Source organism: Halomonas sp. MCCC 1A11062, from assembly GCF_021404355.1.
In the GTDB taxonomy this organism is placed as follows: Bacteria; Pseudomonadota; Gammaproteobacteria; order Pseudomonadales; family Halomonadaceae; genus Halomonas; species Halomonas aerodenitrificans.
The window spans coordinates 168,607-224,436 of sequence record NZ_JABFTW010000008.1 but is presented as its reverse complement, the minus strand read 5'-3'; the positions used below and the strand labels follow the sequence as shown (position 1 = coordinate 224,436).

Below are 55,830 nucleotides of genomic sequence, written 5' to 3'. Positions count from 1 at the left end.
AAGCAGCGAAGCCAGCAGCGAGGCCATCAGATAGCGCAGGGCGGCCTCGCCGAAGCGATCGTGGGGCGAGCGGGCCACCAGGCCGACGCCGGCCAGGGTGACGAGCTCCAGCGTGACGTAGAGATTGAACAGATCCTGGGACAGCAGCAGGGCGTTGAGGCCGGCCCACATCATCCACCACAGCGGCCACAGATGCCGGTCGGCGGATGTCGACGGGTCCAGCAGCAGGGCCAGGCTGGCAGCGCCTGCCACGACGGCCGTCATGATCAGCATCGTGAGAGCGGGGAAATCGAGATGCCAGGCGATGCCCAGCGGTGGCGGCCAGTTGCCCAGGGCGATGCCGATCGACTCCCCGCCCAGCGTCGCCGGCAAGGAGAGTACGAGGCTCATCAGCATGACGGGCAGCCCCAGCGCCACCTGACGCCCGGGGGAGAGGGCGCCGAGAAATGCCGCTATCGAGAGACCGAGCGGCAGGAAGATCAACGCTGGGAGCGTCCAGGCGGCCAGCCCCGATGCCGTCATTGCGACTCCTCATGACGACGTTCGTGGGCGCGGATCGTCAAGCCCAGTGCGGCGGCCGTCGTGCTTACCGCCACCACGATGCCCGTCAGCACCATCACATGGGGGACCGGATCGATCCCCGCCTCGGTGCGGGCGAGGGTGACCAGCAGCAGAAAGGTGGCGCTGGCCAGCACATTGAGCGCCACGATACGGCGCACCAGGTCGTCAGTGCGAAACAGGCCGATGAGGGCCATGCCGCAGAGCAGGGCAGACACGACAGCGTAGAAGAGACTCATCGGCCGGGCTCCCCGTACAGGTAGAGGGCCATCAGCATCAGCGCAATCGAGAGCGCCGTGGCGACTTCCACCGCCAGGATCGCCGGCTTGGCCAGCGCCTGGGGAATCGCCAGAAAGGTCCCGGTCAACAGCAGGCCGCCCAGGCCGACGGCGAGGAAGAGCGCCAGCCCGGCGACCAGCAGCAAGCGCAGCAGAGGCTTGAAGCGGGGCTGCTGCATCCAGCCGATACGCTCTACCAGCAGCAGTAGAATGCCGCCGGCCCCCAGCACCGCGCCGGCGGGAAAGGCGCCACCCGGCGCATGGGCGCCGCGCCACAGCAGATAGGTGGGAACGAGCAGGAACAGCGGATGCAGCAGGCGCGACAGGGCGGGCAGACCGGGCAGGGCGGTCGCCGGGGCGAAGGGGCGCAGCGCCGGACCCAGTGACCAGACCAGCATCACGGCACCCAGCATCACCGCCACTTCGAGCAGCGTATCCAGCGCGCGGATGTTGAGCAGTACGGCGGTCACGGCATGGCTGACACCAGTGGCCTCCAGCTCGGCCGTCACCTCGGCGGCCAGCCCGGGGCGCGGCAGGCGTTGAACGCCCCAGGCCAGCCAGCCCGCGCCGATGCACGCGGCGAAGACGGCCGGATAGCGCCAGTAGCGGTGCCAGCGCTGCGGATGGGAGCCGACAGCGGCCGTGCTGGGCAGGCGGCCTAGCGCCGTGAGCAGCAGTGCGCCGGTCACCCCAGCGCCGATGGCGGCCTCCGCCAGGGCGATGTCCGGCGCCTCGAGGCGTACCCAGACCAGCGCCATGAGCAGGTTGAAGGCCATCAAGTGGACCACGGCGGCAAAGCGGCGGGTCAGAAACAGTGCCTGCCAGCCGAGCCAGATCAGGCCGGCGGCGAGCAGCAGATCGAAGCCCAGGGTCAGCGCCGTCATTCCTGCGGCTCCTGTTGCGCCTCCCGGCTTGCGCCTGTGCGGTTCTGCCAGGGACGAATGCCGCAGGCAGCTGCCGTCGATGCCACCAGCGTGGCGCCGATGCCCGAAGCCAGCAGCACCAGTAGCCATATCAGCATGATCTTGGCCGCCTCGGCCAGGCCGTCGGCCTGCAGCGCCAGGCCGGAACAGAGCAGCCCGAGCCCCAGGTTATCGGCCTTGGTCATGGCGTGCAGTCGGGTGAAGACATCAGGAAAGCGGATGAAGCCCAGGCTGCCCGTGACGAAGAACAGCGCGCCGGCGACCACCAGCAAATGGCTGACCACTTCGAGCCACTCAGTCATGCCTGGCCTCCTCGCGTGCCTGACCGTCCTCTCTCAGCAGCGTCCAGGTGCGGGTGACGAAATTGGCCATGGCCACCGCGGCAAGCAGGGCGAACAGCAGCGCAACGTCGACGAGGGCCGGCTGCTCGACCAGCGCGCTCAGTATCAGCAGCACTGCCACGGTGGTAGTCGTCATCAGCTCTGCGGCCACCATGCGGTCGGCGCTGGTCGGCCCTTGCCAGATGCGCCAGGCAGCGACACCGGCATTGGCCAGCAGCAGGACGGCGGCGAACAGATAGATCGGCGTCATGGGGAGCCCTCGTTGCGAAGATGGCGGCCACCGAAAAGCGCATCGATTTGCCCCTCCAGGCGTTGCAGCCTGTCGGCGATACCGTCCCGATAGTGCAGCACGTGCACCTGGAGATGGTCGCTGTCGATACGAACGGTGAGGGTGCCGGGCAGCAGATTGATCAAGGTCGCCATGAACAAGCGGCCGGAGGCGTCGTCCAGCCGCTGCCAACGATGCTCGATGACTCGTGTGTCGAGCTGCATGCGCGGACGACAGGCGAGCCAGGCCACCTCGATACCGCCGCGCAGGCCGAGCCACAGGGCCAGCGGCAGCAGGCGCAACCAGGCCACTGGCCGCAGCGGCAGATCGGGAATCGGCATCACCAGGGCGGTGATGATGATGGCCGGCACTCCCCAGCGCCAGCTCTCCGCTTCGCCGCCGCCGAGCATCCACCACAGCAAGGCGAGCAGGGCCAGACGACCGGCCCAGCCGCGCCAGTCGCCGAACCTAGTTGGCAGAAGTCGTCGCCTCGTCATGTCGGCCCGAGTGGGTGGCATCCGATCCCTCACGCTTGCGCAGGATGAACTTCTCCAGCTCCACGACCAGGTACAGCACCACGCTGCCGGCCAGGATCACCAGCCAGTGAATCGGTGACAGCGCGGCGCTGCCGAATACCGTCTGCATGAAGGGGATGTAGGTCCAACCCAACTGCAGCAGTACCACCAGGCCGATGGCGATCCATACCGGGCGGCTGCCGAAGATGCCGTGCAGAGAGAGTGTGCTGTTGACCAGAAAGCGGCTGTTGATCAGGTAGGCCGCACTGCTCATGACCAGCATGTTGACGGCGCCGGAGCGCGCCAGCTCCTCGCTGCCGCCCTGGACCTGCAGGATCCAGCTGAACATGCCGAATACGCCGATCAGCAGCAGAATCGAGACGAACACCACCCGCCACAGCAGGAACAGGTCGAGCAGGGCCGCGGATGGATCGCGGGGCTCGCGCTGCATGATGTCCTCTTCGGCCTTCTCGAAGGCCAGTGCCAGGCCCAGGGTGACCGCCACCACCATGTTGACCCAGAGCGCCTGCAGCGGGGTGACCGGCAGCAGGGTGCCGGCCAGCACGGCCAGCATGATGGCCAGGCCCTGACCGCCGTTGGTGGGCAGAATGAAGGTCACGGTCTTGCGGATGTTGTCGTAGACCTTGCGCCCCTCCTCGATGGCGCCGACGATGGTGGCGAAGTTGTCGTCGGCCAGCACCATCTCGGCGGCCTCCTTGGCTGCCTCGGTACCCTGAATGCCCATGGCGACTCCGACGTCGGCCCGCTTGAGGGCGGGCCCGTCGTTGACCCCGTCGCCGGTCATGGCACAGATTCCACCTTTGGCCTGCATCGCCTTAACCAGGCGCAGCTTGTGCTCCGGCGCCGCGCGGGCGAAGACGTCGATCTCGAGAATGCACTCCTCGAGCTGCTCGTCGGACATCTCCTCGATCTCGCGTCCGGTCAGGGCGCGGTCGGTGTGGGCGAAGCCGAGCTGTTCGGCGATGGCCTTGGCGGTCACGCCGTGGTCACCGGTGACCATCACCGGACGGATGCCCGCCTCGAGGCACTGCTTGACGGCCTCGATGGCGGCCTCCCGCGGCGGGTCGAGCAGCCCGACCAGGCCCAGCAACACCAGGCCCTGCTCGGCGTCCTCGTCACTGAGTTCGCCGGAGATGTCGTCGGCCTCCTTTTCCGCCAGGGCCAGCACACGCAGGCCGCGGGAGGAGAGGTCGTGGATGCGCTCTTCCCACTCCTGCTGATCCAGCTCGCTGTCGCCGTCGGCGCCACGTACCTTGTGGCACATCTCCAACAGTCGGTCGGGAGCCCCCTTGACCAGCAGGCGCTTGCCCTCCAGCTCGTTGAGGGTGGCCATGTACTTGCGCTCGGACTCGAAGGGGATGGCATCCTGGCGTGGGTGCTCGTCGCGCAGTTCGCCGGTGTCGAAGCCGCCCTTGGCGCCGGCTACCACCAGCGCGCCCTCGGTGGGGTCGCCGTGAATCGTCCAGCGCTCGTCCTCTTCGGCGAGTTCGGAATCGTTGCACAGCACGCCGACCTTGAGGAAGTGCGCCAGCGCCGGGTAGTCGTCCAGCGAGATCTCCTCGCCGTACTCGTCGCTTTCCTTCTCTGCGGGGGCGGCGTGCAGCTTGCCTTCCGGGGAGAAACCGATGCCCGAAAGGCGGAACTCGCCCTCGGGGAGCCAGATCGCCTGGGCGGTCATCTCGTTGCGGGTCAGGGTGCCGGTCTTGTCGGAGAAGATGGTGGAGATGGAGCCCAGGGTCTCGACCGCTGGCAGGCGGCGAATGATGGCGTTGCGCTTGGCCATCACCTGCACGCCCAACGCCAGGGTAATGGTGACGATGGCCGGCAGGCCCTCGGGAATGGCGGCCACGGCCAGGCCCACCGCCGCCATGAACATGGCGCTGATGGGCTCGCCGTGGAGGACCACGCCGATGGCGGCGGTGAGGGCAGCGGCGCCAAGGATGAAGATCGCCAGCACCCGGCCGGCGCGGTCGAGCTGTTGCAGCAGCGGCGTCTTGAGCTGCTCGACCCCGCGCAGCATCTCCGAGATACGCCCGATCTCGGTGCGGGTGCCGGTTTCCACCACCACGCCCTGAGCGGTGCCCTGAACCACGATGGTGCTGGCAAAGATCATGGCGCTGCGGTCGCCCAGCTCGGCGTCCTCCTCGACGGCGTCGGTCTGCTTGTCCACTGGGGTGGACTCACCGGTGAGGGCGGCCTCCTCCGTGCGCAGGCGTTTGGCCTCGAGCAGGCGCAGATCGGCGGGCACGCGATCGCCGCTCTCCAGCATGACGATGTCGCCAGGCACCAGATCCTCGGCGTCGATGGTCTTGCGCCTGCCACCGCGCAGCACCGACGCCTGTGGCGAGAGCATGTTGCGTATGCTCTCCAGGGCCTGTTCGGCCTTGCCCTCCTGGATGAAGCCGATCATCGCGATGATGATCACCACCCCGACAATGGCCGCGGCGTCCAGCATGTGGCCGAGGGCCAGGCTCGCCACCGCCGCCACCAGCAGGATGATCATCAGGATGTTGTTGAACTGTTCGAGCAGACGCCGCCACCAGGGCCGCCCCTCCTCCTGCTTGAGCTGATTGGGACCATAGCGCTCGAGGCGTGACTTGGCTTCGTCATCGCTCAGGCCGTCGCGGTTGCCGTCGACCTTCTCCAGGGCTTCATCGGGGGGCAAGGCATGCCAGGCGGCGCGGGACTCGTCTTGGCGATCGGGCATTTCCATATCTCCGAAGGCGGTGTGAATTAGCTCAGATGTAACATAGGCGCTGTCGCTGTGCCGTGACCCAGCGCAAGTTACGTGTCCCAACTCCTTGTCGGGCTGGTGTAGAGATACTGACACAAGCCGCCGTTGGGTCCGCGGCGATGCAGCGGTGACGGTGTGTACAGACTGCTTCCAGTGTAGGCCAGCAGGCAGAGAGCGAAACCGTCGCTCTGTTTCGGTGGGTATCCGAATGGCACTCGGCCACTGCAGCGCTGGCTGGGCTAGAATGGCGGCTCAACGGAACGGAGAACCGATGACTTCGACGATCTCGCGCTGCCCCTGCGGCAGCGGACTGCCGCTGGATGTCTGCTGCGGCCGCTTTCATGCCGGCGAGGCGGCGCCGACCCCCGAGGCGCTGATGCGCTCCCGCTACAGTGCCTTTGCCCTGGGGCTCGAGGATTACCTGCTGGCGACCTGGCACGCCAGCACTCGCCCGGTGGACCTGAACCTGGACGATGCCACCAGTTGGATACGCCTCGAGGTGCTCGATCACGGCTCGGCGGGCGAGCGTGGCCACGTGCATTTTCGCGCCACCTTTCGCGAAGGCAGGCGCTGGGGCGTACTGGCGGAGAACTCGCGCTTCGTGCACGAGGCGGGCCGCTGGTTCTATGTCGACGGCGAGCCCACCATGGAGCGCCTCAAGCCCGGCCGCAACGACCCTTGCCCCTGCGGCAGCGGGCGCAAGTTCAAGAGCTGCTGCGGCCTGGGCTGATCTTCCGCAAGAGCTCTCTCAAAGCGCCCTCGCAGCACCCTCACAGCACCATGGCGGCCAGCCAGCCGAAGGCGATCAGCGGCAGGTTGTAGTGCAGGAAGGTCGGCACCACGGTGTCCCAGATATGGTCGTGCTGGCCGTCGGCGTTGAGCCCAGCGGTGGGGCCCAGGGTCGAGTCGGAGGCCGGCGAGCCGGCATCGCCCAGCGCCGCGGCGGTACCCACCAGGGCGACGGTGGCCATGGGCGAGAAGCCGAAGCTGAGTGCCAGCGGCACGTAGAGCGAGGCGATGATCGGCACGGTGGAGAATGACGAGCCGATGCCCATGGTGATGAACAGGCCGACCAGCAGCATGATCAGCGCCGCCAGGCCCTTGTTGTCACCGATCAGCTCCGTTGAGCCCGCCACCAGAGCGGGTACCTCGCCGGTGGCCTGCATTACCCCGGCGAAGCCCGCCGCGCTGATCATGATGAAGCCCACCAGCGCCATCATGCGCATGCCTTCGGTGAAGATGTCGTCCTGTTCGTGCCAACGGAACACGCCGCTGACCGAGAGCAGGGCGAAGCCGAACAGCCCGCCCAGCACCATCGAACCCGAGAGCAGTTGGATCGTCACGGTGCCCACCAGCGCGGCGCCGAGCACTGCCATCTGCCAGGGCGCCAGGTGTTTGGCCGCCTCGGCGGGTGTCTCGTCGCCGTGAGCCAGGTCGCGATCCTCGTAGTGGCGCGGCCGGCGATAGCTGAACAGCACGGCGACAGCGAGCCCCAGCGCCATGCCGCCGATGGGCATCAGCATGGCCATGGGCACCATGCCGCGCGTCACCTCCAGGCCCAGCTCGGCGCCGCTCTCGTTGAGATTGGCCAGCAGGATGTCGTTGAGGAAGATCGCGCCGAAGCCTACCGGCAGCAGCATGTAGGGCGCGGTGATGCCGAAGGTGATGACGCAGGCCGCCACCCGGCGATCCAGGCGCAGGTGATTCATCAGCTTGAGCAGCGGCGGTACCAACACCGGAATGAAGGCGATGTGCACCGGGATCAGGTTCTGCGAGCTCACCGCCGCGGCGAGCAGGGCGCCGATCAGGGTGAAGGCGACCCAGCGGCGGCTCGACGGCTGGTCGTCCAGGTGCAGGCCGCGAATCGCTCGCTCGGCGAGCAGCTCGGTAACGCCCGAACGCGACAGGGCCACGGCGAAGGCGCCCAGCACGGCGTAGGAGAGCGCAATGGTGGCGCCGTTGCCGAGCCCTTGGTTGAAGGCGTCCATGATGGCGCCGATGGGCATGCCGGCGACCAGCCCACCGACCAGGCTGGCGGCGATCAGGGCGAAGACGACGGAGACGCGGGCGAGACTGAGGGTAACCATGACCAGGATGGCCAGAACGATGGCATTCATGACGGCTCTCGAGCTGGAGGATCGGACCGAAGCGAAACGGATGGGCGAAAGAAAACCCCGGCCTGGTGGGCCGGGGTAGCATATCTTACCTCAACGTACAGGGCGGGTCAGTGGCTGGGCAGCAGTTCCACCGGCACCAGCTCGTTGAGCACCCGTGAGGCGAGCAGGCGGGTGGCGCTCTCGATGTCGGGGCCAAAGAAGCGGTCGCGGTCGTAGTAGTCGACCTGGCCGCGCAGTGCCTTCCTGGCCTGCTCCAATCTTTCGGTGGTGGTCAGTCCTTGGCGGAAATCGAGCCCTTGGCAGGCCGCCAGCCATTCGATGGCCAGGATGCCGCGCACGTTGTCGGCCATCTCCCACAGCCGCTTGCCAGCGGCCGGCGCCATGGAGACGTGGTCCTCCTGGTTGGCCGAGGTGGGCAGGCTGTCGACGCTGTGCGGATGGGCCAGGGCCTTGTTCTCGCTGGCCAGCGCTGCGGCGGTGACCTGGGCGATCATGAAGCCGGAGTTGACCCCGCCGTTCTCCACCAGGAACGGCGGCAGCTGCGACATGTGGGTGTCCATCATCAGCGAGACGCGACGCTCGGTGAGCGAGCCGATCTCGGCCAGGGCCAGGGCCAGATTGTCGGCGGCCATGGCCACCGGCTCGGCGTGGAAGTTGCCGCCGGAGAGGATGTCGCCCTCGCCGCTGAATACCAGCGGGTTGTCCGATACCGCGTTGACCTCCACGGCCAGCACCTCGGCGGCCTGGCGGATCTGGGTCAGTACGGCGCCCATCACCTGGGGCTGGCAGCGCAGCGAGTAGGGGTCCTGCACCTTGTCGCAGTGGGCGTGGGAGTCGCTGATCTCGCTGCGCTCACCGAGCAGGTGACGATAGGCCGCAGCGGCGTCGATCTGGCCGCGCTGGCCGCGGGCGTCGTGGATGCGGGCATCGAAGGGCGAGCGTGAGCTGAGCGTGGCTTCCACCGTCAGCGCGCCGCACACCGTGGCGGCGGCGAACAGGTCTTCGGCCTCGAACAGCCCTTTCAAAGCGTAGGCGGTGGAGACCTGGGTGCCGTTGAGCAGCGCCAGGCCCTCCTTGGGGGCGAGCCGCAGCGGCTGGAGTCCGGCGATCTCGAGAGCCTGACGGGCCGGGATCCATTCGCCGCGATGGCGTGCCTTGCCTTCGCCGAGCAGCACCACGCTCATGTGGGCCAGCGGTGCCAGGTCGCCGGAGGCGCCGACGGAGCCCTTGAGCGGGATGTGCGGGTAGACTTCGGCGTTGACCAGGGCGAGCAGGGCGTCGAGCACTTCGCGGCGGATACCGGAGAAGCCGCGGGCCAGGCTGTTGACCTTGAGCACCATGATCAGGCGCACCAGGGCGTCTTCCATGGGCTCGCCCACGCCGGTGGCATGGGACAGCACCAGCGAGCGCTGCAGCTCTTCCAGGTTGTCGTGGTCGATGCGGGTCTGGGCCAGCAGGCCGAAGCCGGTGTTGATGCCGTAGACGGTGCGGTCCTCGGCGACGACGCGATTGACGCAATCGACGGCGCGCTGAATGGCGGCGTCGGCGCTGTCGGGCAGCGTCACGCGCAGCGGCGCCTCGAACACCTGGCGCGCCTGCGCCAGGGTCATCTTGCCGGGTCGAATGTCGAGATGGGTCATGGAATCTCTCTCCTGAAAATGCGTTGGCAGCTGAAGCGATGAGCTGTGCCGGCAACAAGTCTGCGCGAGGGCGCTGTGAACCCATCCCTGGGCGCTATTTTTGCCATCCATGGCAAAAAACCCTCGCTTCGGCTTGTTCCCGGCGCTCATCGCGCCGAACGTTGAGGCGCTCTTATTTATCGAGCATCGGCAGATCCAACCCATTTTCCCGGGCGCACTGCTTGGCGATATCGTACCCGGCATCGGCGTGGCGCATCACCCCGGTGCCCGGGTCGTTGCGCAGCACCCGGCCGAGGCGGGCGTGGGCGTCGTCCGTGCCGTCGGCGACGATCACCACCCCGGCGTGCTGGGAGAAGCCCATGCCCACGCCGCCGCCATGGTGCAGCGAAACCCAGGTGGCACCGCCGGCGGTGTTGAGCAGGGCGTTGAGCAGCGGCCAGTCGGAGACGGCATCGGAGCCGTCCATCATGGCTTCGGTCTCACGGTTGGGGCTGGCCACCGAGCCGGAGTCCAGGTGGTCGCGGCCGATGACAACGGGGGCCTTGAGCTCGCCGTTCTTGACCATCTCGTTGAAGGCCTGGCCGAGGCGGGCGCGGTCCTTGAGACCGACCCAGCAGATGCGCGCCGGCAGCCCCTGGAAGCTGATGCGCTCGCGGGCCATGTCGAGCCAGCGGTGCAGGTGCGGATCGTCGGGGATCAGCTCCTTGACCTTCTGATCGGTCTTGTAGATGTCTTCCGGGTCGCCGGAGAGCGCGGCCCAGCGGAACGGACCGATGCCCTGGCAGAACAGCGGACGGATGTAGGCCGGTACGAAGCCGGGGAAGTCGAAGGCGTTGGCCACTCCCTCTTCCTTGGCCATCTGGCGAATGTTGTTGCCGTAGTCGAAGGTGGGCACGCCCATCTTCTGGAAGTCGAGCATGGCCTGCACGTGCACTGCCATGGACTGCTTGGCGGCCTTGACCACCGCTTCGGCTTCGCTCTTGCCGCGGGCTACGTACTCGTCCCAGCTCCAGCCGGAAGGCAGGTAGCCATGCAGCGGGTCGTGGGCGCTGGTCTGGTCGGTGACCATGTCCGGCCGTACGCCGCGCTTGACCAGTTCCGGCAGCACGTCGGCGGCATTGGCGCACAGGCCGATGGAGACCGCCTTGCCCTCGGCGGTGTAGCGCTCGAGGCGGGCCAGGGCGTCGTCGAGGTCGTCGGCCTGCTCGTCCAGGTAGCGGGTGCGCAGACGGAAGTCGATGCGCGACTGCTGGCACTCGATGTTCAGCGAGCTGGCGCCGGCCAGGCTTGCTGCCAGCGGCTGGGCGCCACCCATGCCGCCGAGCCCGGCGGTGAGGATCCAGCGGCCGGTGAGGTCGCCGCCGTAGTGCTGGCGCCCGGCCTCGACTAAGGTTTCATAGGTGCCCTGGACGATGCCCTGTGAGCCGATGTAGATCCACGAGCCGGCGGTCATCTGGCCGTACATCATCAGGCCCTTGCGGTCGAGCTCGTTGAAGTGCTCCCAGTTGGCCCAGGCCGGCACCAGGTTGGAGTTGGCCAGCAGCACCCGCGGGGCGTCCTTGTGAGTCTCGAACACGCCCACCGGCTTGCCTGACTGAATCAGCAGGGTCTGGTTGTCTTCCAGGCGCTTGAGTGTCGCGACGATGGTATCGAAGCACTGCCAGTCGCGGGCGGCGCGACCGATGCCGCCGTAGACCACCAGGTCTTCGGGGCGCTCGGCCACGTCGGGGTGAAGGTTGTTCATCAGCATGCGCAGCGGGGCTTCGGTGAGCCAGCTCTTGCAGCTGAGTTCGGAGCCGGTGGGCGCAGCGATACGGCGGCTGACGTCGTGGCGGGGATCGGCAGGAGTGGTATGGCTGTTCATCGTCGTGTTCTCTCTGGTGTTGCAAATCGTTGTGTGTCGGTTCAGGTATCCAGCGTCAGCCGGTGGATCAGGCGTGCCGCGGCCTTGGCGGTGCGGCCGTCGATATCGAAGCTGGGGTTGAGCTCGGCGACGTCGATCAGGCGCAGCTTGCCGGTGTCGCGTACGGCCTCCAGCAACGGTTCGATCAGCGCAAGGGGCACGCCGCGGGCGGCGGGGGCGCTGACTCCCGGTGCCTCGGCGGCCGGCAGCACGTCCAGGTCGATGCTGAGGTAGAGGTGGTCGCAGCGGGCCATGAAGCGCCCTAGTTCGCGCACGATGGCTTCGAGGCGCAGGGCATCGATCTCGTGGTCTTCACGTACCAGCACGTTCAGTTCCCTGGCCCGGGTGAACAGGGCGCGGGTATTGCTGGCCCGGCTCACGCCCAGGCAGGCGTAGCGGAACGGCCAGTTGCGGGCGTGGCACTCGGCTGCGATCTGGGCGAAGGGCGTGCCGGAGGAGCGCACGTGCCTCGGGTCGCGCAAGTCGAAGTGGGCATCGAGGTTGATGATGCCGATCCGCGGGCGGGCCTCGCCCTGGGCCTCGAAGTGGCGTGCCAGGCCCGACCAGCTGCCGAAGGCCACCTCGTGGCCGCCGCCCAGCACCAGCGGCAGGTGGCCGTGGGCCAACAGGGCGGCGACCCGTTCGGCCAGGCGCTGCTGGGCTGCTTCCAGGTCGTCGTTGCCGTGGCAGCTGACGTCGCCGGCATCGAACACCGGCGCGCTGCGATGCCAGGCCAGCGGTGCCAGCGCCTTGCGCAGTGCCCGCGGGCCTTCGGCGGCCCCCACGCGGCCCTGGTTGCGCGCCACGCCGGCATCCGAGGCGAAGCCGAGCAGGGCGGCGCCGGGGGCGCTGTCCGACTTCACCGGAGTGATGACCTGATGCCAGCGCAGGCTGTCGGGCTCCGGGTCTTCGCGCCCGGCCCAGGGGGACATATCGATGGCATCAAGATAAATGGAGTTCATATCTTCCTCCTTAGGTCGGGGCTACCCCGGGAGCAGCCAACGCGAAGACGCTGTGAACCCATCCCTGGGCGCTCGACTTTTTCATCCATGAAAAAGACGCTTCGCTTTTGGCTACACCCGGCGCCCATCGATTAGCCATGGGTTATCTCTCCGTTGAACATCCGCTGACGCAGGCGTCCGGGCTGCACGGCGTAGGCCAGCTCGGCGGGTGAGCCGACGTCCCATAGGCACAGGTCTGCCGGTGCGCCCGGGACGATGCGGCCCAATTGCTGTGCGTGCAGGCCCAGCGCCCGGGCGCCGTGGACGGTCATGCCGGCCAGGGCTTCGCGCGGCGTCAGGCGGAACAGGGTGCAGGCGAAGTTCAGCATCAGCGTGGGCATGAACAGCGGCGAGCTGCCGGGGTTGGCGTCGGTGGCGATGGCCATGGGCACACCGGCTTCGCGCAGTGCGGCGATGGGCGGCAGCTGCGTCTCGCGCAGGGTGTGGAAGGCGCCGGGCAGCAGCACCGCGACGCTGCCGGCCTCGCGCAGGGCGTTGACGCCTTGCTCGTCGAGATATTCGATGTGATCGGCGGAGAGCGCGCCATGCCGGGCCGCCATCGCACTGCCGCCCAGGTTCGAGAGCTGCTCGGCATGGGCCTTGATCGGCAGGCCGTGGGCTTCGGCAGCCTCGAAGACGCGCTCGCACTGAGCCACCGAGAAGGCGATTTTCTCGCAGAATACGTCCACTGCATCGGCCAGCCCTTCGGCGGCCGCGGCGGGGATCATCTCGCGGCACACCAGGTCGATGTAGCCGTCGCTGTCGTCCTTGTACTCCGGCGGCAGGGCATGGGCGCCAAGCAGGGTGGTCATCACCCGCACCGGCAGCTCCTCACCGAGGCGACGTGCCACGCGCAGCATCTTCAGTTCGTCGGCCACGCTCAGGCCGTAGCCGGACTTGATCTCCACCGTGGTCACGCCTTCGCGCAACAGCGCTTCCAGCCGCGGCCTGGCCAGGCTGAACAGCTGCTCTTCGCTGGCTTCGCGGGTGGCACGCACGGTGCTGAGGATGCCACCGCCGCGGCGGGCGATCTCTTCGTAGCTGGCGCCCTCGAGACGGAGTTCGAACTCGTCGGCCCGGGAGCCGCCGAATACCAGGTGGGTATGGCAGTCGACCAGCCCCGGCGTCATCACGCCACCCTGGCCGAGGATCTGACAGTCGACGCTCTCGCTAGGGTCGAGCTGATGCATGGGCACGACACGCTCGATGGTGTCGCCCGCCACGATCACCGCCATCGGTTGGGGCAGGGTGTCGTGGCCGTCGAAGAGCGTGACGTCATGCCAGACGAGGCGCTGTTTGGAGTTGGCAGGCATAGGGGCTCCTGATGGCTGACGATTTAATGTATATACATTTAAATCGTGATCGGCCGGAGGTCAAGGGCAAGACGTGAATTGTTTGCTCTCGATTCCGGGCAGTCTGCTCAGAATGCTATCTAACTTGTTATTTGTACTGAGTATGTCTTCAGCCTTGGAGGTGAGGTTCGGCGTTGCAGCCCGTTCCGGGTTTAGACTAAAGGTGTAGGTGCTTGCGTCACCTCGGCATGGCGCCTTTGTCGAACGCATTGTATATACAATAAGGCGCCACGCATCAATCACAAGACGAGGACGACACCCATGGCGATTCCGGACCCGGTCACCCGGGGCGTAAGCGGTTTCAATTGGCTCACCGTGGCCAAGTTGTTCGTACCCAGCGCGCTGGGGATTCTGATCTTCTTCATTCCCGTCACCTTGGGTGGCAGGAACACCATCCTGCTGGACCACATGGTGACCGCGGCGCGGGAGCTTCTGGGCGGTGCTGCAGGTCTCTATGCGCTGACGCTGATCGTGGCGGGCGCGGCTTACCCGCTGTGGAAGGGCACTTGGCGGCGCAGTCTCACCGACCGCATCTTCACCGTGCTGAAGCTGGCCGGCGTCGCCGTGGCCATCATGGCGATGACCGGCTGGGGGCCGGGGTTGCTGCACGAGCCGGACATGCTGCCGTTCCTGTTCAATCGGCTGGTGATACCGGTAGGACTGATCGTGCCCATCGGCGCGGTGTTCCTGGCCCTGCTGATCAGCTACGGCCTGCTGGAGCTGATCGGCGTGCTGCTGCAGCCGGTCATGCGGCCCATCTGGCGCACGCCGGGGCGTAGTGCCATCGATGCCGTGGCCTCGTTCGTGGGCAGCTACTCCATCGGCTTGCTGATCACCAACCGCGTCTATCAGGCGGGGCAGTATTCGGCGCGGGAGGCGGCGATCATCGCCACCGGTTTCTCCACGGTGTCGGCCACCTTCATGATCATCGTGGCGCGCACGCTGGATCTGATGAGCGTGTGGAACCTCTATTTCTGGTTGACGCTGGCGATCACCTTTGCCGTCACTGCCGTGACCGTTCGCTTGCCGCCGCTGTCGCAGATGAACAATGAGCGCAGCGATGGCGAGCCCGAGGCGGTACCCGGCAAGCGGCTGAACACGGCATGGAAAGCCGGCCTGGAGGTGGCGGCTCAGGCGCCGGGGCTGCATCGCAGCGTGGCGCTCAACGTACGCGAAGGGCTGCTGATGGCGATCAGCATCCTGCCGTCGATCATGTCGGTGGGGCTGCTGGGTCTGCTGGCTGCCAAGTACACGCCGCTGTTCGAGTGGCTGGGGCTGCTGTTCTATCCCTTCGTGGCAATCTGGGGGCTGGAAGATGGCATGGCGCTGGCCCAGGCTTCCGCCGCCGGGCTGGCCGAGATGTTCCTGCCGGCGCTGCTGATGGCCGAGGCCGAGTTCGTCGCTCGCTTTGCGGCCGGGGTGGTATCGGTCTCGGCGGTGCTGTTCTTCTCCGCTTCCATCCCCTGCATCCTGGCCACCAGCATTCCGCTCTCGGTAGGGCGCATCGTGGTGGTGTGGTTCATCCGCGTGGCACTCAGCCTGATGCTGGCCGTGCCGGCAGGCTTCCTGGCTCAGGCGCTGAGCGGGGCCTGAGGTTCCCACCGCGCAATAGCGCTTGCCACCGCTGAGCGAGGCCGGCTACACCGGCCTCGCTCAGCGTCATCGAAGCGTCACGATCCGGGCTCAGCTGGCGCGGCGAGAGAGCGCCGAGCGCAGTTTGTAGCGGTCGCCGGGATGGATCAGGCGGGCGTAGCTGATCAGATGCTCGCCCGACCAGGTGCGGCGTATCATGCTCAGGCAGGGCTGTGTGGCATCCATTTCGAGGCGTTCGGCGGTGGTGGTGTCGACCTGTACCGCCTCGACCACGTGCTCCACGTCGGTGATCGGACAGGCTGCCACCAGCACTTCGTTGGGGGTGTGGCGATGGAAGTCGGTTTCCAGATAGTCCGGCACCCAGCGCGGATTGACGAAGCGATCCTCGAGCTGGATGGGCACTCCATTCTCTCGGTGGACGATACGCGTGTGGAACACCCGCGTGCCCAGGCGCACGCCCAGTCGCAGCGCCACCTCGTCGTCGGCGGCGATGGCCTCGGCCAGCAGCACGTCACACTCGTAACGATGGCCACGGCCGCGAACCTCCTCGGCGATGTTGTGCACGTCGACCAATGACGATTCCGCCTTGCGGTCGGTGACGAAGGTGCCGAGCCCGGGCTGGCGGGTCAGGTAACCCTGCTGCACGAGATCGCGGATCGCCTTGTTGGCGGTCATGCGGCTGACACCGAAGTCACGGGCCAGCTGCTCTTCGGGGGGAATCTGATGGTGTGCCGGCCAGGTGCCGCTCCGTATTTTTTCCAGCAGATGCTGCTGAATCTGCAGATAAAGTGGAATCGTGCTGCCCATGCTGAGCTGAGTCCTTTCTGGCGAGGTAATTGTCTATACACGCAGTCTACCCGGATGTCGGGCCCAAGGCACCTGCCGGGAGATGGCCGCGAGAGCGCTGCCAGGCGGTCCGCTTGTGTCATGAAACATGCGCCGTCAAAAGGAACTTGCCCAGAGAGGCGATTTGGACAACTTTAATAAAGGAAATACCCAACGGATCGGGTCAACTAAAGACGCCGTGATGTTTTAGGGAATAATTAATTAAGGAAGAACGTTACACACTGGAAGTGTGCCGCACAATTGAGTGTGGCCCCCAATCGCGCTGCGTCTCCCCTGACATTAATAATAGAGGAGGGCATGCCATGCAGCGCCTCTACTTCCTAACCCCTGATCTGGCTACTACCGTCAACGTCGCCCATGAGCTCACCGATCTGGGCCTGACTGACAAGGAAGTTCACGTCACTGGCCGTGACTGGCTGAAACTCAAGGAGCACGGCATCAACTGCGCCACGCTGCTGCAGACTTCGGACGTGGCACACGCCGCCGTGCGCGGCCTGCTGTTCGGCATTCCTCTGGGATGCGTGCTCGGGGTGGTGGTCTATTACTTCCTGGGCGAAGGCTTCACCAGCGCCGGCATAGCCACCACGATCATCGGCATGGGCATCTTTGGCGGTTTGTTCGGTATCTGGACCAGCACCATGGTCGGAGTGTCGGTACACGACGTGAAGGTCGACAAGTACGAAGATGAGATCGAACACGGGGCTTATCTGATGATGGTGGATGTCCCCAACGAGCGCGAGTCGATGATCTATTCGGCGATACATCGGCATCATCCCGAGGTCGTCATCGACAAGGTCACAGCGGAAGAGCGCCGGCATCATTGCGGGACCGGTATCTAGACCTGTGCGTCGCTGTCGTCGATCCTGCTCTTTGCCAGGATCCTGCTCTTTGCCTGGAGGAAGGAGAGAGCCATGGCTATTGCGGTTGCGGTCATCGTGCTGGCAGTGGGGTCAGTGCTGTTCTTCTTCCTCAGCCCCTGGTATCTCACCCCGTTGGCTTCCAACTGGGGAACGATCGACGACACCATCACGATCACCCTCTGGGTGACCGGGGCGGTCTTCCTGGCCGTCAATCTGTTCCTGGCCTATGTGGTCGTCCGCTACCGGTTCAACAAGCGCCGGCGTTCCCAGTACGACCCCGAGAACAAGTCGCTCGAGCTGTGGCTGACCGGGGTCACCACACTGGGGATCGCCGGCCTGCTGGCGCCTGGGCTGCTCGTCTGGGGCGCTTTCGTTTCGCCGCCTGAAGATGCCCACCAGGTCGAGGTGGTGGGGCAGCAATGGCACTGGAGCTTTCGCTTTCCCGGTGAGGATGGGCGATTCGGAGCCGCACACAATCGCTTCATCGACGAGCGCAACCCTTTCGGCATGGTCGACGACCCCGCCGGCCAGGACGACATCCTTATCACGTCGCCGCATCTGATGCTGCCAGTGGATCGTCCGGTGAAGATGGTGCTGCGCTCCAAGGACGTGCTGCACAACGTCAAGGTGGCCAACTTCCGGGCCAAGATGGACATGGTGCCGGGACAGACCTCCTATTTCTGGTTCACGCCCACGGTGGTGGGTGAGTACGAGATCGTCTGCGCCCAGCTGTGCGGCATCGCCCATTTCGCCATGCGTGGGCGTATCGAAGTGGTCGAGCAGGAGGTTTTCGATGCCTGGCTCGGGGAACAGCCCACCTTTGCCGAACTTGCCCAATTGGCGCCGGGCAACCCTGCGGCTGGGGCGGGGCTCTATGTCACCTGCGCCGCCTGCCATGGGGCCGAGGGGCAGGGCAACCAGGCTCTCAACGCGCCGAAACTTGCCGGGTTGGATGCCTGGTATCTCGAGCGCCAGCTCGGGCTGTTTCGCTCCGGTGCCCGCGGCAGCCACGAAGACGACATCTATGGCCAGCAGATGCGGCCGTTCGCCACCTTGCTGGCCGACCGTCAGGCGATTGCCGACGTATCGGCCTTCATCGAGACCCTGCCCGACCAACCCGCCCAGGCCAGACTTGTCGGCGGCGATCCCGAACGGGGCGCGCGGCGCTATCGTACCTGTGCCAACTGCCATGGGCAGCAGGGGGAGGGTATACGTGCCACCAATGGGCCGCGTCTGGCGGGACTGCCGGATTGGTATCTGGAGCGGCAACTGCAGAATTTCCGCCACGGGGTGCGTGGGCGGCATCGCGATGACCCGTATGGCAACCAGATGATCGAGATGGCCCAGGTGCTGGTCGACGACCGGGCGGTTCAAGACGTGGTGGCGTATATCACGACCCTGCCGCAGCCCAGGGTGGACATGGCGGCGGTAAACCCAGGCGGTGTGGAGGAGTGAGTCATGGCGGAACCTGGACATCACGGAGTGCCTCATGCCCAGGCGGGCGAGTTCGACAATGCGGAGCTGGTTCACCCCAAGTCCTTCATCGGCAAGTACGTGTGGAGCCAGGATGCCAAGGTGATCGCCATCCAGTACGGCCTGACTGCCATTGCCATCGGGCTGGTGGCACTGGTGCTGTCGATCCTGATGCGCTTGCAGTTGGGCTTTCCCAACACCTTCGCGCTGATCGATCCCTCGAGCTACCTGCAGTACGTCACCATGCACGGCATGATCATGGTGGTCTATCTGCTCACCGCACTCTTCCTGGGCGCCTTCGGCAACTACCTGATCCCCTTGATGTGCGGGGCGCGGGACATGGCCTTTCCTTATCTCAACATGCTGAGCTACTGGTTCTATCTGGCGGCGGTGCTGATCCTGGTGGCGAGCTTCTTCGTGCCCGGCGGAGCCACGGGGGCGGGCTGGACGTTGTATCCGCCCCAGGCGATCAGTCCCGGCACTCCGGGGATCGACGGCGGCATTCTGCTGATGCTGGCGTCGCTGGGGGTGTTCATCGCCGGCTTCACCATGGGCGGGCTCAACTACGTGGTCACGGTGCTGCAGGCGCGCACCCGCGGCATGACGCTGATGCGCCTGCCGCTGACCATCTGGGGCATCTTCATGGCCACGGTGATGGCGCTGCTGGCCTTTCCGGCACTGCTGGTGGCGATCCTGATGATGCTCTGCGACATGCTGCTGGGCACCAGCTTCTTCATGCCGGAGATGCTCAACCTCGGCGAGCAGTCCACCCACGCCGGTGGCAGCCCCTTGCTCTATCAGCATCTGTTCTGGTTCTTCGGCCATCCGGAAGTCTATATCGTTGCGCTGCCGGCCTTTGGTATCGTCTCCGACATCCTCGCCACTCACGCGCGCAAGAACATCTTCGGCTACCGCATGATGGTCTGGGCGATCATCATCATCGGTGTGCTCAGCTTCGTGGTCTGGGCTCATCACATGTTCATCAGCGGCATGAATCCCTACTTCGGCTTCCTGTTCGCCACCACCACGCTGATCATCGCGGTGCCCACGGCGATCAAGGTCTACAACTGGGTGCTCACGCTGTGGCGCGGCAACATTCGCATGACGGTACCGATGCTGTTCGCCATCGGTTTCATCTTCACTTTCGTCAACGGTGGGCTCAGCGGGCTGTTCCTGGGCAACGTCACCGTCGACGTGCCGCTAGCGGATACCTACTTCGTGGTCGGCCATTTCCACATGGTGATGGCGGTGGCGCCGGTGCTGGTGGTGTTCGGCGCGATGTACCACTGGTACCCCAAGATCACCGGGCGCATGCTCGACGACACCCTGGGCAAGATCCACTTCTGGGTCACCTTCCTGGGCACTTACGCGATCTTCTATCCGATGCACTTCATGGGTTTTGCCGGCGTGCCGCGCCGCTACTACGGCTACGGCGAGACCGCCTACATTCCTGATTCGATTCAGACCCTCAATGCCTTCATGAGCGTGGCGGCAATCATCGTCGCGCTGGTGCAGCTGGTGTTCTTCTACAACCTGATACGCAGCTATTTCCGCGGCCGCGAAGCGGGGCCCAATCCCTGGCAGGCGACTACCCTCGAGTGGCAGACGGAGCACACCCCGCCACGCCACGGCAATTTCGGCGCCGAGCTGCCGGTGGTCTATCGCTGGGCCTACGATTACGGCGTGCCTGGCGCCAAGCATGACTTCATTCCCCAGAACATGCCGCCCGATGAGGTCGAAAAGGTCGATCCGATGAGCCAGGAGGCGGCACAAGGGAGGCTGCCGACATGACGGTGACGCTGGTGTTTCTGGCCGTGATGATGGCGCTGTTCGGCGGCTGGCTGTTCAGTCATTCGATCAACGTGCGCCCTTGGGAGGCACAGGGCGCCAGTACTCAGCGCAGCCAACTGCCCCCTGCGATGACCGCTCCGCGCGTCGGCCTGGCGGTGTTTCTGGCGGTGGCCACGTTGACCATCAGCGCCTACCTGATGCGACAGGAGATGGGCCACGACTGGCGCCCACTGGCAGTGCCCGGTCTGCTGTGGTGGAACAGTGCCTGCCTGGTGCTCGGCAGTGTGGCGCTGCAGTCCGCCTGGCAGGCCGCGCGACGTGACAATGCAGTGCGGTTGCGGCGAGGCCTGCTGGTGGGTGGTGGTTTTACCATCGCCTTCATTTTGGGCCAGGCGCTGGCCTGGTGGCAGCTGCAGGCCAGAGGAATCTACCTGGCCGCTAACCCGGCTAACGCCTTCTTCTTCCTGCTCACGGCGCTGCACGTCCTGCATCTATTGGGCGGGTTGTTTGCCTGGTCGCGCAGCCTGTTCCGCCTGCAGCGGGGGGCCACACCGCGGGAGATGCTGCCCAGCGTCGAACTGTGTGCGCTGTACTGGCATTTCCTGCTGCTGGTATGGGGGATTCTCTTCGTGCTGCTGCTGACTACATGAGGACAGGATCATGGCCACTCCGCATCCCGGCAGTCCGCTGTCGCCACAAGAGATGAACCGTCCGACGCCTCAGGCGGGCATGGCCGGCCTGGTCAACGACTGGGCGGCAGAACGCCGTGTGTTCGACATGCCCTGGGGCAAGACGATGATGTGGCTGTTCATCCTCAGCGATGTGTTCATCTTCGCCTGTTTCCTGGTCGGCTACATGGTGTTGCGCATATCGACCGTGGAGCCCTGGCCGGATGCCAGTGAAGTGTTCGCCCTCACCGTGGGCGGCCAGTCGATCCCGCTGCTGCTGATCGCCATCATGACCTTCATCCTGATCTCGAGCAGCGGCACCATGGCGCTGGCGGTGAAGTACGGCTATGCCAAGGACCGCCGCAAGACGGCCGTGCTATTGCTCGTCACTGCGCTGCTCGGGGCGGTCTTCGTCGGTATGCAGGCCTTCGAGTGGAGCATTCTCATCGGTGAGGGCGTTCGTCCCTGGGAGAATCCTTGGGGAGCGGCGCAGTTCGGTGCGGTGTTCTTCCTGATCACCGGCTTTCACGGCACCCATGTGACCATCGGCGTCATCTTCATCGTGATCATGGCGGTCAAGGTCATGCGCGGCTCCCTGGAAGGGAGCCGTCCCGGCTTCCTCACCGGCCGCAAGGGCAACTACGGGATGATCGAAAGCCTGGGGCTCTACTGGCACTTCGTCGACCTGGTTTGGGTCTTCATCTTCGCGTTCTTCTATCTGTGGTAGGGGGCACCATGGACCAAGGCAGCCATCAACAGCCCGCACTGCGCGTCTACCTGCGCGTATGGATCTGGCTGTTCGTGCTAAGCGTGTTTTCGTATCTTGTGGATCTCTCAGGACTCGAAGGCCTGCCAAAATGGGGGTTGATCACCCTGTTCATGCTGCTCAAGGCCGGGCTGATCGTGGCCTTCTTCATGCATATGGCCTGGGAGCGTCTGTCAATCGTCTATACGGTGCTGGTACCGCCGGCGGTGCTGCTGTTCCTGGCGGCCCTGATGGCGCTGGAAGCCGACTATACGCTGAGTTCACGCCTGGGTATCTTGTTCAACTGATGCGGCAGGAGCACGCCTTTCGAGCGTAACGCGCTGCGCTCGGGGGCGCCGTTTGCCTGTGCCCGGCTGGACGCCATGCGGCAGCCATTGCACAGTAGGGGCCTGACATGACGCATTGGGAGGCCGCGTGAAGCTCGTCATCGGTAACAAGAACTACTCTTCATGGTCGCTCAGGCCCTGGTTGTTGCTGCGCATGCACGGCTTGGCGTTCGAGGAAATCCACATCCCCCTGTCGCAGGACACGACTCGGGAGGCGCTGGCCGCTCACACTCAGGCGGGCAAGGTGCCGGTACTGCACGATGGCGAGCTGACCGTTTGGGACTCGCTGGCGATCTGCGAGTACCTTTCCGAGTGTTACCTGTCGGGGGCCGGCTGGCCGGCGTCGCGGCATGAGCGAGCCGAAGCGCGCGCGCTCAGCGCCGAGATGCATGCCGGCTTCGTCGAGCTGCGAACCTGCATGCCGATGAACTGCCGCGCCAGCGGACGACGGGTATCGATCAGCGAGACCCTCGAGGCAGAGATCAGGCGGATCGAGCAGATCTGGACCCAGGGCAGCGAGCGCTACGGGCACCGCGGTCCCTGGCTCTTCGGCGAGTTCTCCATCGCCGACTGCATGTTCGCACCGGTGGCGTTTCGTTTTGCCAGCTACGGCGTGAAGCTCTCACCGTCTGCCGAAGCCTACCGCCAGACGCTGCTGCGCTCGGCGCCGATGCAGGAGTGGGCCGAGCAGGCCAGGGCGGAGCCCGAAGTGATCGAAAGCGCCGAAGTCGGCGCAGCTTGACCCGAGGCGTTCCGACAGGGGCTTTCGCCGGCACGGCGTAGCATGCTTGAATGCCGTACCGTTTCCCGCATCCCTCTGGAAAGAGCGTCATGGCCTTCGGTTCTTCTACACGTATCAACAAATACATCAGTGAAAGCGGTTTGTGCTCCAGGCGCGAAGCCGACCGCTATGTCGAACAGGGCAACGTGTGGCTCAACGGCAAGCGTGCCAAGACGGGAGACCAGGTCTTTCCCGGCGATGAGGTCAAGGTCAACGGTCAGCTCATCGAACCCCAGGAAGCCGAAGATCTCGTGTTCATTGCCCTGAACAAGCCTGTGGGCATCGTCAGTACCACCGAGCCGAGCGAGAAGGACAACATCGTCGACTTCGTCAAGCATGGGGTACGTATCTTTCCCATCGGCCGGTTGGACAAGGATTCCCAAGGGCTGATTTTCCTTACCAACAACGGTGATCTGGTCAACAAGATCCTGCGAGCTAGCAACAATCATGAAAAGGAGTATCGGGTCACCGTCGACAAGCCGATTACCGATGAATTCGTCGAGGGGATGGCTTCAGGTGTCCGCATCCTCGGAGAGGTGACCAAGCGCTGCAAGGTCGTCAAGGAGTCGACCTTCGTTTTCAACATAACGCTGGTGCAGGGGTTGAATCGTCAGATCCGGCGGATGTGCGAAAAATTCGGTTACGAAGTCACCAGGCTCGAACGCATACGCATCATGAACGTGTCGCTCAAGGGGCTGGCATTGGGAGACTGGCGCGACCTGACCGCGAAGGAGGTCGACACCATCATTGCCTTGACCGAGAGTTCCAGTTCAGATGCCTCGCCCAAGAGCAGGAAACCATCGCCTACCAGGGTAGCCAACAAGGGCAAGACGGGGCAGGCCGCGAAGGGAGCGGCGGCCACGGCGAGGCGGGACGCCAAGGGCAGGTCGTCTGCGAGCGGTCGCGCGAAGGGTAAGACCGCTGCGGGAAAAGCGGCAAAAGCTGGAGCCGCCGGCAAGGGAGGCGGCGCGAAGCCGGCAGCCAATGCCAGAAACAAGAAGTCGCTGCACGGGAAACCCAAGCCGGCCGGTGGTCAGAGCGGAAAGGGGGGCAAACCCCGCCGCACGAAGCCGGGCCGCTGAGTCCACCGATCCTACGTTGCCAACCGACCTTACGTTGCCAACCGACCCTGTATTGCCAACCGACGCGAGTATGACTCCACCATGTCCCGGACGACGCGCCTTCTCGACCTGCTGCAGATACTGCGGCGTCACCGCTGCCCGGTGAGTGGTACCGCGCTGGCGCAGGAACTGGGGGTCTCGTTGCGTACCCTGTATCGCGACATCGCTTCGCTGCGTGCCATCGGCGCCGAGATCGAAGGCGAGCCGGGTATGGGCTATCGACTCGAGCCGGGCTTGATGCTGCCGCCGCTGATGTTTTCCGAGGAAGAGATCGAGGCGCTCACGCTGGGGTTGCGTTGGGTGCAGCGGCGAGCCGACGACGGCCTCGCGAACGCAGCGGGCGATGCGCTGGCCAAGGTGGCGGCAGTGCTGCCCGGCGAGCACAGGCATCGAATGCAGGACTCTGCGCTGCTGGTGGGACCAGGTTGGGAGAGACGCCAACACGTCGATCTCGAGGAGCTGCGCCGGGCCATTCGTCATCAGTCCAAGCTGCGCATTCTTTACTCGGACCAGCATGGCAGGCGTTCGGAGCGAGTCATCTGGCCCTTCGTGATCGCCTTCTTCGAATCGGCGCGTATCGTCGCCGCCTGGTGTGAGCTCAGGCAGGCGTTTCGCAACTTCCGTGCCGACCGTATCGAGGCCGCCACTGCCACGGGGGAGCGTTACGCCCGGCCGCGGGCGGTACTCGAGCGCGAGTGGTTGAGCACCCTGCTGCCAGAATCTGTCAGCGATGGGGCCTATCCTGCCTGTGACACACACCACAAGAGGGAGCGGAACATGCAGGAAGAGATCGTCTTTTACACCAACCCCTGGTCCCGGGGTGGCATCGTGCACTGGATGCTGGAAGAGCTGGGGCAGCCCTATCGCATGGAGGTGATCGAGTACGGTCCGCCGATGAAATCGCCCGAGTATCTTGCCATCAATCCCATGGGCAAGGTGCCGGCCATACGCCATGGCAACACCGTCGTCACCGAGGCGGCCGCCATCTGCGCCTATCTGGCTGAGGCGTTCCCTGAGGCCGGTCTGTTGCCGACGCCCGAAGGTCGAGGCGACTACTACCGCTGGCTGTTCTTCACAGCCGGGCCGCTGGAGATGGCGATATCTCTGAAGTCCGCCAATTTCACCTTGAGCTCGGAGCAGCAGATGCAGTTCGGCTGCGGCAGCTGCGAGACGGCGGTCGACACCCTGGCCAAGGCGGTAGCGGGACGGCGTTACATTGCCGGCGACAGCTTCACCGCCGCCGACATCTATGTCGGCTCCCACATCGGCTGGGGCATGCAGTTCGGCACGCTGGACAGGCGCCCGGAGTTCGAAGCCTACTGGAATGGCCTCAAGGATCGGCCCGCTCATCGTCGCACGGAAGAGGCCATTGCCAAGGCCATGCCTGCCGAACCGACTCCGAGCGGCTAGTCGGCATTCATGACTCGGCAATACAGGAGTTCAGTTGAGTTTGCCAGGCGTACTCATGCATGACGGTGATCCCACCGCCCGACTGAGTCGGGAGGGTGGCGGGTGAGCCGGACCCGGCAAGCGTGCCGTCGTGCCGATCAGGGCGCGACGGCACGCATCGAGGCACTCGACGTGCTGCGCGGCGTGGCGCTGCTCGGCATTCTGGTGATGAACGTTCAGGCGTTCGCGATGCCTCAGGCTGCCTATCTGAACCCGACCGCCTGGGGGCGGCTCGAAGGCATCGATCTGGCGGTCTGGCTCACTGGGCACGTGCTGGCCGATCAGAAGATGATGGCGCTGTTCGCCATGCTGTTCGGGGCCGGTATCGTGCTCTCCGCCGAGCGGACCGAGGCGGCTGGCAAGCGGGCCTGGCCGCTGCACAGTCGGCGCTACGCCTGGCTGATACTGTTCGGTATCGCCCACGCCTATCTCCTCTGGTACGGCGACATTCTCTTCACCTTTGCCGTCTGTGCGCTGGTGCTCTTTCCCCTCCGTCACCTTGCTCCGTCGCGGCAGCTGGCGCTGGGCGTCGTGCTGCTGGCAGTGACCTCGCTGCTGTTTCTGGCCTTCGATGCGACGGTGCCGGCATGGTCGGAAGCGGACCGCCAGACGTTCATGGCCGAATGGCAGCCATCCGCAACGCAGCTGGCGGGCGAAGTCGAGCGTTACCGCAGCGGCTGGTGGCAGCAGCTTCCCCAGCGAGCCGAAATGGCCTTCGAGATGCAGACTTTTACCCTGCTTATCTGGGGTCTGTGGCGAAGCGCGGGATTGATGCTGATCGGTATGGCGCTGTTCCGGTGGGGTATCCTGACCGGCCGGGCCAGCCGCAGGACCTATCTCTCGCTGTTGGCTGTCGCCTTGCTGCTGGGCGTGCCCACGATCCTCTACGGTGTGCATTGGAACTTTGCCAACGCCTGGGGCCCGCGTTCGATGTTCGTGGGCACCCAGTTCAACTACTGGGGCAGCGTGCTGGTTGCCTTCGGCTGGGTGAGCGTCGTGATGCTGTTGCTGCGAGCCAATGCCATAGGGCGCCTGCGGCTACGGCTGGCAGCAGTGGGGAGGACCGCCCTCAGCCAGTACATCCTGCAGAGCGTGATCTGCAGCCTGATCTTTTATGGCCACGGTCTGGGCATGTTCGGGCACGTCGAGCGCAGCGGCCAGATGCTGATGGTGATGGGCATCTGGCTGCTGCAGCTATGGCTGGCGCCGCTGTGGCTGCGCCATTTCCGCTATGGGCCGCTCGAGTGGCTGTGGCGCTCGCTGACCCGGGGCCAGCGACAGCCCTGGCGGCATTGAGCGATCAGGGCAGCTCCTTGCCGCCTTGGGGATCGGAGGCGTCGTAGTCCTGAGTGTCGTCGGGCGGCGAGCCGGGCTCGAGCGAGGTCTCGTGTTCGTAGTCGCGGGCGGCGCGGATGGCTTCGGGCTCGCTGTCGTGGCGGGATATCTCCTGTGGCTGGTCGGGGTCGGTCACGTCGACCACCCGCCAGCCGCTGACCAATATCGCCTCCTGGGTCTCCCGCTGTATCGGCTCGACTTTTGCGGTACGCGTCATGGCATCCTCCATGCTGGTGAGTCCATTCACTACCCACCATGGCAGAGGAAACGCCGAATGGCTAACGGGGGCCGTGAACCTCGCCGTTTACGCTTGACCGGCACCCTGGCGGCGTCCATACAGGAAGAGGGCAAGGGCAGTTATCCAAGACAGGAGGTCGTGATGAGAAAACTGTTAGGACTCGCGGTTGCCTGGTGGTTGCGCAAACCGGAGAATCGCGCGAGGCTGAAGCGCAAGGGCAAGGAAATGCTCACTGGCTTTCGCCGCCGTGGCGGCTCGTCCGCCCGGCGTGAGCAACGCCGTCACCCTTGAGGTCTTTCATCGCTGCCCCGGCTTCACCCGAAGCCGGGGCACAGTCCAATTTTTGCCGTTGGTCATGAGGTCGAAACATGAGCCGCCGCATGAAGAGCCCTGCAGCGGCTCGCAATCGCCAGCCGATCCTCGACGTGCTGAGCAGGATCCTGCCCGAGCGGGCGACTATTCTCGAAGTCGCCAGCGGCAGTGGCGAACATGGCGTGCACTGCGCCGAGGCCAGGCCGGGCTGGACTTGGCAGCCCAGCGACCCCAATGCCGAGGCGCGGGGCTCCATCAGCGCCTGGCGCGAGAGCGCCGGGCTCGACAATCTTCGTGAACCGCTGCTGCTGGACGTCACCGGGATCTGGCCCGCAGGCCCTTACGATGCGGTGGTGGCGATCAACCTCATCCACATCTCGCCATGGGAAGTGTGCGAGGCGCTGATGGCGCGCTCCGCAGAGCGGCTGCGCCAGGGGGGCGTGCTATACCTCTACGGCCCCTATCGGCGCGATGGGCGCCATACTGCGCCCAGCAACGAGGCCTTCGATGCCGACCTCAAAGCGCGCGATCCGCGCTGGGGCGTGCGTGACCTGGAGCAGGTGGTCGGCGAGGCGCAGCAACACGGCTTCGTGCTGGAGCAGGTCGTCGAGATGCCGGCCAACAATCTCAGCGTGGTGCTGCGCCTGCATCCTTGAGCTGCATCTCTCAATCCTCTCTTCTGTTCTCTTCGATCTGGCCCGGCACCCGATAGCGTACGCCTTCGGCCTGACGATCGTCTTCATAGCGCCGGGTTTCCTCTTCGGCGGGAATGCCCCAGAGGGTCTGGCGGCTGCCGTCGTCGTAGGTGTAGGTGGTGCAACCTGCAAGCACAACGAGGCCAGAAAGCGTGGCGATACGCAGAATGGATGACACGTGGCGTCCCTTCGATGGGTGGTAGGTGGATATGCGGCCAGCCTGAGGCCAGGCCGCACGGTCGTCAAGAGGCAAACGGCTTCATCCCGACCACCCCAGCATGATTGGCACGTAGACCACCAGCAGGAGCACGCCGATCAGCCCCAGCATATAGGGCAGGATGGCCCGCGTGATGCGCTCCAGCGGCAGTTGGGTCACGGACGAGGCGACGTACAGGTTGATCGCCACCGGCGGCGTGATCATGCCGATGGCCAGCCCCATCACGATGACGATGCCGAAATGGATCGGGTCGATGCCGAGCTGCAGCACCAGCGGCAGCAGTACCGGGGTGAGGATGATCAGGGCACTGGCGGTTTCGATGAACACGCCGGTGAGCAGGATCACCGCGACGATGAGCAGCATGATCACGTAGGGGTTGGTGGAGAGCGACAGCACGGCCTGGGCGATGGCGCCCGGCACCTGCCAACTGGAGAGGGTCCAGCTCAGCACCGCCGAGGTGGCGATGACCAGCATGATCACCGCGGTGGTGATCGCCGAACGGATCAGGATGCGGTAGACGTCGCCGAGCGAGAGATCGCGATAGACGAACAGCGAGACCAGCAGGGCGTAGTTGACCGCCACCACCGCTGCTTCGCTCGGCGTGAAGATGCCCGAGAAAATGCCGCCCAGGATGATCACCGGGGTCATCAGGCCCCAGCTTGCACTCTTGAAGGTACGCCAGATGGTCGTAAGCGACAGCGCGGTGCCGCGTGGGTAGTTGCGCCGGTAGGCCTGGGTGATGGCGATGGCCGCCAGCCCGATGCCCATCAGGATGCCCGGTACGATGCCGTTGAGGAACAGCTTCGACACCGACTGCTGGGCGACTACGGCGTAGATGATCATCGGCACCGAAGGCGGGATCACCACGCCGATGGTGCCGCTGGCGGCGATCAGGCTGGCCGCCGAAGCGGGATCGTAACCCTTGCGCTTGAGTTCCGGCACCAGACTCGAGCCCACCGCCGCGGTGGTGGCGGCACCTGAGCCGGAAATGGCGGCGAAGAACATGCCGGCTCCCACCGATACCAGCGAAAGCCCGCCCTTGAGGAAGCCGAACAACGAGTCGGCGAAATCCACCAGCTTTTCGCTGACCTTGCCCTGGGCCATCAGATCGCCGGCGAGGATGAACATGGGTACCGCCACCAGGGCGAAGGAGTTGATGCCCTGGAACATCTGCTGCGTCACCACCATCAGCGGGACGCCCTGAGCGTTGAGTGCCAGCAGCGTGCTGGCGCCGATGGCCAGGGCAATCGGCACGCCGAGCAGCATGAAGGCGAAGAACAGTACGAACAGTAGCGCCGTCATGGCGGTGGCTCCTCGGCCGTGCTGCTGCCGGTGTCGGCCGCCTGAGGCCCCTTGACGATGAGCTCGATCGCGTCGATCAGGGCGTACCAGGCCATGATGGCGGCCGAAATGGGGATCACGGCATACACGTAGGTCATCGACAGCCGCAGCGAGGCGGAGCGCTGGAAGCTCTGCACCTGCATGTAGCGGTAGCCGATCACCACCAGGGCGAGCATGAAGCCCAGCGCCACCAGCACCGCGGCGATGCGCGCCAGCTGTGCCAGGCGAGCGGGCAGGGCGTCGACGACGAAGGTCACGGCGATATGGCGACCGCGCTGGAAGGCCAGCGTGGATGCCAGGAAGGTGATCCACACCAGCAGGAAGCGGGCGACCTCTTCGGTCCAGCCGACGGCGGTGAAGAGGGTGCGCGAGACGATCTGCAGCGTGATCACGCCGATCAACGCCGCCATGCCCAGAAACACGATGGGCTGGATGACGGCGTCGAGGGCGCGTTCGCTACGCTGCAGCAGGCCCGTGAGGGCGTGCAGCGGTGAACTCACTTATTCCAGTGCCTCCAGGATGCGCGGCAGGTAGTCGCCGAACTGATCGCCGTACTTCTCGTAGACCGGACGCACGGCAGCCTGGAACGCCTCGAGATCGGCATCGTCGATGATCTGCATGCCGGCGGCACGCAGTTCGTCGAGCTGGCCGGCTTCCATCTCGGCATTCACACGGCGCTCATGCTCGGCAGCCTCCTGGGCGGCTTGTACCAGCACTTCCTGGGCGGCTTCGGGCAGCTGATTCCAGGCCGGCATGCCCATGACGAAGATGGCAGGCGCGTAGGTGTGGCGCGACAGCGTCATGTGGTCCTGGGTTTCTTGCAGCTTGAACGAGTGAATGACGTTGACCGGATTCTCCTGGCCGTCGATGGTGCCCTGCTGCATGGCCGTGAGGGCTTCGGTCCAGGCCATGGGAATGGCATTGGCGCCGAGTTCACGGAAGGTGTCGGTGTAGACGGGGTTTTCCATCACACGGATGCGCAGGCCGTTGAGGTCTTCTGGCGAGCGGGCCGGGCGTTCGCTGTTGGTCAGGTTGCGGAAGCCGCGTTCGGCATAGGCCAGGCCCTTGAGGTTGACCTCGGCCAGTTTGTCGAGCAGCTCCTGGCCGATGGGGCCGTCGAGCACTTCGTAGGCGGCTTCCGGCGAGGGGAACAGGAAGGGCAGTTCGAAGACCGCCATCTCCTCGACGAAGTTGGCTACCGGGCCGTTGGTGATCACGCCCATGTCGACGGTGCCGATCTGCATGCCCTCGAGCAGGGTGCGCTCGTCGCCCAGCGAGGCATTGGGGTAGATGTCGACGGAAACGGCGCCTTCGGTGCGCTCGGCGACCAGCTCCTGGAACTTCACCGCGGCAATGTGGAAACCATCCTGCTCGTTGACCACGTGGGCCAGACGCAGGGTGACGGGATCCATGTCGGCGAATTCGGAGGCCTGGGCGGTGGAAACCAGCGCAAGAGAGATGCCGAGTGCCAGCGTGCTGCGTGCAAAGATCTTCATTTTTTAATTTTCCTTTGTCGGTTCGATCCGCTCAGGAGCATGCCCCAGCCAACTCGACAGGGTCAATCGTAACGCTGACATTGCGTAACAGAGTTGTCGTCAAGGTTGGGGCGAGGGCGCGGACCGGTCCGCGCCTGCATTTCGAGGCAGTTCACAGCAGACGGTACATGACGTAGGCGTCGATCAGCCCCTGGGTGGGGTGGCGAAAGGCGCAGGGCAGGGTACCGACGATCTCGAAGCCGTGTTTCTGCCATTGGCGAATGGCGATCTCGTTGGTCGATACCACCATGTTGAACTGCATGGCGGTGAAGCCCAACTCACGCGCCACCCGCAGGGAATCCTCGCACAGCTTGTTGGCGATACCCTGACCCCGGGCGTGCTCGGCCACAAGATAGCCGCAGTTGCACACGTGGTCGCCGGGGCCGGGTTGGTTGGGCTTGAGATAATAGGTGCCGAGCAGGTTGCCGGCACTGTCTTCGGCCACTCGAACCGCACGCGGCAACTCCACCCACATGCGGTAGGCGTCGGGCTCGCTGATCCGACTCGGCACGGCATAGGTGTCGCCGGCGTGGAGCACCGGAGCGATGAAGTCCCACATGGCGGCCCAGTCGCCGGACTGATAAGGGCGAATGCGGATCATGGTCTCCTCCTTGATACCTGGCATCGGCCCCGATTTTACGTCATGTCAGCGTGGAAAGATCGCTCATGCGCTTCATATCGGACCAACGAGATGCTTCACCGCCAGATAGGCTGAAAGCCCCCAGGGTCCCAGCTCGCGGCCGATGCCGCTGCGCTTGAAGCCGCCCCAGCCGGTTTCGGGCAGTACCAGCTGTTCACCGTTGAGCCATACACTGCCAGCCTGAAGTTGCCTGCCGATGCGCACGGCCCGCTGCCGGTCGGCGCACACCACGGTTGCCGCCAGACCGAAGTCGCTGGCATTGGCCAGTTCGATTGCCTCCGCTTCGCTGGCCACGCTGCGGGCGCATAGCACCGGGCCGAAGATCTCCTCCTGCCACAGGCGGCTCGTGGTCGGTACGTCACGCAGCAGCGTCGGGGCGACGAAATATCCTTTGGCGGGTAGCTGCCGGTGGCTGGCGTCGCGTACTGCCCGGAGCCCCTCCCGTTCGGCGACGGCGAGATAGGCCAGCACGTTCTCGCGCTGGCGGGCGCTGGTCAGCGGCCCCATGTCGGTGCCCTCGGTCTGGGGATCGCCCAGCGTCAGTGCGTCGATACGTGAGGCAAGCGCGGCATAGAGCGGTTCGGCGATGGCTTCGTGAACCAGCAGGCGCGAGGTGGCCGAGCAGATCTGGCCGGCATTGAAGTAGATGCCGGCCATGACCCAGTCGGCGGCCTGCTCGGGATCGGCGTCCTCCATCACCAGGATCGGCGATTTGCCACCTAGCTCCAGTGAGACGTCGGCGGTGCGTTCGGCGGCGGCGTGCATCACCGCTTCGCCGACCCGATTGCTGCCGGTGAAGGAAACCTTGTCGATGCCTGGGTGAGCGGCCAGCGGTGCGCCGATCCCGACGCCATCCCCAAACAGCAGATTGAGCACGCCGGTCGGTAGCCCGATCTCCAGGGCGATCTCCGCCAGCGCACGTTCGGGCAGCGGGGTCACCTCGGACGGCTTGAGCACCGCGGTACAGCCCGCGGCAAGCGCCGGAGCGAGCTTCCAGGCGCTGGTCACCAGAGGAAAGTTCCACGGCGTGATCAGCCCCACCACGCCTACCGGATCGTGGTAACAGCGCGCCTCGACGCCTGCCATTTCGAGCTCCACCAGCCGGCCCTGGCGTTGGTCGAGCTCCCGTGCCTGACCGGCGTAGTAGCGATAGCAGGCGATGGCGTCGTCGAGGTCGATGCCGGCCTCGGCTAGCACCTTGCCGTTGTTGGACGAGGAGAGTCGTACCAGCTCGTCGCGACGGCGAGCCAGGGCATCGGCGAAGCGTTCCAGATAGTCGGCTCGCTCGGCACCGCTGAGCGCGCGCCAGGCCGGCAGGGCACGCTGCGCCGCGGCCACGGCATCGTCTACATCGTCCGGATGGCCGGCGCTGACTTCGGCGATGACCACCTCGCGATAGGGATCCATCACCGGCAGGCAGCGCTCGCCACGGGAGGGCGTCCAGCGGTTGTCGATGAACTGTTGATCCAGCTGTTGCATGGCGCTTCTCTCTGTCAGTGGAGATCGTCAGTGGAGATCGTCAGTCGAGGTCGCAGCCTGCTGCCAGGCGTCGGCATTCACTTCGACAAGCAGGGGCGCGTCGAGCGGTCGCGAAGCGAGTGCCTGGGCCAGGCCGGCCGGATCGCCCACCCGCACCGCCTGGCAGCCGAAGCCGGCGGCGACCACCTGAAAATCCGGCGCCTGGATGTCGACGCCGCAACGCGTGACGCCCTGGGCGTCCATGTAGCGACGGATCTCCTCGTAGCCCTGGTTGTGCCACAGTACGATCACGACCGGTAGGCACTCTTCCACGGCGGTAGCAAGTTCGCTGAGGGTGAACATCACGCCGCCGTCGCCGACCAGGGCCACCACGGGAAGCGTCGGCTGCCCAAGCTGGGCACCCAGCGCGGCCGGCAGGCCGTAGCCCAGGGTGCCGTAGCCAGTGGAGGCGTTGAAGAAGCGCCGTGGCGCGGGTTGCGAGACCAGGTGATTGCCGGCATAGACCGGTGCGGTGGAGTCGCCGACCAGGAGTGCCTGGGGCAGAACCTCCTGCAGCGTGGCGTAGAGCGGCACGAAGGGAGCGAAGGCCGGATCGTTGTTCAGATCGAGCGCGGCCAGGGCGTCCGCAGTGCGCTGGGTGCCGCCGCGTGACAGCGGCTCAGGGAAGTGCTCCGCCAGCAGCGCCAGCGTGCGCCCGGCATCGGCCACCAGGCCCAGCGAGACCTGCTGGTTGCGCACCAGTTGCTGGGCATCGAGGTCGATGCGGATCAGCCGACCGCGCAGTTCGAAGCCGTCGTCGAACACCACGTCGTAGTCGGTCTCGCCCAGCTCGGTACCGACGGCGAGAATCACGTCGGCTTCACGGGCCAGCTCGCGCACGGCGGGCAGCGCCGCATTGGCGCCCAGGTCGAGAGGGTGGGCGCGACCCAGCACGCCCTTGGCGTTGATGGTGGTCGCCGTGGGCGCATCGAGGCGCTCGACCAGGGCTCTGGCAGCAGCGGGGTCATCGACACAGCCGCCGCCCAGCAGCACCAGCGGGCGTTTCGCTGCGCGCAGCCAGTCGGCGGCCAGGACCAGCCCTTCGGGGTCCGGTGCCGGGCGGAACAGGCGCGCCGGTGGCGGCAGTTCCGCCAATGCCACTGGAGCATCGAACAGATCGATGGGAATCTCGAGATGCACCGGCCCAGGCCGCTGGCCCTCGAACACGGCGAAGGCCCGGGCCAACACCTCCGGCAGGGCGCTCGGGTCGAGCAGGGTATGGCTGAAGCGCGACACCCCCGCCATCAGCTGCTGTTGGCTCGGCAGCTCGTGCAGCCTGCCCTGGCCGCGGCCCAGGGTGTCGCGGCGGCTGACGCTGGAGATCACCAGCATCGGAATGGAGTCGGCCAGGGCCTGGCCCATGGCGGTGGCGATGTTGGTCATGCCGGGGCCGGTGATGATCAGGCATACGCCGGGCCTGCCGGTGGCGCGGGCATAGCCGTCGGCCATGAAGCCGGCACCCTGCTCGTGACGCGGCGTGACATGACGCATGCCGCTGCCCTCGAGGCCGCGGTAGAGCGCCACGGTATGCACACCGGGGATGCCGAACACGGTATCGACAGCGTAGCGTTCGCGTAGCAGCGTCAGCAGCAGTTGGGCACAGGTCATCGTTTGTCGGGTCATCGCGAACCTCAGAAGAAGAAGGTGTGGGCCATGAAGGCGATGATCGGCAGCGTGATGGCCGTGCGCAGCAGGAAGATGGCGACCAGCTCCCACAGCTTGAGCGGTATCTTCGACTTCAACAGCAGGGCGCCGATCTCCGACATGTAGATGAGCTGCGTCAGCGACAGGCAGGCGATCACGAAGCGGGTCAGTTCGCTCTCGATGTTGGTTGCCAGCACCGCCGGCAGGAACATGTCGGCGAAGCCCACCAGGGTGGCCGGTGCCGCCGCCTGGGCCTCGGGAATGCGCAGCAGTTCGAGCACCGGCACCATGGGGTAGGAGAGCCAGGTGAACAGCGGGGTGAATTCGGCCAGTATCAGTGCCACGGTGCCGATGGCGAATACCAGCGGCAGCAGGGCGAGGAAGATGTCGGCGACGTTGAACAGTGCGTTGCGGGCGAGTTCCCTGGGGCCCGGAGCGCGCTCGGCGCGGCGCACCGCCTGGGTCAGGCTGTAGCGCAGCAGACCCATCTCCTCGGTGCGCTTCTCGGCCAGTTGGCAGCCCACCGGCTCGTAGTAGGTATCGGGCTTGCGCGACAGCGGCGGCAGGCGCGGGACGATCACCGCCGCGATCAGGCCGGCCACCACCACGGTGAAGTAGAACTGGATGAACATGTGGTTGAGGTCGACGAAGCTGGTGATCAGCAGGCTGAAGGCGATCGAGACGATGGAGAAGTTGGTGGCGATCACCGAGGCTTCACGGCGGTTGTAGAAACCCTTCTCGTACTGCTGGGTGGTGATCAGCACGCCCACGGTGCCGGAGCCCATCCACGAGGCGGTGGCATCGATGGCACTGCGGCCGGGCAGGTTGAAGATCACCCGGAACGGCTTGCGCACCAGGCTGCCGATGAACTCCATGAAACCGAATTCGACCAGGAACGGCAGCAGCAGGGCGGCGAAGAAGAAGAAGGTCAGCAGCACCGGCGCCAGGTCGTTGAGCATCACGCCGCCGGTGAACGAGGCAGTGACGAACTCCGGCCCGAACTGGAAGAACGTCATCAGGGCGAAGGCCGCCCCCAGGATGCGCATGCCGAACCACACCGGGCCGACATGGAACATATCGCGCATCACACCTTTCTCGGCCCAGCTTGGATGGGTGAGCTTGATCCAAGTGGTGGCCAGCACGGAGAGCACCAGCACGATGACGGCAATGGCCGGCAGGGCGCCGTCGAGCAGCGCCTTGAGGCCGTCCGCCATGAAGCCCATGCCGATGTTGATGGTGTCGCCGATCTGGAAGGGGATCAGAAACAGACCGACCCCAAGCGCTGAGGGAATCAGGAATTTGAGCAGATTGTTGCGCTCGAAAGGGGTTTCCTCGGTGCGGGTTCGGTGTGTCGTGTCGGTAGAGGACATACGGGTATCCCTATGTTTGTCGTTGTGGGGGGGTTGTCGTTGTAGGGGGTGGTAGGGGGTGGTCGCGACGCTCTCGTATCAGTCGCGACGCTTCACGCCGGGCAGTACGCACAGCATTTCGTAGAGCAGGGTGGCGCCCATCAGCGCCGTGTTGCCGCTGGGGTCGTAGGGCGGTGAGACCTCGACCAGATCGCCACCGATGATGTTGAGTCCGGTCGCGCCGCGCACGATCTCCAGCCCCTGGGCCGAGGTCAGGCCGCCCATCTCGACGGTGCCGGTGCCGGGGGCGACCGAAGGGTCGAGGCCGTCGATGTCGAAAGTGACGTAGACCGGGGTATCGCCCATCTGCCTGCGAACCTCTTCCATCAGCGGCGCCAGCGAGCGGTACCAGCACTCTTCGGCGGTGACCACGCGGAAGCCCTGCTGGCGACACCAGTCGAAGTCCTCGGCGGCGTAGCCGGTGCCGCGCAGGCCGATCTGCACCACCTTGCCGTGGGCCAGCAGGCCCTCTTCCTGGGCGCGGCGAAACGGCGTGCCGTGGGCGATGGGCTCGCCGAACATGTGCTCGTTGACGTCGGCGTGGGCGTCGATGTGGATCAGCCCCACCGGGCCGTGCTTCTTGGCGATGGCGCGCAGGATCGGCAGGGTGATGAGATGATCGCCGCCCAGGGTCAGCGGGATGCAGCCGTGGGAGAGCACCTCGTCATAGAAGGCGCTGATGATGTCCACGGTCTTGGGCAGGTGAAAGGTGTTGATCGGCACGTCGCCGATGTCGGCCACCTGCAGGCTGTCGAAGGGCGCGGCACGGGTGGCCATGTTGTAGGGACGCAGCATGCGCGACTCGTCGCGGATCTGGCGCGGCCCCAAACGCGTGCCGGGGCGATTCGAGGTGGCGATGTCCAGCGGTACGCCGATGAAGGCGACGTCCAGCCCTGCGGCACTGGGCTGGGTGGGCAGGCGCATCATGGTGGCGGGGCCGCCGAAGCGGGGCATCTCGTTGCCGCCAAGCGGCTGGTTGAAATCGGCCATGCTGGGCTCCTGATGGTTGGAAGTGTCATCCCTCACTCATCAGGTCTAGCAGGTTTCGTGCCAGCCGGAGCTCGCGCTGTCACGGGGCCTGTCAGGGCATGTGATGCAAATTCGAATCGTCAGTGGCGCTGCGGTGATGCAATAATGCATCCTTGATTCATTCATGCATCGGCTGGGTATCCTGATGAGCGACATCGACCGCGCGGTGGTGAGTACCATCGTCGAGACGGCCAACGACCACTTCTTCATCGTCGACGGCGACGGGCGGGTACTCGACGTCAGCCCTGGCGCGGCGGCGGTTTACGGCCTGCCGCGGGAGCAACTGGTCGGCAGCACGGTGCAGCAGCTGGAGGCGCAGGGCGTACTCCGGCCCTCCATCAGCCTGGAGGTGATCCGCACCGGCAGGCCGGTACAGCTGATGCAGGTGACGGGAACCGGCCGGCGAGTGATCGCCGAGGCGCACCCGGTGCATGTCGATGGCAGGCTCGAGCGCATCGTCAGCCGCTCCCGGGACCTGACCGATCTGCAGCTGCTGCAGGACGAATATGCGCTACTGCAGAAGCGTTTCAGCGAACACCTCAAGCGCAGTGGGGTCGGTGCTGGTCACGAGGATGGCCAACTGGACGAGGCGATGGGCAGCCTGGAGGTGCGCAGCGACGTGATGCGGGAGCTGGCGCTGCTGCTCAAGCGCGTGGCGCCTTCGGATGCCACGGTGCTGCTGCTCGGCGAATCGGGGGTCGGCAAGAGCGCCTTTGCCAAGCAGCTGCATCGCTGGAGCCGGCGGCGGCAGGGGCCGTTCATCGAGGTCAACTGCGGGGCGATTCCCGAGAACCTGTTCGAGTCGGAGATGTTCGGCTATCAGCCCGGCGCCTTCAGCGGGGCGGCGCGCCAGGGCAAGGCGGGACTGTTGGAGCAGGCCGAGGGCGGTACCCTGTTCCTCGACGAAATCGGCGAGCTGCCGCTGCCCATGCAGACCAAGCTGCTCAAGGTGATCCAGGACGGCAGCGTGCTGCGCCTGGGCGATACCCGGCCGCGGCGGGTCGATTTTCGTCTGGTGGTGGCGACCAATCAGGATCTGGCCAGGCGCGTGGAAAGCGGTGGCTTTCGCCTCGACCTCTACTATCGCGTCAACGTCATTCCGGTCACCATCCCGCCGCTGCGTGAGCGCCGCGAAGACATCCCGGCGCTGGCCGAGGCATGTCTCGAACGCCTCAATCAGCGCTATGGCCAGCGTAAGCTGCTGCACGGCAGCGTGTGGCCGGAGCTGATGGGGGGCGACTGGCCGGGCAACGTCAGAGAGCTGGAAAACTGGCTTGAGCGCGCCTGGCTGTCGAGCCCGGACGATTCGATCCATTCGCCGACACGGGGCTACGTTTCATCCGTGACGCCGACGTCTTCACACGCAGAGACGACGCAGCCGGCCGAGCTGACCGAGAACGAAGGACTCTCCGCTTACCTGGCCCGGGTCGAACGCGAAGTGCTTCAGTCGCTGTGTCGGTCGCTCTCCAGCACCTATGCCATCGCCGAGCGGCTGGGGATCAGCCAGCCCAGCGTGGTGCGCAAGCTCAAGCGGCATGGGCTCAGGATCGAGCGCCGGGCCGATTGAGCTCGATGTCACGAGGTCGTGACGGGGAACACTGTCTATAGTGGTTTGGGTGAGTAACGCCTTCCGTTCCGTTTCGACCTTGGAGCTACCCATGCCCCGCACAACCTATAACAAGATCGCCGCCATCGCGACCGGCCTGGTCCTTGGCGCCAGCGTCATGCTTCCTGCCGCCCACGCCGACGACTACTACGCCGGTCAGACCATTCGCATGATCATTCCTTTCTCGCCGGGTGGCGGGACGGATACCTTCGGCCGGCTGATCAGTCAGCATCTGGGCCGTCATATCCCCGGCAGCCCCACCATCGTATCCGAGAACGTCACCGGTGCCGGCGGTCTGCTGGGCAGTAACGAATTCGCCGAGCGGGTCGACCATGACGGTCTCACTCTGATGACCGCCTCGGGCCACCTGAACCTGCGCGCCTTCCTCGGCTTGCAGGGGCTCAGGCTCGACCTCGACGCGCTGGAGCCGGTGGTGGCCGCGCCCATGGGGCACGTGACGGCCATCTCCACCCAGGCAGGCATCGACGACCCGGCCGACCTGCTCGAGGCGCAAGGCCGGCTGACCAAGGGCATCACCGATCCCGTGGGTCTGCTCGAGTCGCTGGTAGCGCTGGAGATGTTCGAGCTGAATTACCGCGCGGTACCCGGCTACGGCGGCCGCGGCGATACGCGCATTGCCTTCGAGCGTGGCGAACTGATGATCAACACTCAGAGCACGCCGGCCTATCTCAACAGCGTACAGCCGCTGGTGGACGAGGGGATGGCCATGCCGCTCTACGCCATCGGCTTCATCGATGGCGAGGGCAATCCGCAGCGCGACCCTGCCGTACCGGACATGATCACCGCCCCTGAGCTCTACGAGCAAATCCACGGCGAGATGCCTTCCGGCACCATCTGGGAGGCCTTCAAGGTCACCGTGCCGCTGGTGCAGAACACCCGCGGTACCGTCTGGGTACATGGCGATATCCCCGACGAGGCGATGGCGGCCCTGCAGGCGGGGGTCGAGGCCATGGTCAACGACCCGGAGTTCCAGGAGGCCAGTGCCAACATCCTCGAGGGCTACGAGATCATGTGGGGTGACGACCTGGGGCAGATCAAGGCTTCGATGGATGCCGCCTCACCGGAAGTTCTCGACTACCTGCGCGACATGCTGAACGAGCGCTTCGGCACCGAGTTCAACTGAGATGCCTGCATGCGACGAGCCGCCCGGGGTTTCGGGCGGCTCGTCGCGTGCACGGGCTTTGACATGAGGTGCTCATGCTGGATGCGTTCGTCAATGCGTTCTGGATTCTGCTCGACCCCTTTCGCCTGTTGATGCTCTTTTCCGGGGTGGCGATCGGTATTGCCGTGGGAATTCTGCCCGGACTGGGTGGGCTGATGGGGATGGCGCTGGTACTGCCGTTCCTGTTCGGCATGGATGCCTACGCCGGGGTGGCCCTGCTCATCGGTATTGCGGCGGCGGTGCCCAGCGCCGATACGTTTCCCTCGGTGCTGATGGGCATTCCCGGCTCTTCCGGCTCTCAGGCCACCATCATGGACGGCTATCCGATGGCCCGCCGAGGCGAGGCCGCCAGGGCGCTGGGGGCGGCCTTCACGGCGTCGCTGATCGGCGGCCTGATCGGGGCGCTGGCGCTCTCCGCCGTGGTGCCCTTCGCGCGCCCGCTGATTCTCGCCTTCGGCTCACCCGAGCTGTTCATGCTGACCCTGCTGGGGCTCTCCATCATAGGTGTGCTGTCGGGCAATCGACCGCTCAAGGGCATGCTGGCGGCAGTCGCGGGGCTGGCCATCGGCACCGTCGGCGGCGCGCCGGTGGCGGCGGAATATCGCTTCGCGGGGGACTTTCTCTACCTCTACGACGGGCTGTCGCTGGTCATCGTGGCGCTGGGGCTGTTCGCGCTGCCGGAGATCGTTGACCTGCTGGCCCGTGGCGGTGCCATTGCCGAGCGGGCTCGCGGCCTCGGCCACGGCTGGATGGATGGGGTACGCGACACGCTGAGGCACAAGTGGCTGGTGATTCGTCATAGCGTGATCGGCGTGGTTATCGGTGCCATTCCCGGCATGGGGTCATCGATCATCGATTGGGTCAACTACGGCATCGTGGCCCAGACCAGCAAGGATCGCAGTCGTTTCGGCAAGGGCGACGTGCGCGGCGTGATCGCCCCCGAGAGTGCCAACAACGCCAAGGAAGGCGGTGTGCTGATGCCGACCCTGCTGTTCGGCGTACCGGGCTCTTCGGCCATGGCGATGCTGCTGGGGGCGCTGATGATCTTCGGCGTTCAGCCCGGCCCGCAGATGCTGACCCGCGATCTCGACCTGGTGTTCGTCATCATCTGGTCGCTGGCGCTGGCCAACGTCTTCGGTACCTTCATCTGCCTGTTGCTGTCACGGCCCATCGCACGGCTGACCTTCGTGCCGTTCCACTACATCGCCCCGGTCATCATCGTCATCGTGATCGTCGGCGCCTGGCAGGAGACCCGGCACTGGGCCGATCTGGCTTTCCTGCTCGGCTTCGGGCTGCTGGGCTGGTTGATGAAGCGCAGCGGCATGCCGCGTCCGCCGCTGCTGATCGGCTTCATTCTCAGCGGCCTGGCCGAGCGCTATCTGTGGATGTCCTACAACCTCTACGACTGGGAATGGCTGACGCGTCCCGGCGTGCTGACGATCGGCGCGCTGGCGGTGGCGCTGATAGTGGCCAGCGTCAGGCTCAAGCGCAACACCAGCCAGCGGGTCGAGGCGATACAGGCGGCCGAGAGACCCGAGATCGACAAGGAGAGCCGCCCATGAAAGCCCGCTTGATCGGCATCTTCACCCGCCATCTGCAGACGCCATTCGTGCTTTTCGTGCTGGTGGGGTTGGTGGCCGTGCTGACGATCAGCCAGTCGTTCTCGCTCGGAGCGAGGCTGTTTCCCACCGTGGTGGCCGCGCTGGGCATCCTGCTGGCGCTGCTGGAGCTGGGGCGACAGTGGCTGCGGCGGGGGGCGCGGGAGGCCAGCGATTACACCGACCTGGGCGACGAGGACGACAGCCCGCTGTTCTTCGCCAAGGGGCTGCTGTTCTTCGCCTGGATGCTCGCCTTCGTGGTGCTGTTTCTTGGCATCGGTGCTTTGCCGGCAGCCGGGCTGTTCGTGCTGGCCTTGCTCAAGCTTCAGTTTCGCAGCCCCTGGCTGCCTAGCCTGGGGCTTGCCGCCGGTATCGTCATCCTGCTGTGGGGTCTGGGCAAGGTGCTGCAGCTGCGCTGGCCGGCGCCATGGTTGGGCTTTTGAGCGCCGCTGGGCTTATGAGTGTCGCTGGGCTTATGAGCGCCGCTGGGCGGGCCGGCGTCATGCACCCGACGCCAGCGCCCGCTCCAGAATGTCGAAGCGACCCGGTACCAGGGCATCCTCGACGGCGGTGATACGCAGCACGTGGCCGAGGTCCGGGTGCGCGGGGCGGGCGATCAGGCGGCCGGCCTCGAGCAGCTCCTGGTTCAGCCGTCCGGCCAGTTCCGCACTCGAGAAGCGCAGGGCGATGAAGTTGGTGGCGCTCGGCAGCACCTCGGCGCCCAGTTGGTGAAAATGCTGGGCGAGGCGTTCCCGGCGCGCCTTCACTTCACGAATGTGCGCCTCCACTTCGGCGTGGCGGTCGAGCACGGTTTCGGCGATGACCTGGGTGAGGCTGGATACCGCATAGTGGATCCGCACCTTCATCATCATTGCCAGGGTTTCCGGCTCGGCGATGGCGTAGCCGATGCGCATTCCGGCAAGCCCGTGGGCCTTGGACAGCGTACGCAGACGGATCACGCCGGGCAGTGCTTCGCGGCTGAACGGCGAGTCGGCATCGTCGCGGAAGTCGTGGTAGGCCTCGTCGAGCAGCAGCCAGCAATCCTCGGGCAGCTCAGCGCGCAGGCGGCGGATCTCGTCGTCGCCGTGCAGATGCCCGCTGGGGTTGTCCGGGTTGGCGACGTAGACCAGTCGGGCCCGGTGCTCATGGGCCGCAGCCAGCAGCGCCTCGAGGTCGGGGGTGAGCAGGCCGGGCGCCTCGCGATAGGGCCGCTCCACCAGATGACAGTTCTGTCCGCGAGCGAAATAGCCGAAGGTGGGGTAGGTACCACTGGCGCTGACCACCGGGCAACCGGGTTCCGCTACGGTGCGCAGGGCCAGGGCGATCAGACTGTCGGCGCCGGCATCGACCAGGGTGTGTTCCAGCGGCAGCCCGTAGAGCGAGGCGAGCCGCTGGCGTACGCCCAGCGCTTCCGCGTCGCCGTAGCAGTAGACATGCTCCGTCATGGCATCGCCGAAGCGTTCGCGCAGCGCCCGATGGGGCATGTCGAGGCCCTCGTTGGAGCCCAGGCGGTGGGGGATCTCGCGGCCAATACGCCGTTCCAGCACCTTGATGCCGGGAAAGGGGTTGCTGGGGCCGGAGCCTTTGAGGTGATCGGGAAAGCGGGGCATGCTGCACTCCATATACGCGTTGACGAAAGATCGTTGCAGAAGCCTGGGGCTGGCTCAAGTCGCGGGCCAGCGTGGGGTCATGACACTGGCTACGGCCGCAAGTATCAGGCCAAGCGCCACCAGAAGCCTCGGTGTGAGTGCCTCGCCGAGCAGCATCACGGCACTGAGGACGCCGACCACCGGGATGAGCAACGTGCTGATGGTGGACTGCGCCACGCTGAGACGGTTGACGTTGCGAAACCACAGCATCTGGGCCAGGCAAATGGCGAAGACCAAGTGGTAGCCCAGTCCGAACCAAGTCGAAACCTGCCAGGCGGCCGGCGTGCCCGGTGACTCGAACAGCGACGCCAGCACGATCATGGGTAGGGCGCAGAGAGCGAATTGCCAGCCGGTGATGACCACTGCATGGCCCTGCCAGGTGCCGCGGCGCTTGGTCAGCACGGTGCCGAGTGCCCACGATAGCGCGGCGCCCAGCACGAATGCCGGCCCGGCAAGGCCTGCCAGGCCGGCGTGCCAGGCAGCCGGTCCGAGCAGTACCAGCAGTCCGGTCTGGCCAAGCCCGAGTCCCAGCCATTGGCGCGGCGATACCCGCTCGCCGAGCAGGCCGATAGCCAGCAGCAGGGCCCAGCACGGCATGGTGAAGGCAATGATGGCCGCCTGGGACGTGGGCATGTGCAGCTGACCGAAGGCAGTCCCGACGTTGAATCCCAGGATGGTGAAGCCGCCGGTCACGGCCAGCCACAGTCGCTCGCCTGGCGCGATGGCCAGCGGCCAGCCTTTCAGCCATGCCCAGCCCAGCAGCATCACGGCGCCGGTGACGAAGCCGATGGCGCGCAGAGTGAAGGGCGGGATGTCCATCAGGCTGAAGCGCACGGCCGGCCAGTTGCCGCCCCAGAACAGACCGATGGCCAGGATCAACAGCAGGGTCGTACCGGTGTGGTGCAGCGGCACGCTTGCCTGCGGACTGGGCTGAGAGGGCATGACCCGCTCACTCCTCGGGTGCCAGGATCTTGTGACGATTGAGCAATCCCTTCGGGTCCAGCGCCTGCTTCAGCGTGCGCATCAGGGCAATCTCACCGGGGTTGCGGGAGAGCGGCAGGTAGTCGCGTTTCTCCAGACCGATACCGTGCTCGGCGGAGATCGAGCCGCCCAGCTCGGCCAGCGGGCCGTAGACGATCTGCTCCACCTCGCGGCGGGTCTGGGGATCGCCGCTGCCGGCCCCCACCGACACGTGCAGGTTGCCGTCGCCGAGATGGCCGAATATCACCATGCGCCCCTTGGGCCAGCGTTCGCTGATCCTGCGCTCGAGCGTATCGGCGTAGTCGGCCATGTCGGGAATGGGCAGGCTGACGTCGAAGGTGAACAGCGGGGAGAGGTGGTCGATCAGCCCCTCGATGTCCTCGCGGATATCCCAAATGCCCTGGCGCTGGGCGTCGGATTGGGCGAGCACGGCGTCCTCGATCAGGCCGGCTTCGAGGGCCGACTCCAGTGCCGCGCTGAACTGCGCGATATTGGCCGCGTCGTCGCTGCCCAGCGACTCGACGATGGCATAGAAGGGCCAGCGTGCCGGCAGGGGCGGCGTGTTGCGGCCGCTCTCCTCGGTGAGCAGCGCGTAGTGGTTGCGCCACATCACCTCGAAAGTGCCCAGGCTGCCGCCCAGCGCGCGCCCCAGGTGCCTGAGCAGACCGGTCACGCCCTCGAAGTCGGGGCAGGCCACCAGCGCGGTACGCTCGCTGGTCATTCTCGGCTGCAGCCGTAGCACGGCGCGGGTGACGATACCCAAGGTGCCCTCGCTGCCGATGAACAGCTGCTTGAGGTCGTAGCCGGCGTTGTTCTTCAGCATGCGATTCATCGAGCTGACCACGCTGCCGTCGGCCAGCACCGCTTCGAGCCCCAGCACCTGCTGGCGCATCATGCCGTAGCGAATGACCCGTACGCCGCCGGCATTGGTGGCGATGTTGCCGCCGATGGTGCAGGAGCCCCGCGCGCCGAGGTCGAGTGCGAACTGCAGGTCGTGCTCGGCAGCGGCCTCCTGCACGGTTTGAAGCGCGATACCGGCCTGAACCGTCATGCTGCCGCCGATGGGGTCGATCGCCTCGATGGCGGTCATGCGCTCCAGCGAAATGGCAAGCTCGTCCGGGCTCGCCTCGCCGCCATGTACCAGGCCGGTGAGGCCGCCATGGGTCACCACCGGTTGAGCGACGGCGTGGCACAGGCGCATCACCTGGGCCAGCTCGTCGGTGTTGGCCGGCCGGACGATGGCGCCGGCGCGACAGCTCGCCCCGCTCATCCAGTCGACCCGGCGCTGGGCGACGTCATCGCCGGTCAGCACGTTGCCCTCGCCAACGATGGCGACGATTCTCTCCAACAGCGACTGCATCTGCTTCATCCTTCTCGATCGTTGCGGGGCATCAGGCCATGGCGGCTTCGTGCGCACGGCCGGGTATGGCGTCCAGCAGCTGCTTGGTATAGGCCTCCCGTGGCCTGAGGAACACCTCCTGGGCGGTACCTTGCTCGACGATGCGGCCGTGCTGCATGACGATGATGGAGTCGCAGATCTGTGCAGCCACCCGCAGATCATGGGTGATGAACAGCAGCGAGAGCGACAGCTTCTGCTTCAACTCCTCCAGCAGTTCGAGCACCTGGGCCTGGATCGACACGTCGAGGGCCGACACCGCCTCGTCGGCTACGATCAGCTCCGGGTTGAGCGCCAGGGCACGGGCGATGCCGATGCGCTGGCGCTGGCCGCCGGAGAACTCGTGGGGGTAGCGATCTACCGCCACGGCGCCGAGGCCGACCAGCTCCAGCAGCTCCTCGGCTTGCTGCATTGCCTGCCGGCGCGCTACGCCATTGGCCATGGGGCCCTGGGCGATGGCGTAGCCGGCCCGGTGGCGCGGATTGAGCGAGGCGTAGGGATCCTGGAAGATCATCTGTACCCGGCGCCGCTCCCGGCGCAGTTCGTCTCCCTTCAAGGCCGAGAAATCGGTTCCGCTGAGGCTCAGCGAGCCGCTGTCGGGCCGTTCCAGGCGCACCACGCAGCGGCCCAGGGTCGACTTGCCCGAACCGGACTCGCCGACGATTCCGACTGTCTCACCCGGTGCCAGGGTGAAGGAGACGTCGTCCAGGGCGCGCACCTCGCGGGCCGGCTTGAACAGGCCGCCGCGTGAGCGGAACACCTTGTTGAGGTTGCGCACCTCCAGCAGCGGCGCGGGCCGCTCCTGAGCGACGGCGTCCGGAATGATGTTGCTGGGAATCGCCTCGAGCAGGGCGCGAGTATACTCGTGGCGAGGATTTTCGAGCACCTCCTGGGCCGTGCCGAGCTCGACGACCCGACCGTAGCGCATCACGCAGACACGGGTGGCCACCTCGGCCACCACGCCGAAGTCGTGGGTGATGAACATTACCGCCATGCCGCGGCGCTGCTGCAGGTCACGGATCAATTCCAGGATCTGCGCCTGGGTGGTGACGTCCAGCGCGGTGGTTGGCTCGTCGGCGATCAGCAACTCCGGCTCCAGCGCCAGTGCCATGGCGATCATCACCCGCTGGCGCTGCCCGCCGGAGAGCTGGAACGGGTAGGCGCGGATCGCCTTGTCCGGTTCGGGGATGCCGACCTCCTCGAGCAGCGCCAGTGCTCTCTGCTGGCGCTCCTTCGAAGTGAACTTGCCATGCGCTTCGAACACCTCGGCGATCTGGGCGCCGACCCGCATCAGCGGGTTCAGTGCGGTCATCGGTTCCTGAAAGATCATGCCGATGCGCAGTCCGCGCAGTTTGCGATGCTGCTTTTCCGTCAGTGCCAGCAGGTCCTGACCGTCGAACAGGACCTCACCGGTGGTGGCGCGAACGCCCTTGGGCAGCAAACCCATCACCGCGTTGGCCGCCATCGACTTGCCTGAGCCGGACTCGCCGACCACGCACATGATCTCGCCGCGGGCCACGTCGTAGCTGACCTCCTCCACCGCGTAGTCGCGATCGGCGCCCTTGGGCAGGGCGAGGGTCAGGCCGCGAATGCTCAATACCGGAGCGTTGTCGTTCATGTCGTTCTCCTAGGAGCGTTCGCGGGCGAGCTTGGGGTTCAAGGCATCATCCAGCCCCTCGCCGACCAGGTTGAGCGCCAGCACCGTAAGCAGGATCGCCAGGCCGGGGAAGAAGCTCAGCCACCAGGCTTGCCGGATCACCGTGCGGGCGGCACCGATCATGTAGCCCCAGGACATCACGTTGGGGTCACCCAGGCCGAGGAAGGAGAGGGCCGACTCCAGCAGGATGGCGGTGGCTACCATCAGCGAGGCCAGCACGATGATCGGCGACAGGGTGTTGGGCAGGATCTGACGCAGGATGATGGTGCGGTTGGTCTGGCCGACCAGGCGAGCGGCCTCCACGTATTCGCGGTGGCGCAGCGACATGAACTCGGCGCGCACCAGGCGTGCCACCGGCGGCCAGCTGACGATGGCGATGGCCAGTACGATGGAGGTCACGCTGGGCTGCATGATCGCCACCAGCACGATGGCCAGGGCGAAGTTCGGGATGGTCTGGAAGAACTCGGTGAAGCGCATCAGGGCGTCGTCGATCAAGCCGCCGTAATAACCGGCGATGGCGCCCAGTGGCACGCCGATGAGCAGCGCTACCGAGGTCGAGACCAGGCCGATCAGCAGCGAGACCCAGGCGCCGTGCATCAGTCCGGCGGCCACGTCGCGGCCCATGGTGTCGGTGCCGAGCCAGAAGCCATCCACCTCCATGGGGGCGAGGAAGGGTCGCTGCACCATACGCCAGGGCGACTCGGGATAGAGGAAGGGGGCCAGCATCGCCATCGCAATGATGGCCAGCAGGATGAACAGGCCGACCAGAGCGCCGCGGTTCTGGGCAAAGCGGGCGAAGAAGCTCATGAGGCCTCCTTGATGCGCGGATCCGCCAGGCGATAGACCAGATCGGTGATGATGTTGAAGACGATGACCAGTGCGGCGGAGAAGAAGAAGATGCCCAGCAGCAGGTTGTAGTCGCGCTGCTGCAGCGCCTCGAACATCAGCCGGCCGATGCCGGGCCAGGCGAACACCGTCTCGGTCAGGATGGCGCCGCCCACCATCTGGCCCGCCTGCAGGCCGGCCAGGGTGATGATCGGCAGCAGGGCGTTGCGCAGGATGTGGCGTCGCTGGATCACGCCCGGGGCGAGCCCCTTGGCGCGGGCAGTCTTGACGTAGTCCTGCTGGCTTGCCTCGAGCATCGAGGCGCGGGTCATGCGGGTGTAGATGGCCATGAAGAACAGCGCCAGGGTGGTGGCGGGCAGGATCAGATGCTTGGCCACGTCAAGCACCAGGGCAAAGCCGGTGTGTCCAGCGCCCACCGTGTACATGCCGTAGGCCGGCAGCCAGCCGAGGAAGACCGAGAACAGCACCACTGCCATCAGTGCCACCCAGAACAGCGGCGTGGCGTAGAACAGCAGGGCCAGGGCCATGATGATGGAGCCGGAAGGCTTCTTGACCCGGGCCGCGGCCATGGAGCCGGCCACGATGCCCAGCGCCAGCGACAGTACGAAGGCGGTGCCGGTGAGCAGCAGGGTGGCCGGCAGGCGGGCGAGAATCAGGTCGAGCACCGGCATGCCCTGGCGATACGACCAGCCGAAATCGAGCATGGCGATACCCGAGACGTAGCGCCACAGCTGGACGTAGATCGGCTGATCGAGGCCGAAGCGTTCACGCAGCTGACGCAGGAACTCCTCGTCGGTGGCGCCAGCCTCGCCGGCCAGGATGGCGGCGGGGTCGCCCGGTGCCATCTGAATCAGGAAGAAATTGAAGATCACGATCAGGAACAGGACGACGACGGCCTTGAGCAGCCGCATCACGATCAGTCGAGCGTAGAGCATACAACCGGCCTCTTGCGTGACGGTGGTAAGGGGCGGCTATACCGCCGCCCCGTCAGGGCGAACGTCGACTCAGCGGTCGAGCCAGGCGTCCCTGAAGCCGTCGTTGACCCCCACACCGGAGGTGACCAGGTTCTGGACGTCGCAGCGGTAGATGGTCGGGAAGCCGAGCTCCAGCAGCCAGCCTACCGGTACGTCCTCGTGGATGATCTCCTGGGCTTCGCGATAGAGGGCTTCGCGCTCCTCGTCGGGGAAGGCCGTGGCCGCCTCGTCGAACAGCTCGTCGACCCGCTCGTTCTCGTAGCCGCCGACGTTGTTCCACGGGGAACCGCGCTCGATGTTGTCGGAGAGGTAGGAGCGGGTGATGCCCAGTGCCGGATCGCCGTACTGGAAGAGGAAGGTGAAGGCGAGGTCGTAGTCCCACTCTGAGAGGCGCTGGTTCCAGCCACCCACGTCGGTGGACTGGGTGCGCACGTTGATGCCCACTTCGCGCAGGTTCTGCTGCACGGCCTCGGCCCAGCGGGTCCAGGTTTCGCCGTAGGGCAGCGGCAACAGGCGTACCTCCTCGTTGTCGTAGCCCATCTCCTCGAGCAGCTCGCGGGCGCGATCCGGATCGTGGTCGTAGGGATCGAGGCCGTCGTGGCGGAAGCGCGCATTGGAGCCGAAGGAGGAGAGCGGCACCTCGCCGAGGCCGTTCCACAGCACGTCGCGGGCGAACTCACGGTCCATGGCATACATCACCGCCTGGCGGAAACGCTTGTCTGCCGTGGGCCCTTCGCGGTTGTTCATCCACAGCATGGCGAAGGGGCTGAAGTACTCATGGCCCTCCTCCGTCACGCAGGTGTTGTCCATGGCGGTCAGGCGCGGGATGTCGAAGTTCTCCACGGTGCCGTTGGGCAGCACGTCGACGGTGCCGTTCTCGTAGGCCACGGCGCGGGAGGCGCCATCCGGGATGACATGCCAGTTGATGCCGTCCAGGTAGGGCAGGTCTTCCTCGTAGTAGTCGTCGAAGCGTACCAGCTCGATGACGGTGCCGCGGTCCCAGTTCTCGAACTTGAACGGGCCGGTGCCGATGGGATGGCTATTGTGCTCATTGTCGCGGAAGTCAGTGCCCTCGTAGAGATGCTTGGGCACCATGGTGAAGGTGCCGGCCTCGAAGGAGAGCAGGAAGGGGCCGAAGGGTTCGGAGAGAGTGAAGACCACGGTGTGATCGTCCTCCGCCTCGATGCTTTCCACGTGCTGCAGCACGGCGCGGGCGCTGGGGTTCAGCTCGCGGTGGAATTCATCGGCGGAGAACACCACGTCGGCGGCGGTGAAGGGCTCGCCGTCATGCCACAGCACGCCCTCGCGCAGGTGGAAGGTGTAGACCAGACCGTCGTCGCTCACTTCCCAGGATTCGGCCAGCTGAGGTTGCGGTTCCAGGTCGGTGGTGTAGCGCAGCAACCCTTCATAGATGTTGCCGGCGACCTTGCGGGTGGGGTCGTTCTGGATCATGCCGAGCACCAAGCCGGGTGGCTCGGGCTGGATGATGGTGTTGATGGTGCCCCCGGAGCGGGGTTCATCGGCAAAGGCAGAAGTGAAGGCCAGGGCGGCAACGGCCGCGGCCAGAGGGGTCAGTCTCATCATCGAATTCCTTCTTGTTGTCTCGGGTGTTTGTTGTGCTTCTTCCCTCTGATGATAGGTAGTGACTATCAGCCCTTTTGACCATAGCAGTGACATTTGAAACTGTCGACAGTCGTCAATCGACGGTCGACAGGTCGTGTCAATCGTCTTACTGTAGCTACAAAAGCGACAAGAGCCAGGTGCATGACCCCTTCGAGTGCTTTCGGTAGCGGTGCGATCATCCAGCAGCGCAATCTGGTGGAGCAGGTCGCCGACTACCTGACCCAGGCCATCATCAGTCAGCGTTATGCGCCCGGTGAGCGGCTTTCGGAAGTTCAGTTGGCTCGCGACCTCGGGGTGAGCCGAGCCCCCGTGCGTGAAGCGGCGCGGCTGCTGGAGAGCCGCGGGCTGCTGGTCTCCCAGCCTCGCCGTGGGTTCTTCGTGCGGGCGCTGGATGCCAGTGAGCTGATCGATGTCTTCGATCTTCGCCTCTGCCTCGAGCGGCATGCGATGGCGCGCCTGGTCGAAAGCTACGATGCACAGAAGGAACAGGCGCTGCGCCGTCAGGTCGAGCTGATGTGCGAGGTGGCGTTGCAGGACAGCGATAGCCGCAAGATCGAGGAGGACCTTGTCTTCCATCGCATGCTGATCGACTTCTCGGGCAATCGACGGCTGCTCAAGGCTTTCGACGACATCACTCACGAGCTGCGTCTCTGCATTGCCCTGATCGGCAAGACCCATGCCGAACCCGACACCATCGCCACCTGCCACTGGGAATTGCTGGATGCGCTGGCCAGCGGCGATCCGCGGCGTTGCCACGAGGCTATCGACTACCACATTGGCGTGGCGCGGGATTACGTGGTGAAGGGCATCGGCGAGTCTGCCTGAGTCACTCGCGCAGTATGGTGAACGGCGACCACTGCTGACACAGCGGCGTGACTTCCAGCCGGGTGATGTTCACGTGGGGTGGCAGTTCCGCGATGTGCAGCGCCTGAGCGGCCACGTCGGCGGGTTGCAGGGCGTGGGTGCCGGCGTAATAGCGGTCGGCGGCATCGCGATCGCCTTTCATGCGCACTTCGGTGAATTCGCTCATGGTCATGCCCGGTGCCAGATCGGTGACGCGCACGCCGGCGGCACTGACGTCGCAGCGCAGGTTGTAGCTGAACTGCTCGACGAAGGCCTTGGATGCACCGTAGACATGGCCGCCGGGGTAAGGGGTGTGAGCGGCAATGGAGCCGATGTTGATGACGCTCGCTCCTGCACCGTGAGCCACCAGTCGTGGCAGCAACAGCCGTGTGACCGTGACCAAGCCCTTGATGTTGGTCTCGATCATGGCGTGCCAGTCGTTGAGATCGGCTTCCTGGGACGGCCCCTTGCCCAGTGCCAGGCCGGCGTTGTTGAGCAGCACTCTGGGACGTTCGAAGGGAGGTGGAAGCGAGTCGACGACCTGCTGAACGGCATCGCGGTCGGTGACGTCCAGCACGGCGGTGTGAACCGGTACCTGGGCGAGACGCTGCTGCAGGGCGTCCAGGCGCTCTTGCCGGCGACCGGTGAGGACGAGCCCCCAGCCGGCATTGGCGAAGGCCTCGGCGCAGGCCCGGCCGATGCCCGAGGTGGCGCCGGTGATGAAAGCGATGGGCGTGGTTTCGTGCATGGTGAATGCTCCAGGAACGATACTTCCATTGAGATGCTGCCTGGCGCTGCATGATATTAGCCATTGGTCGCAGTTTATCCGCGGGGCAGCCGGAAAATGCCGCTGGGCGGGCGTTCCAGAGGCATCGCGATGCACGAAGCCTCCCTTCATCAAAGCCGATTTGAGCGCAGCCTGAGCATGTTTCAAGATCAGGACATCGTCATCACGATAACCAACATAACGATAACGATCAGGAGAGCACCTCATGCGCAAGTCCTTGCTTGCCACGCTGGCCACGCTCGGCATGCTGAGCGCCCCGCTCGCACTTGCCAGCACCATCGAAATCCAGGTCAACAACACCATGAGCGAGGGCGGCTCCGAAAGCGCCGCCGTGGAGCGTTTCGCCGAATATCTCGAAGAGCAGGCGCCGGGCCGTTTCAACGTTCGGCCTTTCCTCGCCGGCTCGCTGGGCAGTGAGGATGGGATCCTCGAGCTGCTCAACCTGGGGCAGACCCAAATCTCCATCACCGGCGGCAACTGGCGCCAGCAGTATGCGCCGGAGTACGACGCCATCACCGTGCCGTTCCTCTTCTCCACCTGGGAGGAGGTCGACGCCTACATGGAGAGCCCCTCCGGCCAGCGCCTGGTGGAGATCGCCGAAGAGAAGGGCGGTCTCAAGTACTTCGGTACCCAGCATCGCGGCCCGCGTCACATGACCGCCAACAAGGCGATCCATACCCCCGAAGACCTGCAAGGGTTCCGTCTGCGTCTGCCGTCGCTGCCGGTCTGGCTGCAGGTCTGGGAGGGGATTGGTGCCCAGGTGGTCAACGTGCCGGCACCCGAGATCTATCTGGCCATGCAGACCCGCCAGGTGGACGGTCACGAGAACTCGCTGTCCTCCCCCTATACCCGCCGCCTGTGGGAAGTGCAGGATCACATCATCCTCACCAGCCACGTGCAGTTCCCATGGAACTGGGTGGCCAGTTCGCGCTGGTGGAGCGGCCTCGATGAAGAGGATCAGGCGCTCATCACCGAGGCCATCCATGTCGCGCGGCAGCACGGCACCGAGGTGGAGCGGGAGCTGGACGAGTACTACCTCGAAGAACTCGAGAAGGCCGGCATGACCATCGTCGAGCCGGATATCGAAGCCTTTCGCGAGGCTGCCATGCCCTCCATCGAGCGCGTCATGGCCGACATGGCCGACGGCGTGCTGGAGGATGCCACGGGCGGGAACGGCAACGACTGATTGCCATGCACGCCAAGTGACCCTCAGCGGCGGCCTTCGGGGCGCCGCTGATGTTTTCCGTCTGGAGGATCGCTGTCTTGACGTTTTCATCAACGCCGCCACGGGGCGCCCTGGATCGGGTTGCCTTCTATCTGCTCAAAGGCGTCACGCTGATCTGTGATTTTCTCGGCGTACTGATGCTGGCCGGTGTGCTGCTGCTGATCGTGTCGGCTGTCATCGCCCGGGACTTCATCGGCCTGGGCATGCCCTGGACCGAAGAGGTCGCCTCGATACTGGCCATCTATGCGGTGGCCTTCGGCTCGCTGTCTGCCTGGGTGCGCTTCGAGCATCTGGTGGTGGATCTGTTCAGCCATCGTCTCGGTGATGTGGCGCGTGCGCTGCAGTACCGCCTGGTGGCGCTGCTGTCGTGTGGATTCTTCGTACTGGCGGCTTACGGGGCGCTGACGATGTCGGTAGCCAGTGCCAACAATCGCACCGTGTCGCTGGGGATCAGCTTCAGCTACCTCTATTACGGCATATTCATCGCCTTTGCCGGCATGGCCGTGCTGGCGCTGTGGCAGACGCTGCGGGGGCCGGTGGCCTGGCAGACCGAGCTGCAGGCCGAGCGGGAGACGAACTGATGCAGGAACTGATGGTTTTCGTCGGCGGTCTGCTGCTGCTCATGGCCATCGGCTTGCCGGTGGTGGTGGCCATCGGCATCACCTCCTTCATCGCCCTAGCGGTGACCGGCACCGGCGGCCTGCCGGTGGAGCTGATGTCGCTGCGCATGGTGCAGACGCTCAACAATTTCACCCTGCTGGCCATTCCGCTGTTCATTCTGGCTGCCAACATCATGAACACGGGCTCGACCACCACGCGGATCTTCGATTTCGCCACGGCGCTGGTGGGCTTCACCAAGGGCGGCCTGGGTCATGCCAACGTGGTGGCCAGCTCGATCTTCGCCACCATGTCCGGCACCGCGGTAGCCGACGCCGCCGGCCTCGGCAGCATCGAGATCAAGGCCATGAAGGAGCGCGGCTACGACCTCGGCTACTCGGCCGGTATCACTGCGGCTTCGAGTGTCATCGGGCCCATTCTGCCGCCGAGTATCGCGCTGGTAGTCTACGGCTGGCTGGCCAACGTCAGTATCGGCGCGCTGTTCATGGCTGGGCTGGTGCCCGGTATTCTCATGGCTCTGCTGTTCATGGGCATGACCGTGGTGCTGGGGGCGGGTAAGCGCGTGACCATGCCGCCGCCGGTGCCGTTCGATGGTAAGGAGGTGCTGCGCACCGGCAGACGCGCCGTGCTGCCGCTGTTCATGCCGGCCATCATCGTGGGCGGGATCTGGACCGGGCTGTTCACGCCTACCGAGGCGGGGGCGGTGGCCTCGGTCTATGCGCTCATTCTCGGCGGGCTGGTCTATCGCGATCTCTCCTTGCGCGATCTGTTCCAGGCTTTCCGCCGCACGCTGATGTTCAGCGCCGCGATCCTGCTGATCATCGCCGTATCGAGCTTCTACGGCTGGATCCTGGTGCGCATCGGCATTCCTCAGGCGCTGGCCGGTCAGGTCGCCGCCATCGACATGCCGACGATCCTGCTGCTGCTGGCCTTCGCGCTGTTCTTCCTGTTGATCGGCTGCTTCATGTCGGTGATCGAGAGCATCCTGATCTTCACACCGATCGTGGTGCCGGCTGCCCTGGCCGCTGGGCTCGATCCGATTCACTTCGGCATCGTCATGGTCATCACCCTGTCGGTGGGGGTCATCACTCCGCCATTCGGCACGGTGCTGTTTCTGATGGTGGGTATCACCCGGCTGCGCTATGCGCAGATCGTCATCTCGATCCTGCCGTTCCTGATCCCGATCCTGCTGACGATTCTCATCCTGATCGCGCTGCCGACGCTGACGACCTGGCTGCCGCGCACGATGGGCTATTGAAGGCGGCGGCAGCCTCGAACGGAACGCCCGAGGCTGCCGCCGGTCTGAAGCGATACCATCGCAGGGGATCCGCCATGCTCGACACCATTCAGCGCTTCTTCCAGCAAACCCTGGCCGAGCCCGAGCGCTCGGACGACCCCGCTCCGACCCTGGAGCGTGCCACCGCCGCGCTGCTGTGCGAGGTGATGCGCGCCGATTATCACACCGACGAGACCCAGCTCGCGGCGCTGCGTGAGCTGCTCATATCGCATTTTCAGCTTTCCGGTGCGGCGGTCGAGGAACTGATGGAGATGGCTCGCGACGAAGTGGAGAACTCCGTGGACCACTATCAGTTCGTCAGCCTGATCA

The 55,830-nt window shown here is 65.4% G+C and carries 54 protein-coding genes (2 of these 54 cut by a window edge); 23 read left to right on the top strand and 31 right to left on the bottom strand.

All coding sequences use genetic code 11. The annotated features are described in order from the left end of the window. The 7 genes in view from HOP58_RS11400 to HOP58_RS11370 are tightly spaced (each overlapping or abutting the next) and all read right to left on the bottom strand, a layout consistent with a single transcriptional unit that may run on beyond the window. Window positions 1-522: the 5' end (the start) of a proton-conducting transporter membrane subunit gene (locus HOP58_RS11400; protein ID WP_234260319.1), read on the bottom strand. Its footprint begins 2,385 nt before the window's first position; only the first 522 of its 2,907 coding nucleotides appear in the window; its start codon is at window positions 520-522; its stop codon lies off the left edge, out of view. Next, window positions 519-797 (bottom strand): NADH-quinone oxidoreductase subunit K, encoded by a 279-nt coding sequence (locus HOP58_RS11395; RefSeq protein WP_234253937.1) that lies wholly within the window; start codon window positions 795-797, stop codon window positions 519-521. The genes HOP58_RS11400 and HOP58_RS11395 overlap by 4 nt, the downstream gene beginning before the upstream one ends. Continuing rightward, a complete protein-coding gene (locus HOP58_RS11390) occupies window positions 794-1,720 on the bottom strand; it encodes a hydrogenase subunit MbhD domain-containing protein (protein WP_234260318.1) in 927 nt (308 codons plus the stop codon). Before HOP58_RS11390 ends, HOP58_RS11395 begins: the two co-directional genes overlap by 4 nt. Continuing rightward, window positions 1,717-2,061, bottom strand: coding sequence for a monovalent cation/H(+) antiporter subunit G (mnhG, locus tag HOP58_RS11385; RefSeq protein WP_234260317.1), 345 nt, complete (start codon window positions 2,059-2,061; stop codon window positions 1,717-1,719). Before mnhG ends, HOP58_RS11390 begins: the two co-directional genes overlap by 4 nt. Continuing rightward, window positions 2,054-2,350, bottom strand: a complete 297-nt coding sequence (locus tag HOP58_RS11380; RefSeq protein ID WP_234253940.1) for a monovalent cation/H+ antiporter complex subunit F — start codon at window positions 2,348-2,350, stop codon at window positions 2,054-2,056. Before HOP58_RS11380 ends, mnhG begins: the two co-directional genes overlap by 8 nt. Next, on the bottom strand, window positions 2,347-2,865 hold the full coding sequence (locus tag HOP58_RS11375) for a Na+/H+ antiporter subunit E (RefSeq protein ID WP_051004641.1): 519 nt from the start codon (window positions 2,863-2,865) through the stop codon (window positions 2,347-2,349). Before HOP58_RS11375 ends, HOP58_RS11380 begins: the two co-directional genes overlap by 4 nt. Next, entirely contained in the window at window positions 2,837-5,611 is a 2,775-nt protein-coding gene (locus tag HOP58_RS11370; RefSeq protein ID WP_234260316.1) for a cation-transporting P-type ATPase, read from the bottom strand. The genes HOP58_RS11375 and HOP58_RS11370 overlap by 29 nt, the downstream gene beginning before the upstream one ends. Window positions 5,612-5,909: 298 nt before the next feature. Between HOP58_RS11370 and HOP58_RS11365 the strand changes: the two genes are divergently transcribed. Further along, entirely contained in the window at window positions 5,910-6,368 is a 459-nt protein-coding gene (locus HOP58_RS11365; RefSeq protein ID WP_234260315.1) for a YchJ family protein, read from the top strand. A 40-nt stretch (window positions 6,369-6,408) separates the two neighbouring features. Here HOP58_RS11365 and HOP58_RS11360 read toward each other — a convergent pair whose 3' ends face one another. The 5 genes from HOP58_RS11360 to hutI all read right to left on the bottom strand — a co-directional run bounded on the left by HOP58_RS11360 (window position 6,409) and on the right by hutI (window position 13,612). After that, a complete protein-coding gene (locus tag HOP58_RS11360; RefSeq protein WP_234253944.1) occupies window positions 6,409-7,755 on the bottom strand; it encodes a Na+/H+ antiporter family protein in 1,347 nt (448 codons plus the stop codon). A 107-nt stretch (window positions 7,756-7,862) separates the two neighbouring features. After that, the gene (hutH, locus tag HOP58_RS11355) at window positions 7,863-9,395 is read right to left on the bottom strand and encodes a histidine ammonia-lyase (RefSeq protein WP_234260314.1); all 1,533 of its coding nucleotides are present in this window, start codon (window positions 9,393-9,395) and stop codon (window positions 7,863-7,865) included. 172 nt (window positions 9,396-9,567) lie between these two features. Then, window positions 9,568-11,259 carry a urocanate hydratase gene (hutU, locus tag HOP58_RS11350; protein WP_234260313.1) on the bottom strand — a complete coding sequence of 564 codons (1,692 nt, stop codon included), beginning with the start codon at window positions 11,257-11,259 and terminating at the stop codon, window positions 9,568-9,570. A 41-nt stretch (window positions 11,260-11,300) separates the two neighbouring features. Further along, window positions 11,301-12,260 (bottom strand): formimidoylglutamase, encoded by a 960-nt coding sequence (hutG, locus tag HOP58_RS11345; protein ID WP_234260312.1) that lies wholly within the window; start codon window positions 12,258-12,260, stop codon window positions 11,301-11,303. Window positions 12,261-12,391: 131 nt separating this feature from the next. Beyond that, window positions 12,392-13,612, bottom strand: a complete 1,221-nt coding sequence (hutI, locus tag HOP58_RS11340) for an imidazolonepropionase (protein ID WP_234260311.1) — start codon at window positions 13,610-13,612, stop codon at window positions 12,392-12,394. Window positions 13,613-13,912: 300 nt separating this feature from the next. On the opposite strand from hutI, the gene HOP58_RS11335 reads away from it, so the two are divergent. Beyond that, window positions 13,913-15,244, top strand: coding sequence for a YjiH family protein (locus HOP58_RS11335; RefSeq protein ID WP_234253949.1), 1,332 nt, complete (start codon window positions 13,913-13,915; stop codon window positions 15,242-15,244). A 90-nt stretch (window positions 15,245-15,334) separates the two neighbouring features. On the opposite strand, the gene hutC is transcribed toward HOP58_RS11335, so the two are convergent. Continuing rightward, entirely contained in the window at window positions 15,335-16,051 is a 717-nt protein-coding gene (gene hutC, locus HOP58_RS11330; RefSeq protein ID WP_010628431.1) for a histidine utilization repressor, read from the bottom strand. A gap of 341 nt (window positions 16,052-16,392) precedes the next feature. Here hutC and HOP58_RS11325 point away from each other — a divergent pair, with 341 nt between their 5' ends. The 10 genes from HOP58_RS11325 (at window position 16,393) to HOP58_RS23265 (ending at window position 26,621) form a co-directional block, all read left to right on the top strand. Next, a complete protein-coding gene (locus tag HOP58_RS11325; RefSeq protein WP_010628432.1) occupies window positions 16,393-16,929 on the top strand; it encodes a hypothetical protein in 537 nt (178 codons plus the stop codon). Between the two features lie 72 nt (window positions 16,930-17,001). Beyond that, window positions 17,002-18,405: a c-type cytochrome gene (locus tag HOP58_RS11320; protein WP_234253950.1), complete on the top strand. Its 1,404-nt coding sequence runs from the start codon at window positions 17,002-17,004 to the stop codon at window positions 18,403-18,405. Window positions 18,406-18,408: 3 nt separating this feature from the next. Continuing rightward, entirely contained in the window at window positions 18,409-20,214 is a 1,806-nt protein-coding gene (locus HOP58_RS11315; RefSeq protein ID WP_234253951.1) for a cbb3-type cytochrome c oxidase subunit I, read from the top strand. Continuing rightward, on the top strand, window positions 20,211-20,864 hold the full coding sequence (locus HOP58_RS11310; protein WP_234260310.1) for a cytochrome c oxidase subunit 3: 654 nt from the start codon (window positions 20,211-20,213) through the stop codon (window positions 20,862-20,864). The genes HOP58_RS11315 and HOP58_RS11310 overlap by 4 nt, the downstream gene beginning before the upstream one ends. Window positions 20,865-20,874: 10 nt before the next feature. Beyond that, entirely contained in the window at window positions 20,875-21,609 is a 735-nt protein-coding gene (locus tag HOP58_RS11305; RefSeq protein WP_234260309.1) for a cytochrome c oxidase subunit 3, read from the top strand. An 8-nt stretch (window positions 21,610-21,617) separates the two neighbouring features. After that, a complete protein-coding gene (locus HOP58_RS11300) occupies window positions 21,618-21,935 on the top strand; it encodes a cytochrome C oxidase subunit IV family protein (RefSeq protein ID WP_010628437.1) in 318 nt (105 codons plus the stop codon). A gap of 127 nt (window positions 21,936-22,062) precedes the next feature. Continuing rightward, window positions 22,063-22,716: a glutathione S-transferase family protein gene (locus HOP58_RS11295; protein WP_234253954.1), complete on the top strand. Its 654-nt coding sequence runs from the start codon at window positions 22,063-22,065 to the stop codon at window positions 22,714-22,716. Between the two features lie 89 nt (window positions 22,717-22,805). After that, window positions 22,806-23,837, top strand: a complete 1,032-nt coding sequence (gene rluF, locus HOP58_RS11290; RefSeq protein WP_234260308.1) for a 23S rRNA pseudouridine(2604) synthase RluF — start codon at window positions 22,806-22,808, stop codon at window positions 23,835-23,837. 81 nt (window positions 23,838-23,918) lie between these two features. Beyond that, on the top strand, window positions 23,919-25,286 hold the full coding sequence (locus tag HOP58_RS11285) for an HTH domain-containing protein (RefSeq protein ID WP_234253956.1): 1,368 nt from the start codon (window positions 23,919-23,921) through the stop codon (window positions 25,284-25,286). Window positions 25,287-25,388: 102 nt separating this feature from the next. Next, a complete protein-coding gene (locus HOP58_RS23265; protein ID WP_234253957.1) occupies window positions 25,389-26,621 on the top strand; it encodes a DUF418 domain-containing protein in 1,233 nt (410 codons plus the stop codon). Between the two features lie 4 nt (window positions 26,622-26,625). Here the strand turns inward: HOP58_RS23265 and HOP58_RS11275 are convergent, their stop codons facing one another. Then, a complete protein-coding gene (locus HOP58_RS11275) occupies window positions 26,626-26,877 on the bottom strand; it encodes a hypothetical protein (protein ID WP_176342829.1) in 252 nt (83 codons plus the stop codon). Window positions 26,878-27,039: 162 nt separating this feature from the next. Between HOP58_RS11275 and HOP58_RS11270 the strand changes: the two genes are divergently transcribed. After that, window positions 27,040-27,189 carry a hypothetical protein gene (locus HOP58_RS11270; RefSeq protein WP_234253958.1) on the top strand — a complete coding sequence of 50 codons (150 nt, stop codon included), beginning with the start codon at window positions 27,040-27,042 and terminating at the stop codon, window positions 27,187-27,189. Between the two features lie 89 nt (window positions 27,190-27,278). Then, window positions 27,279-27,866 carry a DUF938 domain-containing protein gene (locus HOP58_RS11265; protein WP_234260307.1) on the top strand — a complete coding sequence of 196 codons (588 nt, stop codon included), beginning with the start codon at window positions 27,279-27,281 and terminating at the stop codon, window positions 27,864-27,866. 10 nt (window positions 27,867-27,876) lie between these two features. Here HOP58_RS11265 and HOP58_RS11260 read toward each other — a convergent pair whose 3' ends face one another. The 9 genes from HOP58_RS11260 to speB form a co-directional block, all read right to left on the bottom strand. Beyond that, on the bottom strand, window positions 27,877-28,083 hold the full coding sequence (locus tag HOP58_RS11260) for a hypothetical protein (protein ID WP_010628444.1): 207 nt from the start codon (window positions 28,081-28,083) through the stop codon (window positions 27,877-27,879). Window positions 28,084-28,164: 81 nt separating this feature from the next. Next, window positions 28,165-29,424: a TRAP transporter large permease gene (locus HOP58_RS11255; RefSeq protein WP_234260306.1), complete on the bottom strand. Its 1,260-nt coding sequence runs from the start codon at window positions 29,422-29,424 to the stop codon at window positions 28,165-28,167. Then, window positions 29,421-29,873: a TRAP transporter small permease gene (locus tag HOP58_RS11250; RefSeq protein ID WP_085941254.1), complete on the bottom strand. Its 453-nt coding sequence runs from the start codon at window positions 29,871-29,873 to the stop codon at window positions 29,421-29,423. Before HOP58_RS11250 ends, HOP58_RS11255 begins: the two co-directional genes overlap by 4 nt. A gap of 90 nt (window positions 29,874-29,963) precedes the next feature. Then, window positions 29,964-30,959 (bottom strand): TRAP transporter substrate-binding protein, encoded by a 996-nt coding sequence (locus HOP58_RS11245; protein WP_234260305.1) that lies wholly within the window; start codon window positions 30,957-30,959, stop codon window positions 29,964-29,966. 151 nt (window positions 30,960-31,110) lie between these two features. Beyond that, window positions 31,111-31,599 (bottom strand): GNAT family N-acetyltransferase, encoded by a 489-nt coding sequence (locus HOP58_RS11240; protein WP_010628448.1) that lies wholly within the window; start codon window positions 31,597-31,599, stop codon window positions 31,111-31,113. A 72-nt stretch (window positions 31,600-31,671) separates the two neighbouring features. Further along, window positions 31,672-33,117, bottom strand: coding sequence for an aldehyde dehydrogenase family protein (locus HOP58_RS11235; RefSeq protein WP_234253960.1), 1,446 nt, complete (start codon window positions 33,115-33,117; stop codon window positions 31,672-31,674). Window positions 33,118-33,144: 27 nt separating this feature from the next. Further along, a complete protein-coding gene (locus HOP58_RS11230) occupies window positions 33,145-34,764 on the bottom strand; it encodes a 5-guanidino-2-oxopentanoate decarboxylase (protein ID WP_234260325.1) in 1,620 nt (539 codons plus the stop codon). A 23-nt stretch (window positions 34,765-34,787) separates the two neighbouring features. Next, window positions 34,788-36,170, bottom strand: a complete 1,383-nt coding sequence (locus tag HOP58_RS11225) for a YjiH family protein (protein ID WP_234260304.1) — start codon at window positions 36,168-36,170, stop codon at window positions 34,788-34,790. Window positions 36,171-36,248: 78 nt separating this feature from the next. Continuing rightward, window positions 36,249-37,199 (bottom strand): agmatinase, encoded by a 951-nt coding sequence (gene speB / locus HOP58_RS11220; protein ID WP_234260303.1) that lies wholly within the window; start codon window positions 37,197-37,199, stop codon window positions 36,249-36,251. Window positions 37,200-37,383: 184 nt separating this feature from the next. Between speB and HOP58_RS11215 the strand changes: the two genes are divergently transcribed. From HOP58_RS11215 to HOP58_RS11200, 4 genes are all read left to right on the top strand, one after another. Next, complete coding sequence (locus tag HOP58_RS11215) at window positions 37,384-38,805, top strand: sigma 54-interacting transcriptional regulator (protein ID WP_234260302.1); 1,422 nt, start codon at window positions 37,384-37,386, stop codon at window positions 38,803-38,805. Window positions 38,806-38,896: 91 nt separating this feature from the next. Then, window positions 38,897-39,988, top strand: a complete 1,092-nt coding sequence (locus HOP58_RS11210; protein WP_010628454.1) for a hypothetical protein — start codon at window positions 38,897-38,899, stop codon at window positions 39,986-39,988. A 74-nt stretch (window positions 39,989-40,062) separates the two neighbouring features. Continuing rightward, entirely contained in the window at window positions 40,063-41,589 is a 1,527-nt protein-coding gene (locus tag HOP58_RS11205) for a tripartite tricarboxylate transporter permease (RefSeq protein WP_234260301.1), read from the top strand. Continuing rightward, window positions 41,586-42,068 carry a tripartite tricarboxylate transporter TctB family protein gene (locus HOP58_RS11200; protein WP_234253963.1) on the top strand — a complete coding sequence of 161 codons (483 nt, stop codon included), beginning with the start codon at window positions 41,586-41,588 and terminating at the stop codon, window positions 42,066-42,068. Before HOP58_RS11205 ends, HOP58_RS11200 begins: the two co-directional genes overlap by 4 nt. Window positions 42,069-42,125: 57 nt before the next feature. Here HOP58_RS11200 and HOP58_RS11195 read toward each other — a convergent pair whose 3' ends face one another. The 7 genes from HOP58_RS11195 to HOP58_RS11165 all read right to left on the bottom strand — a co-directional run bounded on the left by HOP58_RS11195 (window position 42,126) and on the right by HOP58_RS11165 (window position 50,709). Next, window positions 42,126-43,235 (bottom strand): aminotransferase class I/II-fold pyridoxal phosphate-dependent enzyme, encoded by a 1,110-nt coding sequence (locus HOP58_RS11195; RefSeq protein ID WP_234253964.1) that lies wholly within the window; start codon window positions 43,233-43,235, stop codon window positions 42,126-42,128. Window positions 43,236-43,289: 54 nt separating this feature from the next. After that, a complete protein-coding gene (locus tag HOP58_RS11190; protein WP_010628458.1) occupies window positions 43,290-44,216 on the bottom strand; it encodes a DMT family transporter in 927 nt (308 codons plus the stop codon). A gap of 7 nt (window positions 44,217-44,223) precedes the next feature. Further along, window positions 44,224-45,615: an FAD-binding oxidoreductase gene (locus HOP58_RS11185; RefSeq protein WP_234260300.1), complete on the bottom strand. Its 1,392-nt coding sequence runs from the start codon at window positions 45,613-45,615 to the stop codon at window positions 44,224-44,226. Window positions 45,616-45,646: 31 nt separating this feature from the next. Continuing rightward, on the bottom strand, window positions 45,647-47,269 hold the full coding sequence (locus tag HOP58_RS11180) for an ABC transporter ATP-binding protein (protein WP_234260299.1): 1,623 nt from the start codon (window positions 47,267-47,269) through the stop codon (window positions 45,647-45,649). A 9-nt stretch (window positions 47,270-47,278) separates the two neighbouring features. Next, on the bottom strand, window positions 47,279-48,115 hold the full coding sequence (locus tag HOP58_RS11175; protein WP_010628461.1) for an ABC transporter permease: 837 nt from the start codon (window positions 48,113-48,115) through the stop codon (window positions 47,279-47,281). Next, on the bottom strand, window positions 48,112-49,089 hold the full coding sequence (locus tag HOP58_RS11170; protein WP_010628462.1) for an ABC transporter permease: 978 nt from the start codon (window positions 49,087-49,089) through the stop codon (window positions 48,112-48,114). Before HOP58_RS11170 ends, HOP58_RS11175 begins: the two co-directional genes overlap by 4 nt. Before the next feature lie 69 nt (window positions 49,090-49,158). Next, window positions 49,159-50,709, bottom strand: coding sequence for an ABC transporter substrate-binding protein (locus HOP58_RS11165; RefSeq protein ID WP_010628463.1), 1,551 nt, complete (start codon window positions 50,707-50,709; stop codon window positions 49,159-49,161). Window positions 50,710-50,892: 183 nt separating this feature from the next. On the opposite strand from HOP58_RS11165, the gene HOP58_RS11160 reads away from it, so the two are divergent. After that, complete coding sequence (locus HOP58_RS11160; protein ID WP_010628464.1) at window positions 50,893-51,576, top strand: GntR family transcriptional regulator; 684 nt, start codon at window positions 50,893-50,895, stop codon at window positions 51,574-51,576. Between the two features lies 1 nt (window position 51,577). Here the strand turns inward: HOP58_RS11160 and HOP58_RS11155 are convergent, their stop codons facing one another. Continuing rightward, window positions 51,578-52,342, bottom strand: a complete 765-nt coding sequence (locus HOP58_RS11155; RefSeq protein WP_010628465.1) for an SDR family NAD(P)-dependent oxidoreductase — start codon at window positions 52,340-52,342, stop codon at window positions 51,578-51,580. Between the two features lie 244 nt (window positions 52,343-52,586). Between HOP58_RS11155 and HOP58_RS11150 the strand changes: the two genes are divergently transcribed. From HOP58_RS11150 to HOP58_RS11135, 4 genes are all read left to right on the top strand, one after another. Then, the gene (locus HOP58_RS11150) at window positions 52,587-53,567 is read left to right on the top strand and encodes a TRAP transporter substrate-binding protein (protein WP_234260298.1); all 981 of its coding nucleotides are present in this window, start codon (window positions 52,587-52,589) and stop codon (window positions 53,565-53,567) included. 77 nt (window positions 53,568-53,644) lie between these two features. Further along, entirely contained in the window at window positions 53,645-54,187 is a 543-nt protein-coding gene (locus HOP58_RS11145) for a TRAP transporter small permease subunit (protein ID WP_010628467.1), read from the top strand. Then, window positions 54,187-55,482: a TRAP transporter large permease gene (locus HOP58_RS11140; RefSeq protein WP_010628468.1), complete on the top strand. Its 1,296-nt coding sequence runs from the start codon at window positions 54,187-54,189 to the stop codon at window positions 55,480-55,482. The genes HOP58_RS11145 and HOP58_RS11140 overlap by 1 nt, the downstream gene beginning before the upstream one ends. Window positions 55,483-55,556: 74 nt before the next feature. Next, window positions 55,557-55,830, top strand: partial view of a TerB family tellurite resistance protein gene (locus HOP58_RS11135; RefSeq protein WP_010628469.1) — the 5' portion only. It continues 182 nt past the right edge of the window; the window shows 274 of its 456 coding nt (coding positions 1-274); the start codon lies at window positions 55,557-55,559; the stop codon falls past the right edge of the window.

Bases quoted from the DNA above. Each gene is read 5' to 3' on its own strand.
- HOP58_RS11335 (WP_234253949.1), top strand. From the start codon at position 13,913: ATGGCGATTCCGGACCCGGTCACCCGGGGCGTAAGCGGTTTCAATTGG.
- speB (WP_234260303.1), bottom strand. From the start codon at position 37,199: ATGGCCGATTTCAACCAGCCGCTTGGCGGCAACGAGATGCCCCGCTTC.
- hutG (WP_234260312.1), bottom strand. From the start codon at position 12,260: ATGAACTCCATTTATCTTGATGCCATCGATATGTCCCCCTGGGCCGGG.
- HOP58_RS11195 (WP_234253964.1), bottom strand. From the start codon at position 43,235: ATGCCCCGCTTTCCCGATCACCTCAAAGGCTCCGGCCCCAGCAACCCC.
- HOP58_RS11175 (WP_010628461.1), bottom strand. From the start codon at position 48,115: ATGAGCTTCTTCGCCCGCTTTGCCCAGAACCGCGGCGCTCTGGTCGGC.
- HOP58_RS11310 (WP_234260310.1), top strand. From the start codon at position 20,211: ATGACGGTGACGCTGGTGTTTCTGGCCGTGATGATGGCGCTGTTCGGC.
- HOP58_RS11360 (WP_234253944.1), bottom strand. From the start codon at position 7,755: ATGAATGCCATCGTTCTGGCCATCCTGGTCATGGTTACCCTCAGTCTC.
- HOP58_RS11285 (WP_234253956.1), top strand. From the start codon at position 23,919: ATGTCCCGGACGACGCGCCTTCTCGACCTGCTGCAGATACTGCGGCGT.
- HOP58_RS11165 (WP_010628463.1), bottom strand. From the start codon at position 50,709: ATGAGACTGACCCCTCTGGCCGCGGCCGTTGCCGCCCTGGCCTTCACT.
- HOP58_RS11375 (WP_051004641.1), bottom strand. From the start codon at position 2,865: ATGACGAGGCGACGACTTCTGCCAACTAGGTTCGGCGACTGGCGCGGC.
- HOP58_RS11215 (WP_234260302.1), top strand. From the start codon at position 37,384: ATGAGCGACATCGACCGCGCGGTGGTGAGTACCATCGTCGAGACGGCC.
- HOP58_RS11190 (WP_010628458.1), bottom strand. From the start codon at position 44,216: ATGCCCTCTCAGCCCAGTCCGCAGGCAAGCGTGCCGCTGCACCACACC.
- HOP58_RS11255 (WP_234260306.1), bottom strand. From the start codon at position 29,424: ATGACGGCGCTACTGTTCGTACTGTTCTTCGCCTTCATGCTGCTCGGC.
- HOP58_RS11140 (WP_010628468.1), top strand. From the start codon at position 54,187: ATGCAGGAACTGATGGTTTTCGTCGGCGGTCTGCTGCTGCTCATGGCC.
- HOP58_RS11300 (WP_010628437.1), top strand. From the start codon at position 21,618: ATGGACCAAGGCAGCCATCAACAGCCCGCACTGCGCGTCTACCTGCGC.
- HOP58_RS11150 (WP_234260298.1), top strand. From the start codon at position 52,587: ATGCGCAAGTCCTTGCTTGCCACGCTGGCCACGCTCGGCATGCTGAGC.
- hutU (WP_234260313.1), bottom strand. From the start codon at position 11,259: ATGAACAGCCATACCACTCCTGCCGATCCCCGCCACGACGTCAGCCGC.
- HOP58_RS11240 (WP_010628448.1), bottom strand. From the start codon at position 31,599: ATGATCCGCATTCGCCCTTATCAGTCCGGCGACTGGGCCGCCATGTGG.
- HOP58_RS11250 (WP_085941254.1), bottom strand. From the start codon at position 29,873: ATGGCGGCGTTGATCGGCGTGATCACGCTGCAGATCGTCTCGCGCACC.
- HOP58_RS11275 (WP_176342829.1), bottom strand. From the start codon at position 26,877: ATGACGCGTACCGCAAAAGTCGAGCCGATACAGCGGGAGACCCAGGAG.
- HOP58_RS11230 (WP_234260325.1), bottom strand. From the start codon at position 34,764: ATGACCTGTGCCCAACTGCTGCTGACGCTGCTACGCGAACGCTACGCT.
- HOP58_RS11225 (WP_234260304.1), bottom strand. From the start codon at position 36,170: ATGTCCTCTACCGACACGACACACCGAACCCGCACCGAGGAAACCCCT.
- HOP58_RS11370 (WP_234260316.1), bottom strand. From the start codon at position 5,611: ATGCCCGATCGCCAAGACGAGTCCCGCGCCGCCTGGCATGCCTTGCCC.
- mnhG (WP_234260317.1), bottom strand. From the start codon at position 2,061: ATGACTGAGTGGCTCGAAGTGGTCAGCCATTTGCTGGTGGTCGCCGGC.
- HOP58_RS11185 (WP_234260300.1), bottom strand. From the start codon at position 45,615: ATGCAGTCGCTGTTGGAGAGAATCGTCGCCATCGTTGGCGAGGGCAAC.
- HOP58_RS11395 (WP_234253937.1), bottom strand. From the start codon at position 797: ATGAGTCTCTTCTACGCTGTCGTGTCTGCCCTGCTCTGCGGCATGGCC.
- HOP58_RS11210 (WP_010628454.1), top strand. From the start codon at position 38,897: ATGCCCCGCACAACCTATAACAAGATCGCCGCCATCGCGACCGGCCTG.
- hutC (WP_010628431.1), bottom strand. From the start codon at position 16,051: ATGGGCAGCACGATTCCACTTTATCTGCAGATTCAGCAGCATCTGCTG.
- HOP58_RS11205 (WP_234260301.1), top strand. From the start codon at position 40,063: ATGCTGGATGCGTTCGTCAATGCGTTCTGGATTCTGCTCGACCCCTTT.
- HOP58_RS11155 (WP_010628465.1), bottom strand. From the start codon at position 52,342: ATGCACGAAACCACGCCCATCGCTTTCATCACCGGCGCCACCTCGGGC.
- HOP58_RS11315 (WP_234253951.1), top strand. From the start codon at position 18,409: ATGGCGGAACCTGGACATCACGGAGTGCCTCATGCCCAGGCGGGCGAG.
- rluF (WP_234260308.1), top strand. From the start codon at position 22,806: ATGGCCTTCGGTTCTTCTACACGTATCAACAAATACATCAGTGAAAGC.
- HOP58_RS11245 (WP_234260305.1), bottom strand. From the start codon at position 30,959: ATGAAGATCTTTGCACGCAGCACGCTGGCACTCGGCATCTCTCTTGCG.
- HOP58_RS11305 (WP_234260309.1), top strand. From the start codon at position 20,875: ATGGCCACTCCGCATCCCGGCAGTCCGCTGTCGCCACAAGAGATGAAC.
- HOP58_RS11170 (WP_010628462.1), bottom strand. From the start codon at position 49,089: ATGCTCTACGCTCGACTGATCGTGATGCGGCTGCTCAAGGCCGTCGTC.
- HOP58_RS11270 (WP_234253958.1), top strand. From the start codon at position 27,040: ATGAGAAAACTGTTAGGACTCGCGGTTGCCTGGTGGTTGCGCAAACCG.
- hutI (WP_234260311.1), bottom strand. From the start codon at position 13,612: ATGCCTGCCAACTCCAAACAGCGCCTCGTCTGGCATGACGTCACGCTC.
- HOP58_RS11200 (WP_234253963.1), top strand. From the start codon at position 41,586: ATGAAAGCCCGCTTGATCGGCATCTTCACCCGCCATCTGCAGACGCCA.
- HOP58_RS11265 (WP_234260307.1), top strand. From the start codon at position 27,279: ATGAAGAGCCCTGCAGCGGCTCGCAATCGCCAGCCGATCCTCGACGTG.
- HOP58_RS11320 (WP_234253950.1), top strand. From the start codon at position 17,002: ATGGCTATTGCGGTTGCGGTCATCGTGCTGGCAGTGGGGTCAGTGCTG.
- HOP58_RS11325 (WP_010628432.1), top strand. From the start codon at position 16,393: ATGCAGCGCCTCTACTTCCTAACCCCTGATCTGGCTACTACCGTCAAC.
- hutH (WP_234260314.1), bottom strand. From the start codon at position 9,395: ATGACCCATCTCGACATTCGACCCGGCAAGATGACCCTGGCGCAGGCG.
- HOP58_RS11365 (WP_234260315.1), top strand. From the start codon at position 5,910: ATGACTTCGACGATCTCGCGCTGCCCCTGCGGCAGCGGACTGCCGCTG.
- HOP58_RS11180 (WP_234260299.1), bottom strand. From the start codon at position 47,269: ATGAACGACAACGCTCCGGTATTGAGCATTCGCGGCCTGACCCTCGCC.
- HOP58_RS11160 (WP_010628464.1), top strand. From the start codon at position 50,893: ATGACCCCTTCGAGTGCTTTCGGTAGCGGTGCGATCATCCAGCAGCGC.
- HOP58_RS11235 (WP_234253960.1), bottom strand. From the start codon at position 33,117: ATGCAACAGCTGGATCAACAGTTCATCGACAACCGCTGGACGCCCTCC.
- HOP58_RS11380 (WP_234253940.1), bottom strand. From the start codon at position 2,350: ATGACGCCGATCTATCTGTTCGCCGCCGTCCTGCTGCTGGCCAATGCC.
- HOP58_RS11390 (WP_234260318.1), bottom strand. From the start codon at position 1,720: ATGACGGCGCTGACCCTGGGCTTCGATCTGCTGCTCGCCGCCGGCCTG.